43 protein-coding genes (1 of these 43 running past the window's edge) are annotated in these 57,671 nt (G+C 47.7%); 8 read left to right on the top strand and 35 right to left on the bottom strand.

Annotated features, from left to right (window positions below):
• Window positions 1-2,177: the 3' portion of an excinuclease ABC subunit UvrA gene (gene uvrA, locus HMPREF0240_RS19065; RefSeq protein WP_009005055.1), read on the top strand. It extends 670 nt beyond the left edge of the window; 2,177 of the gene's 2,847 nt are visible here — the last part of the coding sequence; the start codon falls outside the window, past its left edge; the stop codon is at window positions 2,175-2,177.
• Between the two features lie 838 nt (window positions 2,178-3,015).
• Here uvrA and HMPREF0240_RS19060 read toward each other — a convergent pair.
• Window positions 3,016-3,342 carry a hypothetical protein gene (locus tag HMPREF0240_RS19060; protein WP_009005054.1) on the bottom strand — a complete coding sequence of 109 codons (327 nt, stop codon included), beginning with the start codon at window positions 3,340-3,342 and terminating at the stop codon, window positions 3,016-3,018.
• 200 nt (window positions 3,343-3,542) lie between these two features.
• On the opposite strand from HMPREF0240_RS19060, the gene HMPREF0240_RS19055 reads away from it, so the two are divergent.
• Window positions 3,543-4,901 carry an MATE family efflux transporter gene (locus HMPREF0240_RS19055; RefSeq protein WP_009005053.1) on the top strand — a complete coding sequence of 453 codons (1,359 nt, stop codon included), beginning with the start codon at window positions 3,543-3,545 and terminating at the stop codon, window positions 4,899-4,901.
• A gap of 303 nt (window positions 4,902-5,204) precedes the next feature.
• Here HMPREF0240_RS19055 and ytvI read toward each other — a convergent pair whose 3' ends face one another.
• From ytvI to HMPREF0240_RS19020, 7 genes are all read right to left on the bottom strand, one after another.
• Window positions 5,205-6,323, bottom strand: coding sequence for a sporulation integral membrane protein YtvI (ytvI, locus tag HMPREF0240_RS19050; RefSeq protein WP_009005052.1), 1,119 nt, complete (start codon window positions 6,321-6,323; stop codon window positions 5,205-5,207).
• A 2-nt stretch (window positions 6,324-6,325) separates the two neighbouring features.
• Window positions 6,326-6,928: a ribosome biogenesis GTP-binding protein YihA/YsxC gene (yihA, locus tag HMPREF0240_RS19045; RefSeq protein ID WP_009005051.1), complete on the bottom strand. Its 603-nt coding sequence runs from the start codon at window positions 6,926-6,928 to the stop codon at window positions 6,326-6,328.
• A gap of 1 nt (window position 6,929) precedes the next feature.
• Window positions 6,930-9,281 (bottom strand): endopeptidase La, encoded by a 2,352-nt coding sequence (lon, locus tag HMPREF0240_RS19040; RefSeq protein WP_009005050.1) that lies wholly within the window; start codon window positions 9,279-9,281, stop codon window positions 6,930-6,932.
• A gap of 69 nt (window positions 9,282-9,350) precedes the next feature.
• Window positions 9,351-10,622: an ATP-dependent Clp protease ATP-binding subunit ClpX gene (gene clpX / locus HMPREF0240_RS19035; RefSeq protein ID WP_009005049.1), complete on the bottom strand. Its 1,272-nt coding sequence runs from the start codon at window positions 10,620-10,622 to the stop codon at window positions 9,351-9,353.
• Between the two features lie 24 nt (window positions 10,623-10,646).
• Window positions 10,647-11,228, bottom strand: coding sequence for an ATP-dependent Clp endopeptidase proteolytic subunit ClpP (gene clpP / locus HMPREF0240_RS19030; RefSeq protein ID WP_009005048.1), 582 nt, complete (start codon window positions 11,226-11,228; stop codon window positions 10,647-10,649).
• Between the two features lie 92 nt (window positions 11,229-11,320).
• The gene (tig, locus tag HMPREF0240_RS19025; protein WP_009005047.1) at window positions 11,321-12,607 is read right to left on the bottom strand and encodes a trigger factor; all 1,287 of its coding nucleotides are present in this window, start codon (window positions 12,605-12,607) and stop codon (window positions 11,321-11,323) included.
• A gap of 184 nt (window positions 12,608-12,791) precedes the next feature.
• Window positions 12,792-13,340 carry a DJ-1 family glyoxalase III gene (locus HMPREF0240_RS19020; RefSeq protein WP_148486382.1) on the bottom strand — a complete coding sequence of 183 codons (549 nt, stop codon included), beginning with the start codon at window positions 13,338-13,340 and terminating at the stop codon, window positions 12,792-12,794.
• A gap of 139 nt (window positions 13,341-13,479) precedes the next feature.
• Between HMPREF0240_RS19020 and HMPREF0240_RS19015 the strand changes: the two genes are divergently transcribed.
• Window positions 13,480-13,926, top strand: a complete 447-nt coding sequence (locus HMPREF0240_RS19015) for a CYTH domain-containing protein (protein ID WP_009005045.1) — start codon at window positions 13,480-13,482, stop codon at window positions 13,924-13,926.
• Window positions 13,927-14,047: 121 nt separating this feature from the next.
• On the top strand, window positions 14,048-14,440 hold the full coding sequence (locus tag HMPREF0240_RS19010) for a helix-turn-helix transcriptional regulator (protein ID WP_009005044.1): 393 nt from the start codon (window positions 14,048-14,050) through the stop codon (window positions 14,438-14,440).
• A 972-nt stretch (window positions 14,441-15,412) separates the two neighbouring features.
• On the opposite strand, the gene HMPREF0240_RS19000 is transcribed toward HMPREF0240_RS19010, so the two are convergent.
• The 23 genes from HMPREF0240_RS19000 to HMPREF0240_RS18890 all read right to left on the bottom strand — a co-directional run bounded on the left by HMPREF0240_RS19000 (window position 15,413) and on the right by HMPREF0240_RS18890 (window position 44,545).
• Window positions 15,413-16,621, bottom strand: a complete 1,209-nt coding sequence (locus tag HMPREF0240_RS19000) for an aspartate kinase (RefSeq protein ID WP_009005041.1) — start codon at window positions 16,619-16,621, stop codon at window positions 15,413-15,415.
• Between the two features lie 31 nt (window positions 16,622-16,652).
• Window positions 16,653-17,858, bottom strand: a complete 1,206-nt coding sequence (locus tag HMPREF0240_RS18995) for a cofactor-independent phosphoglycerate mutase (protein ID WP_009005040.1) — start codon at window positions 17,856-17,858, stop codon at window positions 16,653-16,655.
• Window positions 17,859-17,891: 33 nt separating this feature from the next.
• Window positions 17,892-19,109: a homoserine dehydrogenase gene (locus tag HMPREF0240_RS18990; RefSeq protein WP_009005039.1), complete on the bottom strand. Its 1,218-nt coding sequence runs from the start codon at window positions 19,107-19,109 to the stop codon at window positions 17,892-17,894.
• A gap of 50 nt (window positions 19,110-19,159) precedes the next feature.
• A protein-coding gene (prfB, locus tag HMPREF0240_RS18985) for a peptide chain release factor 2 (RefSeq protein WP_148486387.1) occupies window positions 19,160-20,261 on the bottom strand; the annotation gives its coding sequence in 2 pieces (ribosomal slippage) (window positions 19,160-20,185 and window positions 20,187-20,261; 1,101 coding nt in all).
• A gap of 143 nt (window positions 20,262-20,404) precedes the next feature.
• Window positions 20,405-22,975 carry a preprotein translocase subunit SecA gene (gene secA / locus HMPREF0240_RS18980; protein WP_009005036.1) on the bottom strand — a complete coding sequence of 857 codons (2,571 nt, stop codon included), beginning with the start codon at window positions 22,973-22,975 and terminating at the stop codon, window positions 20,405-20,407.
• 97 nt (window positions 22,976-23,072) lie between these two features.
• Window positions 23,073-23,840, bottom strand: coding sequence for a phosphoribosylformimino-5-aminoimidazole carboxamide ribotide isomerase (gene hisA, locus HMPREF0240_RS18975; protein ID WP_009005035.1), 768 nt, complete (start codon window positions 23,838-23,840; stop codon window positions 23,073-23,075).
• Window positions 23,841-23,925: 85 nt separating this feature from the next.
• A complete protein-coding gene (locus HMPREF0240_RS18970) occupies window positions 23,926-25,158 on the bottom strand; it encodes a phenylacetate--CoA ligase (protein WP_009005034.1) in 1,233 nt (410 codons plus the stop codon).
• A 13-nt stretch (window positions 25,159-25,171) separates the two neighbouring features.
• Window positions 25,172-25,762 (bottom strand): indolepyruvate oxidoreductase subunit beta, encoded by a 591-nt coding sequence (locus HMPREF0240_RS18965; protein ID WP_009005033.1) that lies wholly within the window; start codon window positions 25,760-25,762, stop codon window positions 25,172-25,174.
• Window positions 25,755-27,563, bottom strand: a complete 1,809-nt coding sequence (gene iorA, locus HMPREF0240_RS18960) for an indolepyruvate ferredoxin oxidoreductase subunit alpha (RefSeq protein WP_009005032.1) — start codon at window positions 27,561-27,563, stop codon at window positions 25,755-25,757. Before iorA ends, HMPREF0240_RS18965 begins: the two co-directional genes overlap by 8 nt.
• Window positions 27,564-27,758: 195 nt before the next feature.
• Complete coding sequence (locus HMPREF0240_RS18955) at window positions 27,759-29,558, bottom strand: extracellular solute-binding protein (RefSeq protein WP_009005031.1); 1,800 nt, start codon at window positions 29,556-29,558, stop codon at window positions 27,759-27,761.
• Window positions 29,555-30,754 (bottom strand): response regulator, encoded by a 1,200-nt coding sequence (locus HMPREF0240_RS18950; protein WP_009005030.1) that lies wholly within the window; start codon window positions 30,752-30,754, stop codon window positions 29,555-29,557. The genes HMPREF0240_RS18955 and HMPREF0240_RS18950 overlap by 4 nt, the downstream gene beginning before the upstream one ends.
• A complete protein-coding gene (locus HMPREF0240_RS18945) occupies window positions 30,732-32,546 on the bottom strand; it encodes a histidine kinase (RefSeq protein WP_009005029.1) in 1,815 nt (604 codons plus the stop codon). The genes HMPREF0240_RS18950 and HMPREF0240_RS18945 overlap by 23 nt, the downstream gene beginning before the upstream one ends.
• Before the next feature lie 100 nt (window positions 32,547-32,646).
• Entirely contained in the window at window positions 32,647-33,510 is an 864-nt protein-coding gene (locus tag HMPREF0240_RS18940) for a sugar ABC transporter substrate-binding protein (protein ID WP_009005028.1), read from the bottom strand.
• Between the two features lie 2 nt (window positions 33,511-33,512).
• Window positions 33,513-34,757 carry a uroporphyrinogen decarboxylase family protein gene (locus HMPREF0240_RS18935; RefSeq protein ID WP_009005027.1) on the bottom strand — a complete coding sequence of 415 codons (1,245 nt, stop codon included), beginning with the start codon at window positions 34,755-34,757 and terminating at the stop codon, window positions 33,513-33,515.
• Between the two features lie 16 nt (window positions 34,758-34,773).
• Entirely contained in the window at window positions 34,774-35,763 is a 990-nt protein-coding gene (locus HMPREF0240_RS18930) for an ABC transporter permease (protein ID WP_050794576.1), read from the bottom strand.
• On the bottom strand, window positions 35,764-37,257 hold the full coding sequence (locus tag HMPREF0240_RS18925) for a sugar ABC transporter ATP-binding protein (protein ID WP_035314191.1): 1,494 nt from the start codon (window positions 37,255-37,257) through the stop codon (window positions 35,764-35,766).
• Window positions 37,258-37,267: 10 nt separating this feature from the next.
• Complete coding sequence (locus tag HMPREF0240_RS18920; protein ID WP_083806379.1) at window positions 37,268-38,356, bottom strand: sugar ABC transporter substrate-binding protein; 1,089 nt, start codon at window positions 38,354-38,356, stop codon at window positions 37,268-37,270.
• Window positions 38,357-38,581: 225 nt separating this feature from the next.
• On the bottom strand, window positions 38,582-38,917 hold the full coding sequence (locus HMPREF0240_RS18915; RefSeq protein ID WP_009005025.1) for a hypothetical protein: 336 nt from the start codon (window positions 38,915-38,917) through the stop codon (window positions 38,582-38,584).
• Window positions 38,918-39,044: 127 nt separating this feature from the next.
• Window positions 39,045-39,923 carry a sigma-70 family RNA polymerase sigma factor gene (locus tag HMPREF0240_RS18910; RefSeq protein ID WP_009005024.1) on the bottom strand — a complete coding sequence of 293 codons (879 nt, stop codon included), beginning with the start codon at window positions 39,921-39,923 and terminating at the stop codon, window positions 39,045-39,047.
• A 93-nt stretch (window positions 39,924-40,016) separates the two neighbouring features.
• Window positions 40,017-41,969 (bottom strand): fructose-bisphosphatase class III, encoded by a 1,953-nt coding sequence (locus HMPREF0240_RS18905; RefSeq protein ID WP_009005023.1) that lies wholly within the window; start codon window positions 41,967-41,969, stop codon window positions 40,017-40,019.
• A gap of 26 nt (window positions 41,970-41,995) precedes the next feature.
• Window positions 41,996-42,754: a 4-hydroxy-tetrahydrodipicolinate reductase gene (dapB, locus tag HMPREF0240_RS18900; protein ID WP_009005022.1), complete on the bottom strand. Its 759-nt coding sequence runs from the start codon at window positions 42,752-42,754 to the stop codon at window positions 41,996-41,998.
• Window positions 42,755-42,906: 152 nt separating this feature from the next.
• Window positions 42,907-43,797, bottom strand: coding sequence for a 4-hydroxy-tetrahydrodipicolinate synthase (dapA, locus tag HMPREF0240_RS18895; RefSeq protein WP_035314188.1), 891 nt, complete (start codon window positions 43,795-43,797; stop codon window positions 42,907-42,909).
• A 118-nt stretch (window positions 43,798-43,915) separates the two neighbouring features.
• Entirely contained in the window at window positions 43,916-44,545 is a 630-nt protein-coding gene (locus tag HMPREF0240_RS18890; RefSeq protein ID WP_009005020.1) for a single-stranded DNA-binding protein, read from the bottom strand.
• Window positions 44,546-44,815: 270 nt separating this feature from the next.
• Here HMPREF0240_RS18890 and typA point away from each other — a divergent pair, with 270 nt between their 5' ends.
• From typA to raiA, 3 genes are all read left to right on the top strand, one after another.
• Window positions 44,816-46,642 carry a translational GTPase TypA gene (gene typA / locus HMPREF0240_RS18885; RefSeq protein WP_009005019.1) on the top strand — a complete coding sequence of 609 codons (1,827 nt, stop codon included), beginning with the start codon at window positions 44,816-44,818 and terminating at the stop codon, window positions 46,640-46,642.
• 171 nt (window positions 46,643-46,813) lie between these two features.
• Window positions 46,814-47,425 (top strand): hypothetical protein, encoded by a 612-nt coding sequence (locus HMPREF0240_RS18880; protein ID WP_009005018.1) that lies wholly within the window; start codon window positions 46,814-46,816, stop codon window positions 47,423-47,425.
• Between the two features lie 85 nt (window positions 47,426-47,510).
• Window positions 47,511-48,068, top strand: a complete 558-nt coding sequence (gene raiA, locus HMPREF0240_RS18875; RefSeq protein WP_009005017.1) for a ribosome-associated translation inhibitor RaiA — start codon at window positions 47,511-47,513, stop codon at window positions 48,066-48,068.
• Between the two features lie 832 nt (window positions 48,069-48,900).
• Here raiA and HMPREF0240_RS18865 read toward each other — a convergent pair.
• Window positions 48,901-49,548 carry a YigZ family protein gene (locus tag HMPREF0240_RS18865; RefSeq protein ID WP_035314231.1) on the bottom strand — a complete coding sequence of 216 codons (648 nt, stop codon included), beginning with the start codon at window positions 49,546-49,548 and terminating at the stop codon, window positions 48,901-48,903.
• Between the two features lie 169 nt (window positions 49,549-49,717).
• On the opposite strand from HMPREF0240_RS18865, the gene HMPREF0240_RS18860 reads away from it, so the two are divergent.
• A complete protein-coding gene (locus HMPREF0240_RS18860; protein ID WP_035314184.1) occupies window positions 49,718-52,297 on the top strand; it encodes a PBP1A family penicillin-binding protein in 2,580 nt (859 codons plus the stop codon).
• 210 nt (window positions 52,298-52,507) lie between these two features.
• On the opposite strand, the gene HMPREF0240_RS18855 is transcribed toward HMPREF0240_RS18860, so the two are convergent.
• The 3 genes from HMPREF0240_RS18855 to uvrC all read right to left on the bottom strand — a co-directional run bounded on the left by HMPREF0240_RS18855 (window position 52,508) and on the right by uvrC (window position 56,606).
• Window positions 52,508-53,446: an ROK family glucokinase gene (locus tag HMPREF0240_RS18855; protein ID WP_347462632.1), complete on the bottom strand. Its 939-nt coding sequence runs from the start codon at window positions 53,444-53,446 to the stop codon at window positions 52,508-52,510.
• 35 nt (window positions 53,447-53,481) lie between these two features.
• The gene (gene hprK, locus HMPREF0240_RS18850; protein ID WP_009005012.1) at window positions 53,482-54,411 is read right to left on the bottom strand and encodes an HPr(Ser) kinase/phosphatase; all 930 of its coding nucleotides are present in this window, start codon (window positions 54,409-54,411) and stop codon (window positions 53,482-53,484) included.
• A 317-nt stretch (window positions 54,412-54,728) separates the two neighbouring features.
• A complete protein-coding gene (gene uvrC / locus HMPREF0240_RS18840) occupies window positions 54,729-56,606 on the bottom strand; it encodes an excinuclease ABC subunit UvrC (RefSeq protein ID WP_009005011.1) in 1,878 nt (625 codons plus the stop codon).
• Window positions 56,607-57,671: the final 1,065 nt, after the last annotated feature.

Genomic DNA, 57,671 nt, shown 5'->3' with positions numbered 1-57,671 from the left:
TGACGGATTCCGTGGAAAGTGTACTGAGTCTTGCAGAGGGCCTGCTCACCGTGGATATCATCGGCGGTGAGGCCATGAATTTCAGTCAAAGCTTTGCCTGCCCCGACTGCGGGATCAGTATTGAAGAGATTGAGCCGAGAAGCTTTTCCTTCAACAACCCATTCGGTGCATGCCCTGTCTGCTTCGGCCTGGGATATAAGATGGAATTTGCAGAAGACCTGATCATACCCGATCCGTCACTCAGCATCAGTGAGGGCGCTATCACGGTTATCGGCTGGCAGTCCTGCACCGACAAGTCCAGTTTTACCAGAGCAATACTGGATGCCCTGTGCCAGGAATACAAGTTCGATCTGGATACACCATTTGAAAAGTATCCAAAGAAAATACATGATGTTATAATCCACGGTACAAACGGAAAGTCTATAAAGGTATATTATAAAGGGCAGCGCGGAGAAGGCGTCTATGATGTTACATTTGAAGGACTTCTCAAAAATGTAGAGCGCCGATACCGTGAGACAGGTTCCGAAACCATGAAGGCCGAATACGAGTCCTTTATGAATATCACGCCCTGCTCCGAATGTAAGGGACAGCGCTTGAAAAAAGGAGCCCTTGCCGTGACTGTAGGCGGACAGAATATCGCTGCCGTCACCGCTCTGTCCATCAATAAGCTGCAGAAGTTCCTGCAGGAGCTGCAGCTAACCGAGACGCAGATGCTGATCGGCGGGCAGATACTGAAGGAAATCAAAGCCCGCATTCAGTTCCTGATGGATGTCGGCCTGAATTATCTGACTCTTGCACGGGCAACCGCTTCTCTTTCCGGCGGGGAAGCCCAGAGAATCCGTCTGGCAACCCAGATCGGCTCCGGTCTGGTAGGCGTTGCTTATATTCTGGATGAACCCAGTATCGGCCTGCATCAGCGGGATAATGATAAGCTGCTCGGCACGTTGAAGCATCTCCGCGACCTGGGCAATACTCTGATCGTTGTAGAACACGATGAGGACACCATGCTGGCTGCAGACTGTATTGTAGACATCGGCCCCGGCGCAGGTGAGCACGGCGGAGAAGTAATCGCTGTCGGAACTGCGCAGGAAATCATGAAAAATAAGAACTCCATCACCGGGGCATATTTGAGCGGCAAGATTAAAATTCCGGTGCCCGAAAAAAGAGAAGAGCCAAACGGTTATCTCAAAATTATCGGTGCCCAGGAAAACAATCTGAAAAACATTGACGTGGATATCCCGCTTGGAATTATGACATGCGTGACAGGGGTTTCCGGATCCGGCAAAAGCTCCCTGGTAAACGAGATTCTCTATAAAAAACTGGCAAAAGAACTGAACCGAGCCAGAACAATTCCCGGAAAGCACAAGCGGATCGAAGGATTAGATCAGGTCGATAAAGTCATCGACATTGATCAGTCTCCGATCGGACGTACACCGCGTTCTAATCCGGCAACTTATACCGGAGTGTTCGATCTGATCAGGGACCTGTTTGCATCAACTCCCGATGCCAAAGCACGCGGCTATAAAAAGGGACGCTTCAGCTTCAACGTAAAGGGCGGCCGCTGCGAGGCCTGCAGCGGTGACGGTATCCTGAAGATAGAGATGCATTTCCTCCCGGACGTATACGTCCCCTGTGAAGTCTGCGGAGGCAAGCGCTACAACCGCGAGACACTGGAGGTAAAATACAAGGGAAAGACGATTTACGACGTCCTGAACATGACCGTAGAGGAAGCGCTGCACTTCTTCGAGCATGTTCCAAGCATCCGCAGAAAAATGGAGACACTCAACGATGTAGGCCTCTCCTACATCCGTCTGGGACAGCCATCCACGGAATTATCCGGAGGAGAAGCCCAGAGAATCAAGCTCGCTTCAGAACTGAGCAGACGCAGCACCGGAAAGACCGTCTACATCCTGGATGAACCGACAACAGGCCTTCATTTTGCCGATGTGCACAAACTGACCGAAATCCTCAGACGTCTCTCCGGCGACGGCAACACCGTCATCGTAATTGAGCACAATCTGGATGTTATCAAAACTGCCGATTATATCATCGATATCGGACCTGAAGGGGGCGATAAGGGAGGAACCATTGTCGCAACCGGAACACCGGAAGAAATCGCAAAGAACCCCAAATCCTATACAGGCAAATACGTTGATGCTGTGCTTAAGAGGGGATAATGGGGAAGCGGACGCCTGTCATAAATGTGGAGCGGGATGCCGTCTGGAGAAAAGAGGAAGGGGTCTGGAAGTAACCCGCTTACGGAGAAGTGCTAACGCAAAAGGAACTGTCCATGAGGGCACGTAACAACAATCGACTAGAAAGCCTGATGCTTTCTAGTCTAAGTTGTTACTGGGAAGTGATTTTGGAAAATCACTTCCCATCCCTCATGGACAGTTCCTTTTGCGTAAGCACTTCTAGACCGTGCGCTCTATACTTCCAGACCCCTTCCTCTTTTCTCCAGACGGCATCCCGCCCCACATTTATGACAGGCTGGGCGCATCAAGGCGGTTATAATTCCTCTTATAGGGGGACTGCTGACGGGAGAGGCGGATGGAGATGGATATGTAGTTTTGGTTATGCAGGGGAAGTGTTATATCGTATTTGGAGCTTGCGGAGGATTCCTGCTAATTTCTAAGGAGAGGCAATCATACCTGGCTGCCGGCTCACATCCGCTGCTCCCGTCTCGGAAGCCTCCCGAGGCAAGAGAGCTTTTCTTCCGACTGGATGCACGTAGCTGTCCGGAATCGCAGAAGTCCTCTTTGGGATGCGTCTTTGCGGTGTTACGGCCGCTACATCAAAATGAAAGCCAGCATATGGACTATTCGCAGGACTTCCAGTCCTGCGAATAAGCCGACTCAAGCGGGAATGCATCGGCATTCCCGTGTTTGTCGGCGGTGTCCATCATGCTGGCTTTCATTTTGATTTAGCGGCCGTTACACCGCGAAGCAGCATCCCAAAGAGGACTTCTGCGATTCCGGACAGCGGCCCCCATCCACTCACTCAAAACCTCGCGCCCTACTCTTCCTTTATGAAGGTGATTGAGGCATCTTTTGGGAGTGCCAGTTTGCATTCTACTTCGATACATTTTATAATTCCGGCAATGGCAGGGCAGGATGCATGCCCCGGCAGTTTTTCTGCTGCATACTCGTAAAGAGGACCGGTTCCTGGTTTGCCGAGACAGACATCGTAGGCATCCCATGTATCGCCTAATGCTTCCGTCATCTTATTGATGGGTTCACAGCCTGACGCTATCTTTACCTGTACCTCCATCCCGTCTTCTGAAATTGCTTCTACTTGTGTGTCAAGTCCGCATGGACCCGGCTGAATTAATACTTTTGTCATATCAACGCCTCCATTTTTCTTATATGTATTACAGCTATTATAGTCCTGCGGCGTCAGACAAGTCAATTCCTTTACTGCATAATAAAATGGAGCTATGTCCGGCTTTCCCCTGTTATATCATGGAATTCCATGGTATAATATTACGGCTGTTTTAATATTACAGATATGAAAAAATCTGCTATATAAGAGGAATTGACATAATGAAAAAAGGAATTGATTTGTTAAACGGACCCATTGCGGGGTCTTTAGCCAGGCTGGCTCTGCCTATCATGGGAACTTCACTGATCCAGATGGCCTATAATCTGACCGATATGCTCTGGATTGGACGGATCAGCAGCAATGCTGTGGCCGCCGTAGGGGCTGCCGGCATGTATATCTGGCTTTCTGCCGGCTTTACCATGCTTGCAAGAATGGGAGGGCAGGTACTTACTGCCCAGTCACTGGGAGCAGGAAAAGAGAAAAAAGCGGTGGAGTATGCCACGGCTTCTCTTCAGATGGGTCTGTTATTTGGACTTCTCTATGGCGTGATATCCGTAATTTTTAATAATCCACTGATTGGCTTTTTCCGCCTCAACAGCCCGGAAGTTATTCTGGATGCCCGGTGGTATCTGGCGATCACCTGCGGCGGAATTGTATTTAACTTCATGAACCAGATACTTACCGGTCTTCTGACCGCAATGGGTAACAGTATTGTCACCTTCTGGTCTACAACCATCGGACTGGTCATCAATCTGGTTCTGGATCCGCTTCTGATATTCGGACCGGGACCACTGCCCCGCCACGGCGTAAAAGGTGCCGCAATCGCCACCGTATTTGCTCAGGTCATGGTTTTTGTAATCTATATACTGCGTATTCGGAAGGATACTCTTATATTTTCGAATATTCACATTTTGCAGCGGCCATCTATAGACCGCATGAAGGATATCCTTCTCGTAGGACTTCCCGCTGCCGTCCAGAATCTGTTTTTTACCGGAGTTTCCATGCTGATTGCAAGGCTGATTGCCGGCTGGGGAGATGCCGCAGTTGCGGTCCAGAAAGTAGGAAGCCAGATCGAATCCATATCCTGGATGACTGCCGAGGGATTTGGAAGTGCAGTGAATGCGTTTGTTGCCCAGAATTACGGTGCAGGTAAAAATGACCGTGTAAGAAAAGGCTACTTCACTGCACTCAAGATCATGTGCACCTGGGGCCTTTTTACTACTCTCGCCCTCCTCCTTTTTCCAGAAATCCTGTTTCGCATCTTCATCCCGGAGGCAGACATCCTCCCCATGGGCGTAGATTATCTGCGGATTCTGGCCCTCTCCCAGCTCTTTATGTGCACAGAAACCGCATCAGCCGGTGCATTTCAGGGACTGGGCAAAACACTGCCCCCTTCCCTCATCGGAATCGCCTTCAACGCACTTCGCATCCCCCTGGCAATCACCCTGTCCGCTACCGCCCTGAAACTGAATGGTATCTGGTGGAGCATCAGCATCTCAAGCGTCCTCAAAGGCATAATACTGCCCGCCTGGCTGCTGTTCTATATGTACACTATTGCACAGAAAAAATACTTAAAATAGCCATTTAACGCAGTAGCCAGATGGCAGACACCGTATAACCAATGAACCGGAATGCAAAGAATAAGCTAAGCGGATCTAAAGAGAAAACGGCCGGATTTTATGGATGATATTTGATTCACAAAATCAAATATCATTGAAGGCTGAGCTGTGCTGTCATCAGACAGCGCAGTGAATCCTTCATGTTCCATAAAATCCGGCCGTTTTCTCTTTAGATGCGCTTAGCGAGTGGAAAGCCCCGAAAACCAGCATGCACTTACATCCCCGCGTCTTATACCAAAACTGCCGTCAGGCGGACCTCCCCCTTCACTCCCGCAGCCCAAGTATTCCCTCTACGAGTATTTTTATATCATCAAGTATATAATCAAATGCCCCCGCCTGGCACATATTGATCAATACCATCCCGATCGGCACCGCCAGGATCAAACCGAGCACGCTGCTCACCTTGTATCCTATATAGAGCAGAAGCAGTGTCACCAGCGGATTCAACCCCATGCTGTCACCAACCAGTTTGGGCTGCAGAAGCTGCCGCACCAGCTGAGTGATTGCATAAATAACAAGCAGCGCTGCAGTCATCTTGTAATCCCCTGTGAGAAGCTTGTAAAGCGCCCAGGGTATCATGGCTGTCCCCGTCCCAAAGAAAGGCAGGAAGTCCAGAAAAGCAATTAAAAATGCAATCAGGATGGCATAATGGACGCCAAACATCGCCAGCCCGGCAAACAGGATAAGAAATACAATTCCCATGATCTTAAACTGTGCCTTGAAATAACCGCCTACCGCGTATTTCAGGTTGTCCATAACCAGACTCATCCTTTTTTCCACTGACGGCGGTGAAACCTTTTTCAGCCACTGGATCACTTCTTCTCTCTGAACGGTAAAAAAGTAGGCCGACATCATTGCCACTATAAAAGCAATCAGATAGGAGGGCAGACTCTTCGCAAAATTCCCTGCAGCGGTCACCGTTGGCTGGCTGAGCTTTGTTACCAGTTCACCCATGTACTGATCCAGATTCGCCACGACTGCATTCCAGCCATTCTGTATTCCCTCCGGCAGCTTCGAGAATACTCCGGACAGGGTGCTCCCGATCTCCCGCAGGCCCTCTTCCAGCTGGGCATACAGTTCCGGGAAATTTTTAACCAGATCACCGATCTCGGCAGACACTTTACTGATGGCAAAATACAGCAGCAGTACAATCAGCGCCAGCACCACAATAACGATCAGTGCAGATCCCAGTTTTTTAACAATCTTCAGCCTTTTCTCCAGCCAGTTCACCACAGGCGTGGCAATTGCCGATATAATCCATCCAATAACAAACGGCATAAAAAATCCGATTGACTTTATCCCGATAAATACAAAAGCTGCTGTCGCCGCAATACTGAAAATAAGGCTTACAGCCACCTGCCAGTATGGCCGTCTGTTTTCCATATTTATTCCACCTCTGCTCTGTCTAAATACTCGCTTTCTATGAGTTCCCATATCTCATCTCTGCCCTGCTTTGTAGCTGAGGAAAAGGGAATAATCTTCGTACCCGGAACCAGATCCAGCCCCTCTCTCACCATTTTCACATGCTTCTGAATCTGGCTTCTCTTTATTTTATCCATCTTGGTAGCGATAATAATGGGCTGAAATCCCTGCCCAACAATCCAGCTGTACATCATCTTATCATTTGCCGAAGGCTCGTGCCGGATATCGATCAGAAGAAAAATTGCTTTCAGCCGGGCAGAGCCGTTCAGATAACGTTCGATCAGCTTTCCCCACTGTACCTTTTCCTTCTCCGATACTTTTGCATATCCGTAACCCGGAAGATCCACCAGATACATTTCTTCGTTAATATTATAAAAATTAATCGTCTGTGTTTTCCCCGGGGTGGCGGATATTCTCGCATAAGATTTCCGGTTCATCAGCGCATTGATCAGGGAAGATTTTCCCACATTTGATTTTCCGGCAAATGCAATCTCCGGTTTATCATTGTCCGGAAGTACGCTCGTAATCCCGCAAACTGTCTCTAAGTTAATATTTTTGATTACCATACTATTCTCCTGTCTGTGGCTGATCCCCGCTTGTCTCACCGATCAGAGCTTTCTTCAGTACCTCATCCATGCTTTCAACGGGCAGGATTTCCAGACCTTTTGTGATCTCGGCGGAGAGCTCCTCCACGTCAATCTGGTTTTCTTTCGGCACAAGCACCATCTTGATCCCGGCATTCTTTGCTGCAAGCAGCTTTTCCTTCAGACCGCCGATTGGAAGAACCCGCCCCCGAAGTGTCACCTCACCGGTCATAGCCAGGTCTGCCCGCACCTTCTGGCCTGTGATAGCCGAAAGCATGGCCGTTGCCATGGTAATGCCCGCTGAAGGACCGTCTTTTGGCACCGCACCTTCCGGTATATGGACATGGATGTCATGCTTTTCAAAGAAATTCTCCGCAATCTGATACTGCCTGCTGACGGAACGGATATAACTGATCCCCGTTCTTGCAGACTCTTTCATCACATCGCCCAGCTGCCCTGTAAGCATAATTTCTCCATTTCCCGGCATTACATTCACTTCAATCTGAAGGGTGTCGCCGCCCACGCTTGTCCACGCCAGACCGCGTACGATCCCCACCTCATCAGAAGCATTGACCATCTGATACGTATATTTTTCTTTTCCAAGATATTTATGGATATTCTTCTCAGATATCGTAATCTTATCCTTTTTTGTCGTCAGTATTTCCTTTGCAGCCTTTCTGCAGATATTTCCAATCTTCCTCTCCAGCTGCCGGACACCCGCTTCCTTCGTGTAGTTGCGCGCCATCTTCCAGATCGCGTGCTTGCTAAAAACCAGCTGTTCTTCTTTCAAACCATGTTTCTCCAGCTGTTTTGGAATCAAATGTTCTATGGCAATGTGGAGTTTCTCATTCTCCGTATAGCTGCTCACTTCGATTACTTCCATGCGGTCCAGAAGCGGCCTTGGTATAGTCTGCAGCGTATTTGCCGTCGTAATAAACAGTACCTCCGACAGATCCAGCGGCACCTCCAGATAATGATCCCGGAATTTGCTGTTCTGTTCGCTGTCCAATACTTCCAGAAGGGCAGAAAAAGTATCCCCCTTGTAATCTGTACTCACCTTGTCTATCTCATCAAGAAGCATCACCGGGTTTCTTGCGCCTGCAGTTTTCATCGCGTTTGCTATTCTGCCCGGCATGGCGCCCACATATGTCTTTCTGTGTCCCCTGATCTCTGCCTCATCTCTCACACCGCCCAGCGATATTCTTACATAAGGCTTCTTCAATGCCCTTGCCAGAGATTTGGCAATAGACGTCTTGCCGGTTCCCGGCGGTCCCACAAGACACAGAATCGGACTTTCGCCCTTTTTGGTCAGAGAACGCACAGCGAGAAATTCCAGCACTCTTTCCTTCACCTGTTCCAGCCCATAATGATCCTCGTCCAGCACTTTCCGGGCAAATTCGATGTCGTTGCTGTCCTTTACAGCCTTATTCCACGGCATTTCCAGCAGCGTCTCGATATAAGTCCGAATCACACCGCTCTCCGCCGGACTATTCAGGGAGCTTTTAAAACGGTTGATTTCCTTCTCCAGTTTCTCTTTTATTTCTTTGGGGGCCTTCAACGCTTTTGCGGCCTTTTCGAACTCTTCCGCATCTGTAAGAGTTGTATCATCTCCCAGTTCCTCACGGATTAGTTTTAACTGCTCACGGAGAATATATTCTCTCTGGTGTTTATCCACCCTCTCCTTCACTTTCAGCTGGATTTCTTCTTTGAGGTTCATGATCTGTATTTCATTCACCAGTTTAAAGGCCAGTGCCTCATATCGCTTCCAAAAATCCGTTTCATTAAGGATTTCCTGCAGGTCTGTATAAAACAGCGGAGTATTTGCCGCAATCTCGTCCACCAGCTTTTTCAGTCCCTTTATTTCCAGAACCTGGGCCACTGATTCTTTAGACATCTTCCCGCTCTTTGCCGCAAAGTCCACAAACATGTCTTTGAGACCGCGTTCCATTGCCTGTTCGTTTAGATCATTCCGGATAAGCACATCGGACTCATCCATAACCTCCACATCCGCGCGCAGATAGGGATCCTCGTATTCTATCTTCTGAAGCACGCCCCTTGTTTCCCCGGAAACCAGTACCCGCAGAATATGCTTTGGCAGCTTGATAATCTGCTTGATTATCCCTACAGTTCCTACTTCATACAGATCCTCCTGCTTTGGATTCTCTGTCTCCAGATCTTTTTGTGTTATCATGAAAATCTTCTGGTCTTCTACCATTGCCTCCTGGATAGCCGCTATAGAGCGCTGGCGGCTGACATCAAAATGTACCACCATCTCCGGCATGATTGTCATGCCGCGCAGCGCGACCATAGGAAGGCTCTGCTTTTCACTTTTCATATTCTCTCCTCCACCACAATGCCAAGAAAAGGCGGATACATGGTATTCCACTGCACCCGCCCGTTTTTCTTATGCACTCTCTGATGCCAGGAACGATCTGCGTTCTTCACCATCGCATTCATACAATGGGATTCCCGTTCCTTTCACCGCTTCTTTCGTGATACGACATGCTTTAATCGTATCATCAGACGGCACCTTAAACATGGTGTCCATCATAATATCTTCCATGATTGCCCTCAGGCCTCTGGCTCCTGTCTTCCTTGCCAGAGATGTCTCTGCTATCGCATAAAGAGCTTCCTTATCAAATTCCAGCCTCACTCCATCTAACTCCAGCAGCTTCTGATACTGCTTAACAATAGCGCTCTTAGGCTCCGTCAATATTCTGATCAAAGCTTCTTTATCCAGCATATCCAGTGAAACTGTAACCGGCAGACGCCCTACAAGCTCCGGAATAAGACCGTACTTTACCAGATCCTGCGGCAGTACCTGATGCAGCAGCACATCGACATTCTCTTCATGCTTGGATGCTATCTCTGCATTGAAACCGATGGATTTCTTGTCAAGACGAGTCTCAATCATCTTGTCGATTCCCTCAAAAGCTCCGCCGCAGATAAACAGAATGTTCGTCGTATCGATCTGAATCAGTTCCTGATGAGGATGCTTTCTGCCTCCCTGAGGAGGAACAGATGCAACTGTTCCCTCGATAATCTTCAAAAGCGCCTGCTGCACTCCCTCACCGGATACATCACGGGTAATAGACGGGTTCTCTGATTTTCTTGTAATCTTATCTATCTCGTCAATATAGATGATACCGTGCTCTGCGCGCTCAATGTCTCCATCCGCAGCCTGAATCACCTTCAGAAGGATATTCTCAACATCCTCACCTACATAACCTGCCTCTGTCAATGCTGTCGCATCTGCAATAGCAAAAGGTACATTCAATATCCTCGCCAGCGTCTGAGCAAGCAGCGTTTTACCGCATCCGGTTGGTCCCAGCATCAATATATTACTCTTTTGCAGTTCAACCCCTAAGTCCTGCTCTGCCATAATCCGCTTGTAATGATTATATACAGCTACTGAAAGAACCTTCTTTGCTTCATCCTGTCCGATTACATATTCATCCAGAAAAGCCTTTATCTCCTCCGGTGTCAGCAGATTGATGTCCTCAAACACTCTTCTTTCGTCATATTCAAATTCTTCCTCAATGATCTCCGCACACACATCGATACACTCATCACAGATATAGGCCCCGTTCGGGCCTGCAATCAGCTTGCGTACCTGTGCCTGAGTCTTATTGCAGAAAGAACATCTCACTGTATCATCGCTTACTTTTCCTGCCATAATGCTCTTCACCTCATATTGCCATTAGTGACTGGCAATTACTTCATCTATTAATCCATATTCCTTTGCTTCCAGGGCAGACATATAGTTATCTCTCTCTGTATCAACCTTGATAACGTCCAGACTCTGTCCAGTGTTCTCTGCCAGGATCTGGTTCAATTTATGACGTATCTTCAGGATATGTTCTGCTACAATATGAATCTCTGTCGCCTGTCCCTGTGCCCCGCCTGAAGGCTGATGAATCATAATCTCGGCATTGGGAAGCGCGAAACGCTTGCCTTTCTTGCCGCCGGAAAGCAGGAATGCTCCCATACTTGCCGCCATTCCGATACATACGGTTGACACATCACATTTGATGTACTGCATGGTATCATAGATTGCCAGTCCTGATGTCACGGAACCGCCCGGGCTGTTAATATACAGCTGGATGTCCTTATCAGGATCGTCTGCTTCCAGAAAGAGAAGCTGTGCAACAATTACACTTGCCGACACATCATTTACTTCTTCTCCAAGGAAAATGATTCTTTCTTTTAATAATCTTGAATAAATGTCGTAGGAGCGTTCTCCACGGCTCGTCTGCTCAATGACGTAAGGTACTAAACTCATTGATTTCCCTCCTATAATTCTGAATACAAACTGCCCGGGAAGTACCGGGCAAACCACCGGGTTATCTCCCCTCAGCTTTAAACCCTCTCAAATTACTCCTCGACAGCCGAATCTACCAGCAGTTTGATTGCTTCCTGAACTGCAAGGCCTTCTTCCATCTGCTTCTTTTCATTCTCTCCCATGAAACCTCTCAGCTTATCAATCTCCATCTCATATGCCTCTGCCATCTTCTGCAGTTCTTCTGTCAGACGCTCTTCCGTTGTCTCGATATTCTCAGCCTTCACGATCTCTTCCAGAACCAGTTTTGTTCTGATGCGCTTCTCTGCCTGCGGTCTTAACTCTTCAAGCATCTTCTCTTCCGTCATTCCTGTAAACTGGAAGTACTGCTCAATCGTCAGACCCTGCTGCTGGATACGCTGCTCCAGTTCCCCTGCCATCTCTCTGATCTTCATCTTGATCATAGCTTCCGGAATATCTATCTCGGCATTCTCTGCAGCCAGATCTATCACCTGATTCTCTTTCTTCTCTTTGCCTTCACGCTCTTTGCGCTCTTTGATGTTCTTCTTTACTTCTGCCTTATAGTCTTCCAGTGTCTCACACTCAGATACCTCAGAAGCAAACTCATCATCCAGTTCAGGAAGTTCTTTTGCTTTAATAGAATGTACAGTACATTTAAATACTGCATCTTTTCCGGCAAGTTCTTCTGACTGGTATTCTTCAGGGAAGGTCACATTGACTTCCATCTCTTTTCCAATCTCTGCGCCGACCAGCTGCTCTTCGAATCCTGGAATGAAAGATCCAGAACCGATTACCAGCGGGTAATCTGAGCCCTTACCGCCTGCAAATGCAACTCCGTCCACAAATCCCTCGAAGTCCAGTACGATCTGATCGTTGTCTTCAACTGCACGGTCTGTTACATCAATTGTTCTCGCATTGCGCTCACGCTCTTTGTCGATCTCTTCGTCAACCTCTTTTGCGGTAACTCTTGTAGATATTTTATCTACCTTTAATCCTTTATATTCACCAAGTTTAACTTCCGGTCTTACTGCAACTTCTGCTGTAAAGATAAACGGCTTGCCCTTTTCCAGCTGTACAACATCAATCTCCGGCGGTGAAACAAGCTCCAGTTCACACTCATCAAATGCCTTGCCATATGCCTCCGGAACCATCTTGTTTGCTGCATCATCATAGAACACTTCCGGTCCGTACATCTTTTCAATCATCTGTCTCGGCACTTTCCCTTTACGGAAACCAGGCATATTGATCTGCTTGCGCTGTTTTAAGTATGCTGCCTGGAGAGCCTTCTCCACTTCCTCTGCCGGAACTTCGATTGTAAGTTTCGCCATATTATGTTCTAAATTTTCTACCTGTAAACTCATTTTTTTATCTTCCTCCTTGATTCGTACCATTCGTCATGCAGTTTTGTATCAGTCAGGCGGTTCTGCACCCGATAATATACATTCACAGTCATTAAAGGAGTATAGCACATTCATCAGAAAAATTCCAGTACTTTTTACTCGTTATTCCTTATTTTCCGGGTGTTTTAAGCCTTTTGGACCATTTTTATTCAAATATAATTGACTCTCTGACTGCATCCGACTTTTCCGCACCGCACAGAATGGAAATCAATTCCAGCGAAAATGGAATTGCCGTACCCATTCCCCGGCTTGTTATGATGTTTCCGTCCACTGCCACAGGAGTCCGCACTACTTCCGCACCGGTCAGTTCATTTTCTTTAGAGGGATAGGAACATGCCCTGCGCCCCTTCAGAAAGCCAAGCCCACCCAGGATACTCGGTGCGGCACAGATTGCCGCAATATATTTTTCTCTGCTGTAAAAGTCTTCCAGCAGCTCTTTTAATCCCTGATGTTCCTGCAGATGCACTGTTCCCGGCATTCCCCCCGGAAGTACCAGCATATCCGCCTCATCGTAGTCTGCCTCTTCAAACAGAACATCCGCCTCCACTCTGATACCGTGTGAGCCGCTGATACCAAGCCTCCCGGTTACAGATACCATATCTACGCCGACTCCCGCCCTTCTGAGCAGATCTACAGCCGTAAGCCCTTCAATTTCTTCAAAACCATCCGCAAGAAATACTTTCACATGCTTCACTACTGATTCCTCCTTTAAATTGCACTTTACTGTCCGCATTTATGCATAAGATCAGTTTAACAAATGAAGTCTGGAAATGCAACGGTTTACAATTTTTACACGCAGTATTATGATAATAAAAAAGGAAAAAGGAGCTTTTATGGAAATAGAACGCAAATATCTGATCGATAAAAACAACATCCCCTGCCGCCTGGAAGATTATCCAAGCCGGCAGATTGAACAGGGCTATCTCTGTACGGAACCTGTGGTGCGTATCCGCAGGGACAATGAAGAATATGTACTCACATATAAATCAAAAGGACTTATGGTACGCGAGGAATACAACCTCCCACTGACGGCAGAATCCTACACCCACCTGAAATCCAAAATCGACGGGCGGCTGATTACCAAAACACGCTACATGCTGCCGCTGGACAGCGGGCTTACGATCGAACTGGATCTCTTTCACAGCGATCTGGCCCCTCTGATTCTGGCTGAAGTGGAATTTCCTGATGAAGATACCGCTTCCGCCTTCCAGCCCCCTTCCTGGTTCGGCGAAGACGTCACCTTCTCCTCCCGGTACCACAACAGTACACTGAGCAAATAAAACAGGCAACTTTTTGTTGCTTTTTTGTCATAATATACGTTTTGTGGCAATGATATCTATTTACAGGGAAAATTGTTATAATTTATGAAGATTTTATTACCCTGTGAATGGAGGTGCCGCATTGGCCAATATACAACTGGTTGCAAACTTAGCTCGTTATAGAAAAGCCCGTCATATGACCCAGAAAGAGCTTGCAAAAATGCTGAACATCTCACGCCAGGCATATTCAAACTATGAAACCGGCAAAAGAACGCCTGACATAGATCTGCTCCTGAAAATTTCACAGATTTATAACATAACACTGGATCAGCTCATCAACCAGCCATTCAGTCCGGACGGTACAATTCGTGAACAAAAAGGACCATACCAGTCCGGAGTAGAACTCCTGAGCGCAGACACAATATACCTGACAGCAGAAGAAGTAAGCATACTAAAAGGTTATCGAACAGCAAAAGACGAAGTTCGAATCGTTATAAATAAACTACTCATCCCCCAATCCCCAGAAGAAGAGTGAAATGGGGAGGGGGGTATAGCGGGTATGCGGACGCCGGAGGAGATGGGAATATGGCCTGGCTGTGGGCGGCCGGCGGCGGTAAGCGCCCCTAAATCAAAAAGAGCATTGAAATATTGGACACCGCTGACATTCGCGTGAATGCCGATGCATTCACACTAAGATCAGCTCGCCGTCAGGGCCTGAAGCCCTGCCGGCGGTCCATATTTCAATGCTCTTTTTGATGAAGGGGCGCTAACCGCCGCCTAAATGCCCACTGCCAGGCCATATTCCCATCTCCTCCGGCTGGGTTCGACAAATCGGTATACAGCAATTCCCAGGAGGGATTTCTGACGGGAGCAGCGGATGGTATGCGGCTGCGCGTACCGGATGCCTACGGTAACTGTATACATAAGTAAGTGTATAACCAACAAAATCTGCCGCTTTAAAGCATCCATACTTGCCTTCATATTAGATTTGAATTCCAAGCCATTTAAATCCCGCCCCTCTTGTTATAGACTACTTATCACTGATATCCTCCCCAGCCATCTCAGTCCCACAATTTCACTCCCGTCCTGTTCCCCCAGTTGGCGCCCCCAGAACACCATCCGCAGCTCCCCTCTGATGCACCCAGCTTTCCTGTCCTGGAAGAAGTCCGGCCCGTGTGTGTGTACAGCGGGAGGATGGATGAGGACGGAGGGCGTGTCTGCCGTTTTTACAGGCATAGAGTGCGCCTACCAGCAGTTAGAAGAAAAGCAGAGAATTGCAGGGATGAAAATTGGCTTACCGGCCAATTTTCAAATAGACCTGAGCCGCCTAAGCATCAGGCTTAGGCGGTGAATGTCTATGATTCCCTGCAATTCTCTGCTTTTCTTCTTACTGCTGGTAAGAAAGTCGGTAAAAACGGCAGACACGCCCTCCGTCCTCATCCGTCCTCCCGCTGTACACACACACGGGCCGGACTTCTTCCAGGACAGGAAAGCGTCCCCTCAGACTTTAATCCGCCAGTCCGAATCTGTCGTGTACTGCTATCATGGCTCTTTCTACGTCGTTTTCTTCGATCAGCACCGTGATCCGCACTTCCGATGTGGAGATCATGTGGATATTCACACCCGCATTGAACAGCGCCTCGAACATTTTTGCCGCCACACCCGGATTGCTCATCATGCCTGCCCCGACGATGGAGATTTTGGCCACGTTGTCTTTGTGGTCGATTTCCTGGATCGTCAGTTCCTCTTTATTGTCGCTCAGAATCTTGAGTGCCTCATCCAGATCGTCCTGGGCAACGGTGAAAGAGATGTCTTTTGTGCCGGCGCGCCCTACGGACTGCAGGATGATATCCACATTGATCCCTTTCTTTGCCAGCGTATTGAATATTTTAAATGCCACGCCGGGCTTGTCGTCTACTCCAATCACTGAAACTCTGGATGTATTTTTATCGGAAGCAACTCCGCTGATTAACATTTTTTCCATTTTCACGACCTCCTTGACTACCGTTCCTTCTTTTCTGTTCAGACTGGAACGAACAACCAGCTGTACTCCGTATTTTTTAGCCATCTCCACTGAACGGTTGTGGAGCACTCTCGCACCCAGTGATGCAAGCTCCAGCATTTCGTCATAACTGATGGCATCCAGCTTCCTTGCATTCGGCACAATCCGGGGATCGGCCGTGTATACGCCGTCCACATCCGTATAGATCTCGCAGGCATCCGCGTGAAGGGCAGCGGCTATAGCTACAGCCGTGGTATCCGAACCGCCTCTTCCAAGTGTCGCATAATCCTCGTATTTGTTAATGCCCTGAAAACCTGTGACAACTACGATTTTTCTGGAGTCCAGCTCGTGGCGTATGCGCTCGGATTCTACCCTCTTAAATCTGGCATTGCCATACGTGGATGTACAGTGCATTCTCACCTGAAATGCGTTCAGAGAAACCGCCGGCACTCCCAGTGAATTGACGGCCATGGCCAGAAGAGAGGCCGAGACCTGTTCTCCTGTGGTCAGCAGCATATCCATCTCTCTTTTGGACGGCTCCGCAGTGATTAACTTCGCCTTTTCTATCAGTTCATCCGTTGTGTCGCCCATTGCAGACAATACAACTATGACGTCATTTCCTTTTCTGTATTCTTCGATACAGCGCTCAGCCACGCGGAAAATGCACTCCCTGTCCGCTACTGAACTTCCCCCAAATTTCTTAACTATCAGCATGTTGTCCTCCTGGTTTCTGACCGGCTGTGCGTTATTTCTGCTCAAAAAGATGGGAGATCAATGTGTGTCCCACTTCCTCTGTTATTCCGCTGGCGCGTGCGCTATCCTCGTCATAGGAGGGCATGCCCTGCACTGCGCTTCTGCTGTCATAGAGCAGGTACGGCACAGGATTCCCTGTATGTGTGCGCACTCTGACCGGGGTCGGATGATCCGGAAGGATCAGCATACGGAAATCTTCCCCGGCTTCCTCCAACATCTCTGCCACCGGCCCGATGATATGAGCATCGATTCTTTCAATGGCCGTGATTTTATTTTCAAAACTGCCCTGATGCCCCATCTCATCCGGAGCCTCCACATGAATGTAAGCAAAATCATACCCTTCCTGTGTCAGAGCTTCCACAGCTGCCTTCGCTTTTCCGGCATAATTGGTATGTAATCCGCCGTTGGCACCTTCCACCGTGATATTGTGCATCCCGGCTCCTACCGCAATGCCCTTCAGCAGATCCACAGCAGAGATCATGGCGCCTTTCTTCCCAAATTTCTCTTCAAAGGAAGTCAGAGCAGGTCTGGTGCCTGCGCCCCAGAACCAGGCGGAATTAGCCGGGTTCTTACCCTGACTCTTTCTCTCCAGGTTCAGCGGATGGACAGACAGAATGTCATAGCTCTTTTCCATCATTTCCCGCAGCACAGGATCTGCCGGCAGGTACTCCCCGATTCTCCTTGTCAGGATATCATGGGGGGCTGTCAGATCCACGACTCTGCCCTCTTTCTGTATCAGAAGGTGTCTGTAGCTGGTTCCCACATAGAACTCATATCCTTCCCGCTCCAGCCCTTCCTTCAGCGCTTTTATAAGAACCGCAGCATCCTCCGTGCTGATTTCATCGGAACTGTGATCCACAATGACTCTGTCTTCATAGTTTTCCTGTTCTTCCGTCAATGTTACAATATTGCAGCGGAAAGCAACGTCCGCCGGTTCCATATCTACGCCAATGCTAAGGGCCTCCAGCGGAGACCTCCCGGTATAGTATTCCCTTGGGTCATATCCAATCACGGACAGATTCGCCGTATCGCTCCCGGGTGCCATTCCCAGCGGCACGGTACGGACCATGCCGATCTCTGATATAGGTGCCAGTTTATCTGTGTTCGGAGTCTTCGCGGCCTGAAGCGGCGTTCTCCCGCCCAGCTCCTCCAGCGGTTCATCTGCCATTCCGTCACACAGTGCTATTATATATTTCATGTTATGCCTCCAGTCCATTTACAGGTCTTTCTCTCAGCCCTCTACACGTATCATATGCAGGATGCTCGGAAATTCTTTCGCATTTTCCTCATAAGCGCCTTCTGTCATCACGCCTGTGACAAAACCGAATTCATTTTCCAGGCCATCCGCCTTAACGATCTCAATTGGCCCGAACTTGCTCTCCAGATGTGCCTTCATTGCGTCGGCATCTCCCTGGATTCTCACGAAATATCTCTTGCTTGTTGCTGCAATCGGCTGCAGGTTTAACTTTTCACTGTTCCACATGGTCATGATATTTCTGTTCAGATGTTTCGCCTCATCCACTACATCGGAAACGACCGCGCTGGCGGTTGGCAGTTTTCCGGCCCCGCTTCCGTAGAACATGGCGTCACCGAGTACGTTGCCGTGGACGAAAATAGCATTGAATACGTCATTCACATTATAGAGAGGATGTTCCTTGTGCAGCATGTAAGGCGCAACGATAGCATGCAGGTTATCGCCGTCCCTTTTGCTGGAGGCAAGCAGCTTGATTGTCATGCCAAGTGCCTTGGCATACATCATATCCTCTTTTGTAATATTTGTAATTCCTTCGGTATATATGTCTTCAAAATCTACCTGCTGCCCTGAAATCAGGGAGGACAGGATTGCAATTTTCCTGCAGGCATCGTAGCCTTCCACATCAGCCTCCGGGTTGCGCTCGGCATACCCTTTTGCCTGGGCTTCTTTCAGGACCTCATCATAGTCGGCCCCTTCATAGAACATTTTACTCATCATGTAGTTCGTTGTTCCGTTAAGAATACCAGTAATCTCTTCTATCTCATCTGCTGTCATGGATGAATTCAAAGGACGTATAATCGGGATACCGCCTCCAACACTCGCTTCAAACAGGAAGTTGATATTGTTGTCCCTTGCAATGGACAACAGCTCTGCACCATGTTTTGCAACCAGAGCCTTGTTTGAAGTAGCTACGCTTTTTCCAGCCTGCAGGCAGCGCTTGACAAAAGTATATGCGGGTTCGATCCCACCCATTACTTCTACTACGATCTGCACGTCAGGATCATTTACAATCACGTCAAAGTCATGTACCAGTATTTCCTGAATCGGGTCGCCGGGAAATTCCCTGAGGTCGAGAACATATTTTATGTTGATCTCATCTCCGACCCTTTGATTGATCCGCTTACCGTTCGTACGAATGACCTCTACGACTCCTGAACCTACTGTACCGTATCCCATTACCGCTATATTTACCATTTTATCCTTCCTTTTTCCTTTTCCTTCCCTTTTCCTTTTTTCTCCTATCTCTATGGCTTCATGCTCAGATATGCGTTGATAAACGGATCCAGATTCCCATCCATGACTCCGTTCACATTACTGATCTCCATATTTGTACGATGGTCTTTCACCAGTGTGTAAGGCTGCATGACATAAGACCTGATCTGGCTGCCAAATCCGATCTCTTTCACCTCACCCCGGATACCCGACACTTTATCTGCCTGTTCCTGCTGCTTCAGCAGATACAGCTTTGCCTTGAGCATCTGCATTGCCTTATCTTTGTTCATATGCTGTGAACGCTCGTTCTGGCACTGAACTACAATCCCGGTCGGCAAATGTGTAATACGCACCGCGGAGGAAGTCTTGTTGACATGCTGTCCCCCTGCGCCGCCGGAACGGTACGTGTCAATACGCAGTTCTTCTTCATTGATCTCGATATCAATATTATCTTCAATGTCCGGAATGACATCGCAGGATGCGAATGATGTCTGGCGTTTTCCGGCAGCATTAAACGGAGAGATTCTGACCAGACGGTGCACGCCCTTCTCGGAACGCAGATATCCGTATGCATTCTCTCCCTCTACTTCAAAGGTCACACCCTTTATCCCGGCCACATCACCGTCCAGATAATCCAGCACTTCCAGTGAAAATCCCTTTTTCTCTGCCCAGCGGCTGTACATCCGGTACAGCATATTTGCCCAGTCACAGGACTCTGTCCCGCCGGCTCCGGCGTGCAGTGTAACGATTGCACTGCTGCTGTCGTATTCACCTGTCAGAAGTGTCTGGATCCTCAGCTCTTCAAATTCTTCTTCAAACCGGTCCAGTTCTTCCTCGATTCCGCCTATGGTCTCATCATCCGGTTCCTCCTCACTCATTTCAATGAGAAGCCCGATGTCTTCATGGTCTGCGTACAGCTGTTCAATCTGCTTGACAGACTCCTGAAGCGCCTTCAGATGCTGCATTGTATGCCTGGATTTTTCCGGCTCATCCCAGAAACCTGGTTCTTCTATCTTTCTTTCTAACTCTTCAATCCGCTCTTTCTTTGACGCTAAGTCAAAGTGAATCCCTCAGATCTTTCAGCGGTTCTTCGTATGCAATCAGTCTTGTTTTTAATTCGTCTAACAAAACCACCTTATTCACCTCTTTCTCATTTAAATGAGAATCTGCCATGACAGATTCTCATATGCCGTACAGTGGTTATTCTGTACTTTTTGTTTGATTGTTATTATTTTGTAATAGTGCAGATATGTCTGAACTGTCACATTATTTTCTTTCTATTTTCTTCCGCAGCACTGTTTATATTTCTTGCCGCTTCCGCACGGGCATGGATCATTTGGATAGATCTTCTTTTCTTCCCGTTTCTTAGGTGCGCGTGCTGCGCTCTCATCCTTGTTGGTGCTGGTTACTTTTGCAACCTGCTCTCTCTCCACTTTCTGCTCTATGCGGATGTGGAAAAGAGTGCGGATGGTTGTCTCGGCGATGGCGTTAGTCATCTCTCCGAACATGTCATATCCCATCATCTTATACTCAACAAGCGGATCTCTCTGTCCGTATGCCTGAAGTCCGATTCCCTGGCGGAGCTGGTCCATATCATCAATATGATCCATCCACCGACCGTCAATAACCTTCAGCATAACGACACGCTCTACTTCACGCAGATGCTCTGCTTCCGGGAATTCTGCCTCTTTTGCCTCGTAGGCTTTTACAGCGCGCTCTTTCAGAAGGTGCTTCAGTTCTTTCTGCTGCATCTCCTGTGCTTCTTTAACCGGAGGTAACGAAAGCTGCGGAATCACTGCATGCAGTGTCACATCCAGTCCCGTAAGGTCCCATTCCTCTGCCTCTACTTCCGGGGACACGAAACGGTCCACCGTATTCTCCACGTATTCTGTGATCATGCTGTAAATGGTATCCCGCATGCTTTCCCCGTCCAGTACGCGGCGTCTTTCGGTGTAAATAATCTCTCTCTGCTCGTTCATAACCTGGTCGTATTCCAGCAGATTCTTACGAATACCAAAGTTGTTGCTCTCGATCTTCTTCTGCGCCTTCTCAATTGCACTTGAAAGCATCTTGTGCTCGATCTGTTCTCCGTCTTCTACTCCAAGGGTGCTGAAAACGCTCATCAGCTTTTCGGAACCGAACAGACGCATCAGGTCGTCTTCCAGAGAAATATAGAAGCGGGATTCACCCGGGTCTCCCTGACGTCCGGAACGTCCGCGCAGCTGATTGTCGATTCGCCTGGACTCATGACGCTCTGTACCGATGATCTTCAGTCCTCCCGCTGCTTTCGATTCATCATCCAGCTTAATATCCGTACCACGGCCGGCCATGTTCGTAGCGATCGTTACCGCTCCGTGTACACCCGCGTCTGCTACGATCTCAGCCTCCAGTTCATGATATTTTGCATTCAGGACTTTATGCGGGATGCCTTCCTTTTTCAGCATCTTGCTTAAAAGTTCGGAAATCTCAATGGTAATGGTACCAACCAGTACCGGCTGACCGGTTGCGTGAGCCTTCTTCACTTCTTCCACAACCGCTTTGAACTTCTCTTTTTCAGTCTTATATACTGCGTCTTCCAGATCCACTCTCTGTACCGGCTCATTGGTCGGAATCTCAATAACGTCCATACCGTAAATGTCACGGAACTCTTTTTCCTCGGTGAGTGCAGTACCTGTCATACCGCTCTTTTTCTCATACTTGTTGAACAGGTTCTGGAATGTGATGGTTGCAAGTGTCTTGCTCTCACGCCTTACCTTTACATGCTCTTTTGCTTCAATTGCCTGATGCAGACCGTCTGAGTAACGGCGTCCCGGCATGATACGTCCTGTGAACTCATCGACGATCATAACCTCGCCCTCTCCGGTCACTACATAATCCTGGTCGCGGAACATCAGGTTATGCGCGCGCAGCGCCAGAATGATATTATGCTGGATCTCCAGGTTATCGGCATCTGCCAGGTTCTCGATGTGGAAGAACTTCTCTACTTTCTTCACACCGTCTTCGGTCAGATTGACCGCTTTTTCCTTTTCATTGACAATGAAGTCGCCTGTCTCCTCGATATCTTCCCCCATAATGGCGTTCATCTTGGAGAACTCACCGCTGGCTTCGCCCCGTTCCAGCTGACGCGCAAGAATGTCACAGGCCTCGTACAGCTTCGTGGACTTATCGCTCTGACCGGAAATAATCAGAGGCGTTCTGGCCTCATCAATCAAAACGGAGTCGACCTCATCGATGATGGCGTAGTTCAGCCCTCTCTGTACCAGCTGTTCCTTATAAATGACCATATTATCCCTCAGATAATCAAAGCCAAGCTCGTTGTTGGTGACATATGTGATATCACAGTTGTATGCAGCACGGCGTTCGTCATTATCCATGGAATTCAGGACTACACCTACTGTCAGTCCAAGAAACTCATGAACCTTTCCCATCCATTCGGCATCACGCTTTGCAAGATAGTCATTGACTGTTACGATCTGCACGCCTTTTCCTTCCAGCGCGTTCAGATATGCAGGAAGTGTAGAAACCAGGGTCTTACCTTCACCGGTCTTCATCTCCGAGATACGTCCCTGATGGAGGATAATTCCGCCGATGAGCTGGACGCGGTAATGACGCATGCCAAGGCTTCTCTTTGCAGCTTCTCTGACAGTTGCATAAGCCTCCGGAAGGATGTCATCCAGGGTTTCGCCATCCGCCAGGCGTCTTTTAAACTCTCTTGTCTTGTCTTTTAACTCTGCATCGGAGAGTGCCTGAAACTCTGGTTCCAACGCATCTATCCGGTCCACAATTGGGTAAATACGTTTTAATTCATTTTCGCTGTGTGATCCGAAAATCTTCTCTATAAAACCCATAATCTGTAGTTTACTCCTTGTCTAATTTTACTCTACGCTCCATTCTAACACTATCTTCCAGCGAATTCAACAAGTTCATTACTTGTTAATAATTCCTTTACAGCTTTGCAATAATCTCATAAGGAATATTTCCGCCGAACAAATCCAGAGCACTGCCGATCGTGAAGTCCAGTTTCTTTTTGCTCACGGCTGCAAAGCTCTCCAGATCCTCCATACTGCCGATCCCGCCTGCATAAGTAACGGGGATTTTATTCCATCCTCCGAGCATGCGGACAAGCTCCGTCTCCACGCCGGAAGATCTGCCTTCCACATCTACGCCGTGCACAAGAATTTCATCACAGTATGCAGACAGTTCATCCAGAACCTTCGGTGTAAGGCACACATCCGTAAAAGTCTGCCAGCGGTTTGTCACAATATAATAAGCCCCGTCTTTTTTTCTGCAGCTCAGATCCAGTACGATATGTTCCTTTCCGACAGCGGACAACAGACGTTTGAGATTCTCCAGATGGAACACGCCGTCCTGAAAGACATAGGACGTTACAATCACATGGCTGGCCCCCGCTTCCAGGTATTCTGCAGCATTTTCCGCATGAATCCCTCCGCCGATCTGCATCCCTTGGGGATACGCAGCAAGGGCGCGCAGCGCCTGTTTTTTTGTTGCTTCATAATATTCCGAAGCTGCAGGATTCAGGAGGATGATATGACCGCCCTTCAGGCTGTCCCGCTTATAGAGCTGTGCATACCATGCGGCGTCCAGCTCCGAAGAAAAATTGGTAACCGCCTGGTCCCCCTGATCCCTCAGGCTTCCACCTACAATCTGTTTTACCTTTCCGTTATGGATGTCAATACATGGTCTGAATTTCATCTTATTCCTTTCGTTTCTGGTTCAAGGGGGTCAGACCCCTCTGCAGAGGGGTCTGACCCCCTTGAACCAGATTGTCAAATTATTATCAATACCGGTTATCGAATATGCGTGTTGATTTCTTCTCGCTTCTCGGCAAATCTCCGATTGAAACCGGCATGACATTGACGGTTATTCCTATTTTTGTCTTGAATGCCTTCTTCACTGCTTCTTCTGCCTGCTTCTTGTCAACATTTTTATTGACTTCTACGAACAGGGTGCAGACATCTTTTCCGTTCATATGGTCCAGCATAAACTGGTATTCACTGGATGCCTCCGGCACGCTGCTTAGCATTTCTTCGATCTGGCTCGGGAAGATATTCACGCCCTTTACCTTTACCATATCATCGGTTCTCCCAATCAGGGTGTCGATCCTCGGGAACTTTGAACCACATTTACATTCACCCGGAATGAAGCGTGTCAGATCATGGGTGCGGTAACGGACAAGAGGTGCACCCTGTTTCCGGAGCGTTGTGATCGCCAGTTCTCCGATCTCACCGTCCGGAACATTTTCCCCGGTCTTCGGATCCACGATTTCAAAATACAGATAGTCATCCCAGTAATGCATTCCGCATTCATAATCACAGCTCATGGCAATTCCCGGTCCGTACACTTCTGTCAGCCCGTAGATATCATAAAGCTGGACACCCAGTTCTGCGGCGATTCGTTTCCTCATCTTCTCACCCCACCGCTCGGAGCCGATGACACCTTTTTTCAAATGTATCTGATCTGAAATTCCTCTTTTTGCTATCTCTTCCGCCAGAAGCAGCGCGTAAGAAGATGTTGCGCACAGAACGGTTGCGTTCATATCTTTCATCATGCGGAGCTGTTTATCCGTATTACCTGGTCCCATCGGTATGGTCATTGCGCCCAGATACTCGGCACCTGCCTGAAAGCCGATTCCAGCGGTCCACAGACCGTATCCGGGGGTAATCTGAATTCTGTCCAGCGCCGTGATACCGGCCATCTCGTAGCAGCGGGCAAACATTTTCGCCCAGTCCTCCACATCCTTTTTGGTGTAAGGGATGATCACGGGAGTTCCCGTTGTTCCTGAAGAAGAATGGATTCTCACCACCTCTTCATCCGGCACGGCCTGAAGCCCCAGAGGGTATGCCTCACGCAGATCCCCCTTCCATGTAAAAGGCAGCTTCTCAAAATCTTCCTGGCTCTGAATTTTGGAAATATCGATATCCTGAAACTTCTCTTTATAAAAACAATCCTTGGCTGTCAGCTGTTTCAGATTTTCTTTAATCAATTCCAACTGTAATTCTGTCATTTTCATATCTGCTTCTCCTCTACGCCCGCTCAAATGCCGTTTTTCCAAGTTCTAATGCCTTCCTGTTCATGACCAGGAATTTTTCCTTCACGTTGCCGGCCATAGCCTTTTCCATCTCTTCCACGGAAATGTCCAGCACACCGCTGGCCGCTGCCGCACCGAGAAGTGCCACATTCAGGACTTTGGCGGAACCGGCCTGGCTGCAGATCTCTTCCCCATCCAATATGGCAAGTTTCTCCACATTCTTTTTCAGGTACTCCAGCATCTCGGTCCCTTCGTATGTACTTCCGCTCAGCGTAGCCGTTACCGGTTTTACGGCCTTGCTGCTGACAATCACGGTACCGCCTTCTTTCAAATATGGCAGACAGCGCACTGCCTCTGCAGGTTCGAATGCAAGCAGCATATCCGCACTCTTCACCGGAATCAGCGGAGAATGTACTTCCGTTCCCATCCGTACATGGCTTACTACAGAGCCTCCGCGCTGCGCCATCCCGATCGTCTCCGTCGTACGCACAAATTTTCCCTGCTCCATAGCCGCATAGGCAATCAGTTTGGAGGCAAGCACAACGCCCTGACCTCCAACTCCACATAACAGACAACTTTTATTCATCGCTTTCCACCTCCCCAATTGCACCTGACGGACAGACCTGGCTGCACAGGCCGCATCCATAACACAGAGAAGGTTCCACCACAACTGCACCGTCATTTACTGCAATTGCAGGACATCCCAGCTGGCTGATGCAGACTTTGCACTTTGTACAGGAATCCTGTTTTACTTTGTATAATTTCCCTGGTTTGGCCACGGCAATACACGGGGATCTGAAGATCACAGCACGCACGCCTTTTTCTCCGGCCGCCCTCTTCACGGTGTTCACTGCAAGCTCCAGATTCAGCGGGTCGACGGTCTCAATCCATGTAAGCCCGATTCCCCGTAAAATATTCTCAATGCTGATTTTGGCGGCGACATCTCCCATCATTGTCACACCTGTTCCGGGATGCGGCTGGTGGCCGGTCATCGCCGTTGTGGAATTGTCCAGCACAATCAGCACAATATCCGTCTGATTGTAAACCGCATTTACAACCCCGGTGATACCGGAAGCGAAAAATGTGGAATCTCCGATAAATGCAAAATTCACAGTGTCTCTCTCTATAATATGTAAGCCCTGGGCGATCGTAACGTCTGCACCCATGCAGAGGCAGGTGTCCACCATATCCAGCGGCTTTGCATTTCCAAGAGTATAACAGCCGATATCCCCGCTGAATACAGCCTTTTTCCCGCGCATTGCCTTTTTTACTGCATAGAAGGATGCCCTGTGGGGACATCCGGCGCACAGAACAGGAGGCCTCACCGGAAGCTGTGGTATTTCATCCTGAAGACTGCCCGGATCTTTTGTACCAGCTTCTTCGAACCCGAAGAATTGCGCCAGATCCCCGCGGATACTTTCCACGCTGTTTTCCCCCGCATTCTTCGTATCATGCGTAAGTTTTCCACATATGTTAACATTCAGATGGTATTTTCCCGCAATCTGAAGCAGTTCTTTTTCAATCACCGGATCCAGTTCTTCCAATACAAGCACTTCATCCAGGTTCTCCAGAAACTCCTTCGCCAGCCGCTCCGGGAAGGGGTGCGGGGTGCTGATTTTCAAGAACGGCACATCCCCCGGAATCACTTCGCTTGTATAGGCAAAGCTCACACCTCCTGAAACAACACCTTTCCTTCCGCTTCCTTTTCTCAGCAGGTTTTTATCATAGGAAGAGAATACTTCCGACAATTCCACATTTCTTGCTTCTATCTTGATATGATTCTGATAAGAAAGCCTGGGGAAAATAACCCAGCGCATTGTATCCTTGATAAAGCCTTCCGGTTCAGGCACATCCAGTTTCGGAAGCAGATCAATGCTCACACAGGCATGGCAGACCCTGGTCGTTGGGCGAAAGAGAACCGGTGTCTGGTATTTTTCCGAATACTCAAAGGCATCCGCAATCATCAGGTATGCCTCGTCTGGTGAAGAGGGATCGAATACAGGAAGCTTTGAAAATTGTGCAAAGTGCCTTGTATCCTGTTCCGTCTGAGAGGATATCGGTCCCGGATCGTCAGCCGACACAATCACCATACCGCCTTTCACCCCAACATAAGCAAGGCTCATCAGCGGGTCGGAAGCCACATTCAGCCCCACCTGCTTCATCGTAACCAGCGTCCTGGCCCCTGCATAAGCGGCTCCGGCACCGACCTCCATGGCAGCCTTCTCATTGGTAGACCACTCTACGTGGATACTACCATCGTTATGCTTTGCAACTGTCTCCAGAATCTCTGTGGACGGGGTTCCCGGATAGCCGGCCACCATTCTGACGCCGGCACGGACAGCGCCCAGGGCAATTGCCTCATTGCCCATCACAAGCTTTCTTTCCATACTCATATTATGTACTCCTTTACTTTATTGTTTCTTCTTTTGATATATCTTCCTGTTAATTATACATAAGAACTCATTGTGGTATTTTACCACACTAAAGTTGAAAAATAAAGGGGTCTGACCCCTATGAGTCCTATTTTCTTAATTGTTTCAAACAATTAAGAATTCGAGGCTCATAGGGGTCAGACCCCTTTACTAATATACCGCGATAGCACGTTCAAGCAGCGGGGTGACTTCCTGGTTTAGTTCTTCCAAACGTTTCTGGTACCAGGCTGCTATGTCTTTTGTGCCGAGAGCTTCTGCTGCTTGGATTGCCTGTACCTTTTTACTTTGGAAGTCTGTGTCATTTTGTGCGTATATACAGTCGAGTACTGCCTGATTCATGCAGCTGTCTATGGCATCGGTCTTTTTTTGTATTTCTTCGGGTTTACTGCCTGTTAGTTTCATATAGGAATGCCATTCTATGGTTTCAGGCTTACCTTCTTGAAAGCCTTCTGTCGGGACAGTAGATTCCAGGTATCCGGTGATGTTTTCTTTTTTATAGTAGGCGGCGGCGTCTTTTTCTACGGCTGTCCCGGACCGAAGTTTCGGGGACTGCTCTGGCTGGATGTAGTCTCCTTTTGAATCCCTGCACAGAGGCAGAAAACCGCTCAGGGCTTCGTATTTCTCTTTTCCGTATTTTTCTGCCAGGTCTGTGATTCCCAAAGTGGCGTCTTTTTTATACTCCTCTGTCAGGGAATAGTTTCCGTCACGCTCCTCCCAGGCCAGCGACTTTGTTCCCTGGGACAAGATTCTGGCCCCTTCTTCCGTGAAGCACCACCCCAGAAATTCCATGGCACGCTCGGGGTATTTGCAGGATTTGGTCACGGTCAGCTCCCGGTCTCCAAGTACGTCTTCCCTGCGCAAAAATACGGTGCGTACATCATCCAGGGGCTTTAACGGCATATAGCCCGCATCTTTCAGCCCTTTTCCTGCCAGGATCTGTTCTTTTCCTTTTACCTGAGTTCCATCCAGAGATGCAAGATATAATCCCTTGTTTATCTTTTTTTCATACTCAGTAAAATCCATGGACGAAGATTCGGGATCCAGAATTCCCATCTGATTTGCCTGATAGTAAAACTCTGCCCCTTTCCAGAAAATGCTGTCCGGGTCTGTCAGCAATGCCTCCGTGGTCTGATCCGCATGGTTAAAATAGACTGCACAACTGCCGTCAAAAGCCTCATATCCCTTGCTCATCATGTAATCACGTAAAACTGTCCCGGTTTCTGCATCCTGCTTATCCGGCAGACCAAGAGCATATGTTTTTTCCCCGCCGGATATCTCCGGATTCGCGCACTGCATCATCTTCAGCATATCCAGCAGTTCTTTGTCATTTGATACCTCCGGATACCCCATTTCAGAATACAGATCCCAGCGGATCCAGACCGCAGCATCAGGCAGTGTGAAATCTTCAATACCGCCCTGGCTTCCCAGACTGTACAGCCGTCCGTCTTCATAAACTGCATCTCTGCGGTAGTCATTTCTAACGGATATCCGCCCATCCTCGTTCAACCCCGGCGCACTGCTGCCGATCAGCTGGTCCAGTGGCTGCAGCAGCCCGCCTTTTGCCGACTTCTGCAGCATTTCAAGCAGCTCTGCATCAGTCAATGCGGGGCCAAAATCCATAATGTCATCCAGGTCATTGCTTTCCAGCTTCGTCCTCAGCAGTTCTTTGTAAGCCTCCGCACCTTTCGGAGAATTTTCCAGTGCGGCATCCGTTGTCAGCTTAATCCGAATGCCAAAACGCTCCTCAATATACTGAGCTACAGCATCCTCCTGAAGCCCGGTGTACCTCGACTTGTTCTCCACAAACATCGTCAGCCACACGGTTTCTTTTTCCTTCGTCTCTTCCCTCTCCCGGGACTTCCCGCCGGCGCTGCAGCCTGCTGTTGTACACGCAAGCAGCGCCATGCCCGCAAGCAGGGGAAGAATCCTAAATATTCGGCCCTTCATCATTTCAGAAATTCCTTTCGATACTCGGCAGGGGAAAGCCCTGTCTCCTTTTTAAACGTTGCGGAAAAGTAGGTGTCGTTCTGGAACCCTACCTTCAGGCTGATCTCCTTTGCCGTATAGTCCTTGTCTACCAGAAGTTCTTTCGCCTTCTTTATGCGTATTTCCTTCAGATAATCAGAAAATGCCTTTCCTGTATCCTTTTTAAAGCTCTGCCCCATGTATGCCGCATTTCCTTTAAAATGAGCGGCAAGCGTCTTTAATGACAATTCCTCTTGATAGTGCTCCAGGGCATACTGAGCCATACGCACAGTGAAAGGCGACAGGTCCTGGTCTCCTCCCGTCAGATCCGGCGCCTCTCTGATTTCCTCGCGGAACACACCGTTTTTTACCGCATCACGGAAGTGGCCGGCCACCTTCCAGTAATCCTCCGTCCGGTCTCCGATCAAGGCATACAGCCTTACATTCAGCCTTTCCTGTACGGCACGGATACAGGACCCGATCGCATCCGCGATATCATTCGGCGAGGTCCAGACTGCAATCGTCTCCCCACTGTGGTTCTGGCAGTAATAGCATCCATACTCTTCACTCAGCACAGAGGAACAGACCTCATAAATCCTGTTTTTCAGCTCACTGTCCTGATCAATCTCATCTCCCAGTCCTTTCAGCAGAAATGGCTGATAGCTGTCTGCCCGCAGACTTAATCCCAGAAACTCCGCCCTTTCCTGCAGTTCTTTGTCTCCAATGGCCCCATACATCCACCGGTTAATCACATTTTCCCGGATCAGGTCATAATCCCGCTGTGCCCGCTGCTTCCGTTCTCTTTCGCCCAGCATCTTATGGACAATGTTTCTGACATTCAGATTGATTTCCTCCTCATTTACAGGCTTAAGCAGGTAATTTTCAATCCCCTCCACGGCCATCGTCCGTACATATTCAAAGTCGTCATATCCGCTCAGCACCAGAATATGCGTTTCCAGCCCTCTTTCCCGCACGGCCTTCACAAGCTGGATCCCATCCATCCTGGGCATCCTTATGTCCGTGACCATCAGCTGCGGGGGATTCTTTTCAATGAGAGCCAGCGCCTCCTCCCCGTTATGCGCAATGTCTATCTCGGTGAATCCGCATGCCTTCCAGTCTACCATCATCTCAAGTCCCTTACAGATAATCAGTTCATCATCAACAATTAAGACCCTGTACATATTCTTCCAGCTCCTTCTTCATCATCGCTTTTATACGGATTGTTACCATCGTACCTTCTCCTGCCTGACTTTCAATCTGCATCTGATAATCTCTTCCGTATACAATCTTTAACCGGTTATTTACATTGTAGATTCCCACGGATTCCCGGAACATATCATCCTCAGATAACCGCTTCTGTATCTCCTGCAATGCATCACTTTGAATCCCTATCCCATCATCGTAGACTACGAGCAGGATATCCTCTTGTTCTCTCAGGCCCCAGATTGTCACGGTTGCAGGCCGTTCACTGGTCGCCTTATCCGAAATTCCGTGAATCAGGGCATTTTCAATTACCGGCTGCAGGATATGCTTTATAGTCGCATAACGGTAAATTTCATCCTCAACACGGATCTCATAGTGCATCCGGTCCCCAAAGCGGAACTGGTAGAGTTCCAGATAGGACTGCACATAGCCAAATTCATCCCTCAAAGTGACGACAGCATCCTTCTTCATAATATTCCGGAACATTTCAGAGAGAATATAAACCATTCTGCTCTCCTCTTTTTCTCCTTTCACATACAGATTCATACGGATAGACTCCAGTGTATTATACAGAAAATGAGGGTTAATCTGCGCCTGAAGCGCATACAGTTCCATTTCCTTCTGATGAAGCTGATAAACATACTCTTTCTCAATATGGTTCTCCAGCACTTTACACATCTCAATCAGCTCATGATAAATATACCCAACCTCATCATTTACCAGTTTTTCTTTTTTAAAACCGCTCAGCTTTCCGCCTTTCACCTGATCAATCGTTGCGTTGATTATACCAAGCCTTCTTGAAAAATATCTGGTTCCAAAAAAGGTAAGAAGCATCGCTGCAAAAAGCACAGCTGCCATAACACCGAGAATATTGATGCACAGAACTTTTACCTCTTTATTAATCTCCGCAGAAGGAATCAGATTGACCAGGTAATAATCCTGATGTTCATTATATACAGTATTGTAAATGTAATTTCCTTTTGTCAGCTTACCGCTTTTCCCTCTGATTTCTTCGAACGGAATACTTTCTTCCACATACTGGGCGTTTGAGTCATAGATAATCTCTCCCTTATTGTTCAGGACATAGATCTGTCCCTTGAGATAGGAGTCAAACTTCTGATAAGACTGCCGGATATTTCTCGCATGGAAACAGATGCCCAGAACTCCAATATCCTCTGTAAAATCATCCGGTGCATGGATCGTATCCAGTAAAAATATAGAAAACATATTGCTCAGGCGCCTTCCTCTGCTGGTAACAAGGCTGCTGCCTGTATCCTTCTGCCCCATCATCTGCCCGGCCAGTGTTTCAAAATAATAAAAGTCACCCGAATCCATTTCATTTCCAAGTGAAACGGCCCTCTCCTTTGAAAATCCAAAAGCATACAGTCCGGTAAACTGTCTGTCCACCGCATATGCCGTCTGTGAAAAACTGTTCCTCACCTCTTCCTGCCATGGCGGCGGCGAATCTTCCTGAAGAGTCCCAACTACGGTCTCCCACTTATCCGGCATTTGCAGAAAGCTCTGGTAAATTGATTTTTCCGCCTCGAATTTATTTTCCAGAAAACTGTCCATGGAGGTCAGGATCTGATTACTCATATCCATTGTCTGCTCATACTTGATTGTCTTTAGATTGTGGGACAGAAGAAACATAAGCGATACCCCCGCGGCCAGGGTAATAAAAAGGTACACAAAAAAAACTTTGTTTACAAAACTATAAGCAAAGTACTTCTTTAACCACCTTTTTATTTTTCCCTTCCTGCTTTTCCTCATTTGCATTCCTTCTTCACTTTTTTATTATTATAACATGCAGCAACAGAACAGGCACCTGTATTTTCACAGGTACACTGTTCTGCTTTTCTTTTCCTGATATTTACCGCACGCCCTGTGAGGCTGCTGCCATAACTAAATCTATATTTGTGCTGTCTATCACCGCATTCCCTGCATCAATGTCTGAGGGCATGATTCCGAAAGAAGCATTCTGCCATAATAACAGCAGTGGATAAAATCCCTGTACATAAGGCTGCTGGTCAATGGTAAAGTCTATCACTTCTTCTTTTACCATCTGGAGAATCTCACTGCATACATCAAAACCGGCCGTATAAAAACTTCCCTTCAGCTCTTTTGCCGCAAGACCTGCCCCATGGGTATCTGACTGTCCTGTTCCGATCACAGCACAGATGGATTCGTCTTTTGAAAGCTCTTCCATAATTGTGCTGCAGGCAAGCTCCGGGGTGTTGCCGGATACGATCACTTTATACTCCGGCTGTACCCCTGATTCGGCCATACCGCTCAGGATTCCCTCCAGGCGCTGGCGGAGTACCTCTACGTCGTCATGAAGCGTGAACAAGACTTTACCTTCGCCGAATTTCCCGCAGATACGTCTTCCCACTACTTTTCCGGCCTTAAAAGCATCCTGGCATACGTTTGCAAGCACATTGGCTTTTCCCGTCCCGCCGATATTAAAGGAAACTACCGGTATTCCTTCCTGTACTGCTTTTTCCACGGACGGCGCCATCTTTTCTTCTTCTACAAGACTGACAGCAATCCCGTCGCAGCCATCCGCTGCAGACTGCTCAATCAGACGGCACAATTCCTGTACGTCGGCGTCTTTTGTACCGGTAAACTCTACCTCTGCCCCCAGCAATTCCGCTGCATCTGCGATTCCCTTTTTCACGACAGTGAAGAAGGCTTCCTCTGTAAACGGTGTTATGTAACGAATTTTCTTTTTCTCCATAATCAGTATCCCCCGAATTCGTCCACGGCTTCATACATGGCAATAATATTTTCTGCCTTATGATCCGGCATCAGATTGTGGATGGAGTTAAATACATATCCTCCGTCCTTCATAAAGATATCCAGCCTTCTCTTTACATCGTCCTTAACCTGCTGCGGCGTACCGTTATTCAGCAGGCTTACCACATCGGCGCCGCCGCCCCAGAATGTAATGTCTTTTCCGAACTCTCTCTTCAGACGTTCCGGTTCCATCTCAAAGCAGCTCGTCTGCACCGGATTAATGATGTCCAGCCCGGAATCAATCAGGTCCGGAATCATCCTGTATATGGAACCGCAGGAGTGAAGAAATGTCTTCATATTAGAATGTTCTTTTACATAGCGGAACATCTGCCTGTGCCCGTCTTTGAAAAACTTGCGGTAAAGTTCCGGGTTCATGAGCGGCCCTGTATTCATCCCAAGGTCGTCGCCGAAACGAACGATATCAACAACATCTCCCAGATATTCACACGCCTTCTTCACATTTTCCATGTGCATCTCGAGAAGGGCGCCCACAAGCTTCTCTACATTTTCTTCTTCCAGATAGAGGTCCATCATGAAATTATCAATACGGCGCAGGAAGGTTCCCCACTCAAACAGGTTGCATCCCAGAACCAGCATGATTGCACGGTCTGATGTCTCCCTGAGCTTCAATGCTTTTTCTCTCATCTGCTGCCAGAAGTCCGGTTCTGATGCATGATCCCACGGGCTGTGTGTAAATGCGCTCCACTGAATTCCTGCCATATCCTCTGCCAGATTGTCAAAATTATCCGGATATCCGTCAATGTACGGGAACAGAACCTGATCGAAGAAGGTTGCGCCGACCGGCATTCTTGCGGAAAGCCTGCCGTCTTTCAAGTATGCATAGTACTGCCCGTCGTCCTGTTTTACCGGATGGAACCATGCGGGATACTGTGCGGTACTGCCGTCACAGAGTGTGGTATCTCTCCAGTCCGAGTCTTCTGTATTGAATGCCCTTCCAAGATCAACCACGTCGATTTTGAAACGGTCCAGAATCTCATCCTCCGGGATAACAACCTGCTGGCACACATCGTATACTCTGGTATGTCCGCCCTCCATATGTAAAGCTTTTTTCAGATTATTATAGCCAATGGCAGAAATGTTCGAGCTTGGCGTAGATCCCAGATCTCTGGGTACCCTGTCGGCCTCCTTGTGATTAACCGCCATTAATATTCGTTCTCTTGGTGTCATTTTTCTTTCCTCCTGATTATTTCATTCTGTCTTTGAGTACCCGGTCAAGTACGACTGCCCCTACAAGTACCACTCCTTTAAATACGCTCTGCCAGAAGGACTGTACCCCGAGAAGGTTCAGGCCGTTTGACAGAAAGCCTACGATAAATGCACCGATCACCATACCGACAACGGATCCTTTTCCTCCGGCAAGGCTTGTGCCGCCCAGCACGACTGCAACGATAACGTCAAATTCAAATCCGCTTCCCGTATTAGGCTGTCCGACACCCAGTCTGGATGCCATAAGACATGCTGCCAGTCCGGTCAGCAGTCCTGACAGGATAAAGCAGATGATGGTATATCCTCCTACATTGATTCCCGACAGTTCCGCAGCGGTTTTATTTCCTCCGATGGCAACTGCATATTTTCCAAGTACGGTTTTCTTCTGAATAAATACAAAGATGATAACTGTTGCCGCACAGATCAGCAGGGGAATAGGGAATGGCCCCACATAACCTGTACCGATCGTATTAAACCCGGTTGGTATTCCCGAGGTAATCGCTACACCATCGCACATGATATACGCAAGACCGCTGGCCGCATACATCGTTCCGAGGGTTGCAATAACCGGAGTTATTTTCAGTTTTACTACGATCAGCCCATTGATAACACCGATCAGTGCTCCGAAAAGCATACCTGTCAGTATTGCCAGAGGCATCGGCAGTCCTGCGACCGCTGCTTTTGCACACATGACTCCGGAAAATGCGATGATACTCCCCACTGACAGGTCCATGCAGCCAGCGATCATAAGGATGGTTACTGCACTGCCGGCGATGACTACGGTTGCCACCTGTCTGGTTACATTCATAATATTTGTGTACGTCAGGAATTCTGACGACAACACAGAAAGTACCAGCATAATAATAATCAGGATAGCGAATATAATTACCCCCTGGCTCCCTGCGAATGACTTTGTTTTTCTTTGTTTCGGCTTACTAAGGCCTACAGCCCCTGCTCCACTGCTCATTTAGTTTTCTCCTCCTGTCACAACATGCATAATCTTTCTGGTATCCACATCGTCTCCATTTTTTAATTCTGCTGCCACGGCTCCTTCGTATAACAGTATTACCCGGTCACAGATTCCAAGAATCTCAGGCAGTTCCGATGACATGACCATAACGGATGCATCTTCATTTTTTATAATATTTTTTATCAGTGCATAGATTTCATCTTTTGCCCCTACATCTACGCCTCTTGTAGGCTCATCCAGGATCAGGACAGAACAGTCGGATGCAATACACTTGGCCAGTACGACCTTCTGCTGGTTACCACCCGACAGGTTCGAGACATTCTGGTCCTCCCCTGTCGCTGCAATGTGCATTTTCCCTATATAATCCTGAGCCAGTACTTTTTCTTTCTCTTTATGTACAATCCCTTTTCCCGAGACCTTGTTCATACTCATATAGGGGATGTTCTCTTTGATGGAGAGCTGGGTAAACAGGCCTTCTGTCCGCCGCTCCTCCGGCACCAGGGCAAGCCCCGCCTTTATCCTGCTGCTTACATTTTGTTTCTTCATTAAGGTATCGTTGATCCGAATCTCGCCCTGGCATTTATCCACACCGTAGACTGCTTTGCAGATCTCTGTCTTCCCGGAACCTACCAGTCCGTAAAATCCCAGTATCTCACCTTTATGCAGTTCGAAGCTTACATCTTTTAATTTCTGGTTTGTAAGATTTTTCGCTGAGAGCACCGTCCTGGTTTCATCCACATCATTCGGCACGTATTCCTGTGATACGACCTTTCCGATCATCATCTGGATCAACTCCTGCTGCCCGGAAAGATCCTTCACAGCTTTTGTGCCTATGACCTGTCCGTCTCTGAATACTGTCACGTTATCTCCGATTTCCATGATTTCCGCCAGTCTGTGGGAGATAAAGATAACAGTTACATTATGCTTTTTCAGGTTTCGGATCAGCTCCAGTAACCTCTCGGCTTCTTTTTCTGAAATCGCAGCCGTCGGCTCGTCCATGATAATCAGGTCTGTCTCAAGCGCAACCGCTTTTGCAATTTCAATGATCTGTTTTTTTCCTACGCTCAACTTTTCTACTTTGCTGTCCAGATCAATTTCGGGCGCAAACTGCTTCAGCACCTTAAATAGTTTTTCCGAGGTCGGTCCATATTTGAGCACGCCTCCGCGGGATTCTTCAATACCCAGTGTAAGATTTTCTTTCACGGTCAGATCATCCACCACATTCAATTCCTGGTACAGAACGCTCATTCCCGCTTTCATGGCATCTTTGATATTTTTAGGCTGATATTCTTTACCGTTGTACTGGATCTCTCCGCTGCTTTTCTGTATCGCACCCGTCATAATTTTAATAAAAGTAGATTTCCCGGCGCCGTTTTCTCCGACAATGCAGTGCACCGTGTTTTTGGTAATGTCAAAGCTCACGCCCTTCAGTGCCATTACGCCGGGATATTTTTTTGTAAGATCTCTTACTTCTATAATATGTTCACTCATATGTCATCCCCTAAAGTCCTAATTCTTTCTCAATATCGATCTTGGACTTGTACTGTTCATCCAGAAACTTCTGAAGGTCTTCTACTGATGTATTCCAGTAGTCAAACATTACATCGTACATGTTAATGTCCTGCGTCTGTTTGTAATCAATCTCACCGTTTACACACTGCAGCATAATATCCATGAGCTGTTCAGCAAAGTCCTTGGGTGGCAGTGCCATACAGAGTTTTAATGAAGATTCCGGATTTGCCAGTTTTACCATCTCCTGCTCTGAACCATCCACGCTTGCGAAGATCTCTGTCTGTGGTACGCCATCGACTGCCTTTCCTCTTCCCGCCGCTTCAAATGCTGCAAGGCCGCCGAGTGCTGCGTCTCCATTGACGCCTAATACTACGTTTACTTCCGGATGTGCCTGCAGCAGGTCTTCTGCAGCTGATACAGCCTGATCTCTCACGCCTGCGGAATCCAGTCTTGCAACCACTTCGGCGTCTGCCGCCACTGATTTCACGCCTTCTACGAAAGCATCACATCTGTCCCTCTCCACAACCGGGGCAGCCGGGATTCCCAGGGTTGCAACTTTGACCGGCTCATCCGGGTGGAACTCCATCCAGCGCTTTGCCGTTGCAGCGCCAAGCTCATAGGAGACATCGTATTCTGCCAGGTAAGCGTTCGGTCCATCCACCTTTGATGCATTTACAAAAGTAAGTACCGGTATCCCCGCATCCTGCGCCTGCTGTACAAACGGGCTGATTGCTTCGCCGTCGTTTGCCTGTACAATAATTCCGTCCACCTTCTTTGCAATCAGGTCTTCCATTGAGCTTGCAATTGTTTCCGGGCTGGACTTTCCATCCAGTACAATCGTTCCCACTCCCTTTTCCTCACCATAAGCTTCGAATGCCGCTGCGTCTGCCTGCTGATATGGCATTGCCAGATCCAGCTCAATTCTTCCGATGGTCAGTTCTGTTTCTTTTTTCTCTCCATCAGCAGTACCTCCCGCTTTGTCCCCGCTCTGTCCCGATGAACATCCCCCTGCAATAGATGTTACCGTCATTGCCGCTGCTAATACGATCCCTGCCGCTTTCCAATTTTTCTTCATCATATCTCCTCCTGATATTTCATGTATTTGATAATTTTATGTTAAATCATCACGGATAATTGTGCAATTTCAATAATTTCAGATTCTTATAAAAATTATAGGGGGGATAACTTTAACGGCGTTGCAAAGGGGTCTGACCCCTATGAGCCCCGAATTCTTAATTGTTTGAAACAATTAAGAAAATGGGACTCATAGGGGTCAGACCCCTTTGCACCTTTTCACTACTTACTATCTGTTTTCAGTGTTGTTCTCAACATTATTGTCATTTACATTCTTATCGTTGGTATTTCTGTCATTCAGATTGTCCTTCTCAGGTCCATTGTTGTCTGTCAGATCATCTGTAGCTTTGTCGATTGTATCTGTTGCATCATCCACTGCGTTGTCTATTACGCCATCGCCTTTATTATCCTTTGTGTCTTTGCCGTTCGTAGCATCATTCATATTCTTATCATCTGTTGTATTTGTTGTTCCATCGTTTGTGTTCTTATCTGTACCACATGCTGTTACTCCGCAAAGTACTCCTACACACATCATTAATAATAATAATTTTTTAAATCTTTTCATTTTAGTTCTCCCTTTCCATTCATAATCTTGTGTTAGTAATATTTGCAATTTTCGATGGTTTATGTGTGGGAAAAATTTCAAGTTTTAAAAAATCAGGCTTCCAGGCCAGTATTGACCGTCCTCCAAGCTATTCTTTTCCTGCAGCTTGGCGGAGTTTTTTCATGGCATGCTCTTCAATCTGGGAGATCCGCTCCCTGGATACATTCAGCTCCTGTCCGACTTCTTCCAGCGTGTGCACTCTGCCGTCTTCCAGCCCAAACCGTTTACTGATGACCTGACGCTCTTTCTCACTCAGGCTCTCCAGGAGATGAAGCACTTCTTCTTTTTGAATCAGAGAATTCACTGCATCCTCCGGTGTCTTTTCTTCTCTGTCCGCTATGGTATCCTCCAGGTTCTCATCGTCTCCGTCTTCCACCGGGGCATCAAGTGAAACCGGATTTTTAAGAAATGTCAGAATGCTTTCTATTTCCTCTTCCGACTTGTCCCCAAGTTTTCCCGCAATCTCGCCTGCTGTTGCCTCACGTCCGAGCTCCTGCTGCAGTTCATAGGCCGCTTTCTGTACTTTTTTCATATTCTCTGCCACATATGCTGGCACCCTGATTTCCCTGGACTGTTCATCAACCGCATGTTTTATAGCATCCTCAATCCACCGGCGTGCATAACCGGAAAATCCGCCGTCTTTTGTATAATCGTACTTCTCAGCAGCCTGCATCAGACCGATGTTGCCTTCCTGAATCAGATCCATAAACAGCAGGCCCCGCCCGCTGTACTGTCCGGCAATGGACACAACAAGGCAAAGAGCTGACTCTTCCAGCTTCAGCTTTGCTCCCTCATCTCCCTCTGCAATCTTTTTGCCCAGTTCAAGCTCCTCTCCTGAACTGAGCGGGGAAATCTGCCCGATCTCCTTCAAATAAATCTTCAGGGGTTCTGTTAACTCTACATTATCCGGAATCTGGATCTCATGTCCTTTATACTCTTTCATATCATACCCAAGCCTTTCTGTCATAATCTGTATCTGTTCAGAACTCTGAACAGCTGCCTTAATCTTTTTATAAGCGCAGACTGTCCGGAATGTTACTTCCGGACAGCCGCACTTTTCTTAAATTTTCTCGATAATCTCACCGCTGCGGTACGCCGCCAGCAGCCTTTCCAGATCAGCCACCTGCTCTTTCAGCTCTTTCCCGATATCCGTATCTCCAACCAGACGCCGCTCCATCACCCGTTTTACAACCATATAATCCGAATGAATATCGCTCTCCTTCTCAATTGCCGCCTCCGTTGATTCAAAAGGCTCATGGGCAACCAGCAGCAGCCCGTAAGAATTATAAATCAACGTATAACCTGCAATCCCCGTCTCCTGTTGGTAAGCCTTCGAAAATCCGCCGTCAATGACAAGCACCTTGCCATTGCACTTTATAGGGCTTTCTCCATTCTTGCGCTTCACGGGGACATGGCCGTTGACAACATGTGCTCCATCCGGGCAGAGGCCAAACTCTTCCATAATATTATCGATCACTTCTTCCTTCTCCAGCAGATAATAATATGGGTTCTTTTCTTCCATATGCGTTTCCTTCTCTGCAAGGAAGTATCTCTCAAATGTTGCCATTTTATTCTTGCCAAACAGCGGAGAATTTGGATTCAGCCAGATATACCACATGATATCCTTGCCGTCCTCCCGCTCCTTCTCATTCAGGGCAAAAAAGCCTTTTCTCAAATACCGGTCCAGTGCATCATACAGTGACTTTCCTTTAAATCGTTTGCCGAACAGAGACACTTCCTTCAGGCTTCCGTCAGGATTCAGCGGTACACAGCCGTGATAGAGCAGGTTATTATTATAAACCTTGTACAAACTGCCCTTTGCAAGCAGAAAACGCATATGTTCCTGCAGCTTTTCACATCCAAGAAAAGCGCGCTCAAGACGTTCCATTACTTCTTCCTCTTCGTCCGACAGTTTATATGGATCTTTCGGGTCCACCGTTGGGAAATTCGTATCCAGAAGCTGATATTCTTCTCCATCCAGAGTGATCGTGCCCTTCTCATAATCAATCCTGTGCATGAGCGCCCGGTCGTTCAGGCCAAAGTCCTTATGGCGCTGTATAATCTGCCCCTCCACCTTAAACTGAATAACAGAAATCGCCTTGTGCATCCTCAGGTCCATCTCCATCTCTGCCTTATTCGCTTTTTCCGGCCCTTTCAGTGCAAAACAGGTACACGGATCATTGCCGTAAGTTCGAAGAGAAAATGTTGCCAGTGGAAGCAGATTGATCCCATAGCCGTCCTCCAGAATATCCAGATTCCCATATCTGGCGCAGATACGCACCACATTTGCCATGCACCCTCTCTGTCCCGCTGCCGCGCCCATCCAGAGAACATCATGATTGCCCCACTGAATATCCAGAGAGTGATAGGTCATCAGCTTATCCATAATGATATGAGGTCCCGGACCTCTGTCATAAATATCTCCCACAATATGTAAATGATCCACTACAAGACGCTGAATCAGTTCCGAAATCGCCGCGATAAACTCTTCTGCCCGTCCAATCCTGATAATCGTCAGGATAATTTGATTATAGTAAGATTCCTTGTCGTTGATTTCCGCCCTTTCCGTAATCAGTTCCTCTATCACATATGCGAAATCCTTGGGAAGTGCCTTTCGTACCTTTGACCTGGTATACTTGCTCACTGTCCGCTTGCTCACTTCAATCAGACGGTACAGGTTGATCTTGTACCAGTCCTCCATGTTGCTCTCTACCTTCTTCACCTGGGCCATCTTATCCTTGGGATAATAAATCAGTGTGGCCAGAGACTGCTTGTCCCTGGAACTCAAGGTATTCCCGAAAACATCGTCAATCTTCCGTCTCACAGAGCCTGAACCATTCTTCAGTACATGTGCGAAGGCCTCATACTCTCCGTGAATGTCCGTGAGAAAATGTTCTGTCCCTTTCGGCAGGTTCAGAATCGCCTGCAGATTAATAATCTCTGTGGATGCTGCGGCAATCGTCGGATATAAATCAGAAAGCCGCTCCAGATACCTTGTTTTCAGATCTTTCATAGATACTTCCTCCCCATACTCTGTGACTAAAACTGAATCACATCACTCATATCATACATGCCGGCCTCTTTTCCTGCCAGGAACTTGGCAGCCTCCACAGCACCCTTTCCAAAAACACTCCTGGAATATGCCGTATGCCTGAATTCTATCACCTCATCCGGTCCTGCAAATATCACCTCATGCTCACCGACAATCGTACCGCCCCGAACCGCTGAGATGCCTATCTCCTTCTGTTCTCTTTTTTTGCGCACCTGGCTTCTGTCATATATATAAGTATATTCATGATCCAGAGCCTCATTCATAGAATCTGCCAGCGCAAGAGCCGTACCGCTCGGTGAGTCCACCTTCTGGTTGTGGTGTCTCTCAACCAGCTCAATGTCGTATCCGGCCGGAGCCAGCACTTTCGCGGCATCCTTCAGCATCTTCAGAAGAAGATTAATTCCCATAGACATATTCGCAGACTTCAGTACTGCGACCTTTCCGGACACTTCCCTGACTCTCTTTAACTGCTCCTCGGACAAACCTGTAGTACAGAGCACGACCGGCACCTGCTTTTCCACACAGAAGTCCAGAAGCCTGTCCGCTGCCCCGGCATTTGAAAAATCAATGGCCACATCCACGTCCACATCGCAGGCCTCAATATTCTCAAAAACAGGATAATCATTGGGCAGCCCTGTATATGCGTCCACTCCGGCAGCAATCTCCACCTGTTCATCATCCCGGATAAGTCCTGTAATCATCTGCCCCATTTTTCCATTACATCCATGCATCAATACTTTTATCATCTCTGTTCCTCCCAAGTCTCTTCGTATATTGTATGCGGAATCCATGCCCAAAGGACATACGTAACGGGATTCCCTTTATATAAAAAAGGATACCACATTTGAGTCAGTTACTCAACGTATGATATCCCTTTCACAATCATATATTTCCAGCTTTAAGCAAGCTTAATTCCGAAATCAACCATTGCTTTTGCCAGGTTTGCCGCATGTGCTTCTGTCATCTCTGTAAGAGGCATTCTCAGCCCGCCGACTTCCATGCCCATGAGGTTTGCAGCCTTCTTGACCGGTATTGGGTTCACCTCGCAGAATAGCTGCTCAATAAGCGGCAGTGCCCTAAACTGCAGTGCGCGGCTGCCTTCCAGGTCTCCTTTAAAAAACTTCTCACAAATATCATGTGTCTCTCTCGGAGCAATATTGGATAAGACAGAGATAACGCCCTTCCCGCCCAGAGACATCAGCGGTATAATCTGGTCATCATTGCCGGAATAGAGATCAATCTTTCCGTCTGTCAGCTGCATAATCTTTGCAATCTGGGAAATGTCCCCGGATGCTTCCTTGACAGCTACGATGTTCTCCACTTCGTCAGCCAGCTGTGCCACTGTAGCCGGTTCAATATTCGTACCGGTTCTGCTCTTCACACTGTACAATATAATCGGAGCCTTCGCTTCCTGCGCAATTGTCTTATAATGCGCAACCAACCCTGCCTGGGTAGCCTTATTATAGTAAGGAGTCACGACAAGCAGACCGTCAGCCCCTGCCTCTGCAGCTTCCTTTGACATATCCACTGCGGTGCGGGTGCAGTTGGAACCAGTCCCGGCAATCACCGGAATCCGCTTCTTAGTGCGCTCTATCGTAAACTTAATACAATCCATATGTTCTTCTTCTGTTAATGTAGAAGATTCGCCTGTCGTGCCACAAATTATAATACTGTCTGTGCCATTCTCGCAGTGATAGTTAATCAGCTCATCGAGCTTATCATAGTTCACACTTCCATCTGCACTGAATGGGGTAATCAAAGCCACTCCGGCTCCTTCAAAAATTGACATATACATCCTCCTAATCTAAATCGCTCATCTCTTCCAAAGTTTAACATTAAATATGTCCAATGTCAACGCAAAGAAAGAGCGTCATTTCCCCAAATGACACTCCCCCATTTTTCTATCATTAATCTTCCATACATTCCAGTTTACTTACAGATACCTCGTACGCTATGCGTGTCTCCGTATCTGTCTCAGATAATTTTTTTACATACTCCCTGCTCTGGATTCTGCCCAGTATCTGTACATGCTCTCCCACCTCGAAACCGGATGCATATCTGGCATTTCTGCCCCAGCAGATACATGGTATATAATCTGATTTTCCATAAGGCCTGTTCACGGCCAGCAGCAGGTCAGCAATCTCACGCCCAAGCGGCGTTTTACGGTACACGGGCTTTTTGCAAATATATCCCTCCAGCAGAATATGGTTTGTCTTCGCCCCGTCCAGCTCTTCCTCAATAAATTCAACTTCCCGCACAAAAACAGATAACACCAGTCTGTTCTTCTGCTCTTCATGTCTGTTGTAAGAGCGGAACTGTCCGGAAGCCATGATGAATTCCCCCGTATAGTCCTGGGTCACATCAATGAGTCTTTCTGAAATCATGAGCGGAATCCGGTCATCGGAGTTGCTGAGTCTTTTTACCAGCACATCCACCATATAAAAACCTTCTCCGAAAACCTCGTGGCTGTATGTAAATTTAGATGCCACCTCGCCCATGATTGTTACCTGATTGTTTTCAATAATCTTATCTGACATAATTTGTAGTTCTCCCTTCCTCTGAGTGGTATTTTTGAGTCAATACTAAGTCTATGAATCTGGCATATGCTTTAGAACGAAAAACAGGTTCGAATCGTTCGACAAAGTTTTGAGACACGGGCGAAATTTGTCCGAATACCAGGAAGATTATCGCAAAATAAGATTTACGCCGCCCTCCTTCCAATAAAAGTGCCTTCCCTTCTGTAATATTTTGTGATAGAATAAAAAAGTTGTAACCACATAACATAAGTAGAAAGAGTGTTGAATAATATGAAAACAAAACGTGAAGATATTAGAAATATCGCGATTATCGCCCATGTTGACCACGGCAAAACCACGCTGGTCGATGAACTTTTAAAGCAGAGCGGCGTATTCCGCGAAAACCAGGCAGTAGCCGAACGCGTCATGGACTCCAATGATATTGAGAGGGAAAGAGGAATTACAATCCTCTCCAAAAATACCGCTGTCTTTTATAAAGGAACCAAAATAAATATCATCGATACACCTGGGCATGCCGATTTTGGCGGTGAGGTAGAACGTGTCCTTAAGATGGTTAACGGTGTTGTCCTTGTTGTGGATGCTTTCGAGGGTGCAATGCCTCAGACGAAATTCGTGCTCCGCAAAGCGCTGGAGCTGGAACTGCCCGTAATCGTCTGTATCAACAAGATTGACCGGCCGGAGGCAAGACCTGACGAAGTCATCGATGAGGTGCTGGAGCTGTTCATGGACCTGGATGCTTCCGATGAGCAGCTGGACTGCCCATTCATCTATGCCTCTGCAAAAGCAGGTATTGCCGTGCTGGATCTGACCGACGATGAAAAAGACATGCAGCCATTATTCGAAACAATCCTGGACTATATCCCGGCACCGGAAGGCGACCCGGAAGCGCCTACACAGGTGCTGATCAGCACCATCGACTACAACGAGTACGTAGGGCGTATCGGAGTCGGAAAAGTAGACAACGGAACCATTTCCGTCAATCAGGATATGTTGCTCGTCAACCACCACGATCCGGACAAACAGGAAAAAGTTAAAATCAGCAAGCTGTATGAATTCGACGGCCTGAACAAAGTGGAAGTCAAAGAAGCGAGTATTGGCTCTATCGTAGCCATTTCCGGTATATCCAGTATTTCTATCGGAGACACCCTCTGCTCTACGGACTGCCCGGAGGCAATTCCTTTCCAGAAGATTTCAGAACCTACTATATCTATGCAGTTTATTGTCAATGACAGTCCATTTGCCGGAAAAGAGGGAAAATATGTAACATCCCGCCATATCCGCGACCGCCTGTTCCGCGAGCTGAACACGGATGTCAGCCTGCGTGTGGAAGAAACAGAAAACGCAGACAGCTTCAAAGTGTCAGGGCGCGGGGAGCTTCACCTTTCTGTTCTGATTGAAAATATGAGACGTGAGGGATATGAATTTGCCGTAAGCAAGGCAGAAGTCCTGTATCGAACGGATGAAAACGGCAAAAAGCTGGAGCCTATGGAAGTTGCCTATGTGGATGTTCCGGACGAATTCACCGGTACCGTCATCGACAAGCTGAGCCAGCGAAAGGGTGAACTCCAGAATATGGGAACCTCCAACGGCGGCTATACACGTTTGGAATTCTCCATCCCGTCCAGAGGACTGATTGGTTACAGAGGAGAATTTCTGACCGATACAAAGGGAAATGGTATCCTGAACACCAGTTTCGACGGCTATGCTCCTTATAAAGGAGACATCCAGTACCGTAAACAGGGTTCCCTCATCGCTTTTGAGAACGGTGAGTCCGTTACCTACGGATTATTCGGCGCCCAGGAACGAGGCACCTTATTTATCGGACCTGGTGAAAAAGTTTATGCAGGTATGGTAATCGGCCAGAACGGGAAAGCTGAAGATATCGAACTGAATGTCTGCAAGACAAAGCATCTGACCAACACCCGTTCCTCCAGCGCGGATGAAGCATTGAGGCTCACTACGCCGCGTGTATTAAGCCTGGAAGAGGCTCTGGATTTCATCGATACCGATGAACTGCTGGAAGTAACGCCCCAGTCCCTGCGTATCCGCAAAAAAATCCTGGATGCCAGGATGCGTAAAAGAAGTAATTTAAAATAGAGCTTCGCTTGGGAAACTCTCGCCTGCGGCGGTCGCATCGCACCACCTGCCTCTTACGCCGCAGTGTGCATCCCGCCGGAAGGGCTTTTTTATCTTATAGGCGAACTTTCCCATAAGATAAAAGAACAGACCCGGTTCTGAATAAAAGACAGTCAAATAAGGAGAGAACACATGACTAAATATGCCAATGCGTTTTTAAAAAATCTGACAACTGCCTTGGAATTCGTAATTGCCGCTTTGCTGGCCGCAGGAATCATCATTATGACGTTTCAGCTGCTGCTGTCGTTCGGCAGTCTCACAGATCTAAATAAATATCCCAACTATGACGATCTTCTGACCGTCTGCTTCAACCTCATCATAGGCGTCGAAATGATACGAATGCTGTATCTTCATACGCCAATGACGGTGTTTGAAGTTCTTCTGTTTGCAATTGCACGACAGATTATCATTGATCACTCTTCTTCTTTCAACAGCCTGCTCGGTGTAATCGCCATTGCCATCCTGTTTGCCGTCAGAAAATTTCTGTTCGTGGCTTTTGATGAAACCGAACGCGTCACTTTCCGGTCGGATCAGAAAGTACGGCATGTAAACCGGCTGATTCATGCAAATATCCCATATGAGGATGATGAGACTCTGCTGGACGTTCTGATGAAGCAGATGAATAACGAGGAGATCGAAATCGGCGTCGGTGCATGTACATATTTCCATAAATTCGGGCTCCGCGTTGCTAAGATTACAGATGGAAAAATTACGAGAATTGAAGTGATTCGTTCTATACAATAAAGTTTTTCCATGCTATAATATCTACATAATACAAGCAGTAATTACACTACTGTCTGTATAATATGAACAAAAGGAGTTGAGCATCATGAAATTTATTATTAGTGGAAAGAACATCGATGTAACACCAGGCCTAAAGGACACTATTGAACACAAGTTGGGAAAACTCGAAAGGTATTTTACTCCTGAAACAGAAATTATCGTAACTCTCAGCGTTGAGAAAGAAAGACAAAAGATTGAGGTAACAATCCCGGTTAAGGGAAATATTATCCGCTCAGAGCAGACAAGCAATGATATGTATGTATCCATTGACCTCGTTGAAGAAGTCATCGAGCGTCAGCTTCGCAAGTATAAAAACAAACTGGTTGCTAAGAGCCAGGGACACCCGACATCATCTGCCGGCGGAAGCAACTTTAAAAAGGAATTCTTCGAATCAGAAGACAGCACACCGACAGACGATGAGATCCGTATCGTAAGAACAAAGCGTTTCGGAATCAAACCAATGTACCCGGAGGATGCCTGCATCCAGATGGATCTGGTAGGCCATTCCTTCTTCGTATTCTGTAATGCAGAGACCGACGAAGTAAACGTAGTATATAAAAGAAAAGACGGATCATTCGGACTAATAGAACCTGAATTTGATTAGATTTTTGGAAGCGGGGGTTTTTGTGGCTGAGGGTCGCCTGACCGGAAGGGGAAGAGGAACCGGGGGACAGGAGGATGGAAGCTGGAAGTAACCCGCTTACGGAGAAGTACTAACACAAAATGAGCTGCCCACGAGGGCACGGACAACATCCGAGGAGAAAGCCTGATGCTTTCTCCTCTTAGATTGTCCTGGAAAGTGATTTTGGAAAATCACTTTCCATCCCTCGTGGGCAGCTCATTTTGTGTAAGTACTTCTAGACCGTGTGCTCTATACTTCCAGCTTCCATCCTCCTGTCCCCCGGTTCCTCTTCCCCTTCCGGTCAGGCTGGGCTTCATCCGGGCAGAAAGCCTCCGCTTGAGGGCATCTGACGGGTGCGGCGGATTGGGCTGGGGATGCGTCAGCATGCGTCTCTGGTAGTTATCACAAAAAGGAAAAACAGAGTTTCAATAAACTCCCGCGCTCCATGCCTCCAAATTTCCCCTCCCACCACGCAGCACCCAAGAAGCTCCATCCGCCTTCCCCCGCCGGTTTCCCTCCCGCGCAGCAGAGGAGACGTTCCGCCTTGATGCACCCAGCCGCCGGAACCGTACATAGGGCTGCGGGGAAGCGTAGTTATGGCTGTTAGCTGGAGTTACGTAAAAAAGAAGGTCAGCCGGGGTGAGAACTGTGATTCCGAATCACAGTTCTCCCTGGACCCAGCGCGCGAAGCCATCAGGGCTTCGGGTGATGTGTCCAGGTTGCCCCGGCTGACCTTCTTTTTTACGTTACTCCAGCTTGCAGCCATAACCCCGCTTCCCCGCAGCCCTATGTACGGTTCCGGCGGCGGCCCCCTTCAATCGAAAACAACAACCTCCCCCTCTACTGCCGCAAACCAGCACTCTTTTTGTTTTTGGATCTGGCTTTTCCCATTAGTCCCTTCGATGATCTCTGCTGTAATCTGCTTCTCTTCTTCCTGTGATACGAGCGCTGTTATTTCCACGGACTCTGTATAATCGGTTCCAAGCACCGGGATGTCTTTTTGTGCCAGCAGATACTGGATTTTTCCAAGTCCGGTATAATCTGTGCTTATTTTCAGTTTAAAACCGTAAATCCTGGTTATAATCATACTGTGAGACAGGCCTTCTTTTGATGCTGCTGTGTACGCCCTCACCAGGCCCCCTGTTCCAAGCAGTGTGCCTCCAAAATACCTGGTGACAACGATCAGCACATTATGCAGGCCCTGTCCCCTAATGACCTCGAGAATTGGCTTACCTGCTGTTCCGCTTGGTTCTCCGTCATCGCTGCAGCGCTCCTGGACATTTTCGACTCCGGTTACATAGGCCCAGCAATGATGCCTGGCATCCCAGTACTGTTTCTTTATTTTTTCCAGGCATTCCATTGCCTCCTCACTGGTGGAGACGGGAAATACATCTGCAATGAAACGCGACTTTTTTTCGACAACTTCTGCAGTGGCTCCCTGATATACTGTTTTATAATTCATCGGCTTTACCTCGATTTCTTTGTAATCATTAATAGAATATAACAGAACTGTAGAAAACCACAAGAATTTATTAAGATTTTTTTAGAAATATGAAGTTTTCCTATTTTTTCTTTATTTAACCAGGTAAATTTGATATAATGAGTGGAATGATTAAAGGAGGATATGATTCATGAATTACGGAAAAGAAAATCTCGATAAGAGAAAGAAGAATATCTCTTCAAAAAAGAATATGAAAAAGAAGCGGGTTGGCGTCCGTTTTTTCAAAGCTCTTGTGATCTGCGTTCTATTGATTGCAGTAATCGGGGCCGCAGGAGTCGGTCTGTTTGTCAAAAAAATTATAGATAACACCCCAAAAGTGACTCCTAACGATGTCAAACCCTCCGGAGCCACTTCCTTTGTTTACACTGAAGATGGACAGTTTTTGGACAAGTTCCGCCAGAAGGGATCCAATCGTATTTATAAGACATACGATGAGATTCCGATCAATCTGACACATGCTTTTGTAGCAATTGAGGATGAACGATTCTACAAGCACAACGGAATCGACCTGCAGGGTATTATGAGAGCCGGGGTAGTCGGCCTGACCTCCGGCAACTTCTCCGAGGGTGCAAGTACACTGACGCAGCAGCTGATCAAGAACAACGTATTCCCGAATTTTACCGAAGAGAAAACATTTTATGACAGGCTGGAGAGAAAGCTCCAGGAGCAGTATCTGGCTGTTGAGATTGAAAAGCAGATGAGCAAGGAAGAGATCGTAGAAGCCTATATGAACACCATCAATCTGGGCCAGAACTGTCTCGGAGTACAGACTGCGGCAAAGCGCTATTTCAATAAGGATGTATCTGAACTAAATCTCTCTGAATGTGCCGTGCTGGCGGGTATCACACAGAATCCTACCGATTACGACCCGGTAAACTTTCCGGAAGCAAACGCAGAGAGACGGGACAAGGTACTGAAAAACATGCTGGATCAGGGCTATATCAGCCAGGAAGAATATGACGAGGCAAAAGCCGACCCTGTATACGACAGGATTCAGGCAACCTCCCAGGATGCTTCGGATGATACTCCCTTCTCCTATTTTATTGACGAGCTGACACAGCAGATCATCCACGATCTCCGGGAGCGCAAGGGCTATACCGAGACGCAGGCGTACAACGCACTTTACAGCGGCGGCCTGACGATCACAGCGACCCAGGATCTTTCCATCCAGAATATCTGTGATGAAGAAGTTGCCAATCCGAACAATTATCCGTACACAGTGGAATATGGTCTTGAATATGCACTAACGGTTACACATCCCGATGGAACTTCTGAAAACTACAGTAAAGAAATGCTGGGAGAATATATCCGTAATGCATGGGGCCTGGAATTCCCACTGGTATTCTCCTCCCCTGAACAGGCTGATCAGGCAATTGAGGAGTACAAGGGCACCTTGGGCATTGCCGAGGGCGATACCGTGATTGAGAATAAAGACATCACCCCGCAGCCTCAGACTTCTGTTGTAGTTATGGATCAGTATACAGGCAAGGTAAAGGCAATCGTAGGCGGCCGGGGAGAAAAGACAACCAGTCTCTCCCTGAACCGTGCAACCGATTCTGCCAGACAGCCCGGTTCCTGTTTTAAAATCTTATCAACTTATGCACCGGCGATGGATTCTGCAGGATACACACTGGCTACTACCATTAAGGATGAACCGTACAGCTATTCAAACGGAAAGTCGGTCAACAACTGGGACCACCAGTATATCGGCAACACACGCGTGCGCTATGCAATCGAACATTCCATGAATGTATGCGCAGTTAAAACACTGACCGCCATCGGTCCTCAGACAGGATATGACTATCTGCTGAACTTTGGATTTACCAGTCTGGTAAATTACGATGATGACAACTATCCGGGATTCACTGATGTGGCGCAGGCCACAGCACTCGGCGGTATCACACGCGGTGTCTACAATCTGGAAATGACTGCTGCATATGCGGCAATTGCAAATAACGGCACCTACACAGAGCCTATCCTCTACACAAAGGTATTAGACAAAGACGGCAATGTGCTGCTTGACAACACAAAACCTGCTACTCACCAGGTTATTAAAGATTCTACTGCTGCACTTCTTACAAGTGCAATGCAAGATGTTATTACCCGCGGTACAGGTACTGCCGCAAGACTGTACAATATGCCTGCAGCAGGAAAAACCGGTACAACAGAGAACAGTACTGACCTCTGGCTTTCTGCATATACACCATATTACACATGCTCCGTTTGGGGCGGCTACGATTCCAACAAGCCGATGAGCAATATGGATCAGGCGTGGCATGAAGTCATGTGGAAGAACATCATGGATCGTGTCCATGAAGGCCTGGAGTATAAAGAATTCTCAATGCCGACTTCTGTTGAACAGAAGACAATCTGTACACAGACAGGATTACTGGCAACCTCATCCTGTCCGCCTCTGACCGAATATTTTGCAAAAGGAACCGCTCCATCACAGAGCTGTCCTGGACATGTCGTGCAAAAGGAAGAAAAAGAGGAAGACGACAAAGATAAGAAGAAAGATGAGGATAAGAAAACTGAAGATCCCGAAAAACCGAGCGAAGGCGATGGTGAAGGCGGCGGAACCGTCACACCACCAGAAGGCGGCGGTAATGAGGGCGGCGGCAATGAAGGCGGCGGTAACCAAGGCGGCGGTGAAGGCGGGGGAGGAAGCGAAATCCCGGACCAGGGCGGCGGTGAAACTCCTCCAGCCTGAAATCCTTTGAGATGTATCAAATGATTTATTATAGGACACTGTCCCGAAAATGGGAGGGGATACCATCATAACAAAGGTATCCCCTCCCCATCTATTTTAACCGCATAGCCCATCACCATTCGCTGCCCCGCCTTGTATCCCCAACCGGGGATACAGCTTTTCTCTGCCACGATTCCATACAGCGTCCGTCTCTGTCGCCCCTCACAAGGCCTAGTCCCCTAATACCAGCTTAGCTGCACCGCAGATTCCCGCATCGTTGCCCAGTGTAGCGAGTGCAAATTTTACATCTTTATCCGCGAAAAATGCACGTTCAAGGTAAGGTTTCTGAATATATGGAATCAGAACCTCCCCTGCCTTCGATACGCCGCCTCCGATTACGAAGACTGCCGGATCTGCTACAGCGGCGAGATTTGCAAGGCCATGCCCCAGATAACGGCCAAATACCTCAGCAATCTCTATTGCGACCTCATCTCCTGCCTTTACGGCATCAAATACATCCTTTGCAGAGACACTTTCTATGTTGAGCATAGTATTTCTAGTCTCATTTTCCAATTTCTTCTTAGCCAGACGTACGATCCCTGTTGCTGAAGTATACTGCTCCAGGCAGCCGTGATTTCCACATCCGCATGAGTCTGTCTCCTCGTAGTTCACACAGATATGGCCGATTTCACCGCCGGCACCGTGAGCTCCGGTCAATACCCGGCCTCCTATGATGATTCCTCCTCCCACTCCGGTTCCGAGCGTAACCATCACCATATTCTTCTGGCCTGCACCGCCGCCTTTCCACATCTCGCCAAGCGCGGCAACGTTGGCATCATTTCCAATCTCTGCATGCATTCCTGTTAGCTCTTCCAGTTCTTTCCTGACATTTTTATAATTCCATCCCAGGTTGGCACTGCCATCTACAATTCCTTCTTCTGTTACAGGTGCCGGTACACCGACTCCAATTCCGGCTATATCGTCTTTATTCAGCTTCTTTTCCTTAATTTTCTCAAGAATTGATGCGGAAATATCCGGAAGGATAGCTTTTCCTTCCTCTTCTGTGTGTGTTACAATCTCCCATTTGTCGAGGATCGTTCCATTCTCCTCAAACAGCCCCATCTTTACGGTTGTCCCCCCGACATCTACTCCAAAACAATACTTCATGATAAATCTCCTGTCTGATTTTGTATTCTCTCTGCTGCCTATCTGTTCTTTGCCAGATTTTCCTGGACACGTTTGTATAATTCCTGTGCCGCATTGTATCCCATCTGTTTCTGTCTGTGGTTGACCGCAGCGGATTCCACGATGATAGCCAGATTACGGCCCGGACGGATCGGAATGCTGTGGCAGACCACACGGTTTCCGAGAAATTCTGTATAATTCTCTTCCAGCCCCAGTCTGTCATATTCTTTATCCCGGTTCCAATCTTCCAGAGTAATAACCAGATCTATATTCTGTGTCTCCCTGACGCTCTGTACACCGAACATGGACTTCACATCCACAATACCGATACCGCGAAGCTCTATAAAATGTCTTGTAATATCAGGAGCCGCTCCTACGAGTGTCTCGTCACTGACCTTTCGGATCTCTACCACATCATCTGTTACCAGACGGTGCCCACGCTTAATCAGCTCCAGGGCAGCCTCACTCTTGCCGATTCCGCTCTCGCCCATAATCAGCACGCCTACGCCATAAACGTCCACAAGCACCCCATGAATCGAAATACAGGGAGCAAGTCTTACGTTCATCCATCTGATGATCTCGCCCATAAAAGAGGATGTTGACTTTGATGTTACAAAGATAGGAACATCCTGGGCCACAGCCTTTTTAAGCAGCACATCCTCCGGTTCCATATCTCTGCTGAATATGATGCATGGCACCTTATGGCTCAAAAGTTCATCATATATCTCAAATTTTCTTTTCTCCTCCAGCGTCTGCAGATATGCATACTCAACATATCCAATGATCTGCACCCTGTCACAATCAAAATGATCAAAAAATCCTGTAAGCTGAAGCGCCGGCCGGTTGATATCCGGTACGTTCACCTCGCGCCCAATAAGCTCTACCTCAGGGGTCAGATTCTTCAGATTCATTTTTTCCACAATGTCTTGCAACTTTACACCCTGTCCCATATCTATCTCCTTTTCTCTATACCTTATTCTGCAGCTATGCTGCAGCCCCGCCCGCAGGGCATGTGTTACGGGGTGCCCTTTGGGTATACCTTATTCTGCAGCTATGCTGCAGACCCGCCCGCAGGGCATGTGTTACGGGATGCCCTTGGGTATACTTATTGCATATCCGGCCAGCTTTGTATGAATATTTTCCATCCTGCTGTCCTGCTGCAAAGCAGCTTATATTCATTTATTATACCATAAACTCCGGGTTGGTGAAAGGCTTATCCAAATGCTTTCGTCCATGCCATTGTCCCCGGTATTTGTTATTCATCACTTTACTCCTCAATACTCTGCCCCCCTGCATGATGAAAAAAGACATACACTGCCTGTGCGGATTTTTCGTTCATAGAAGGGACTTTGGCAAGTTCCTCCACAGAAGCCGCCTTGATCGCGTCCAGACTCATATAATGGCGCATCAGGGCCTTTCTTCTGGCCGGTCCTATCCCTTCGATGTCATCCAAAATAGAATGTACCTGGCCTTTTCCCCGCAGCTGTCTGTGGTATTCAATTGCAAAACGATGGGCCTCATCCTGAATCCGGGTTACCAGCCGGAAAGCCTCCGATGATTTATCAATTGGGATCTCCTCGTTATGATAATATAACCCCCTCGTTCTGTGATAATCATCCTTCACCATCCCACATACCGGAATGTTCAAATGCAGATCGTCCAGCACCTGGAGAGCCACATTTACCTGGCCCTTACCGCCGTCCATGAGTATCAGGTCCGGAAAGGCCGTAAAACCGCCCAAATCCCTGCTCTCCTCGCGCTCACGCAGCCCATGCGTAAACCGCCTGGTCAGCACCTCTCTCATGCTGCCATAGTCATCGGCTCCCTGTATCCCCTTAATTTTAAACTTGCGGTAATCATTTCTTTTTGGTCTCCCACGCTCGTATACGACCATGGATCCCACTGACTCAAATCCATTTGTATTGGAAATATCAAAGGCTTCCATCCGGTTAATATCTTCCAGCTCCAGAAGCGATGCAATCTCTTTGACCGCACCGATTGTTCTGCCCTCTTCTCTTTTCAGCCGCTCCTTATCCTTGCTCAAAACGAGGCTTGCATTATTCGCCGCCAGTTCTACCAGTTTTTCTTTCGTCCCCTTTTTAGGCACTTTGATCGTCACTTTTCCTCCGCGCTTCGTGCTCAGCCATTCCTCCAGCAGATGCATGTCCTCCAGTTCGGCAGGAAGCATCAGCTCCCCCGGAATAAACGGAGTTCCCGCATAATACTGCTTGATAAAACTGTCCAGTATCTCACTGTCCTCTTCGTTTTTTGTTATACGGAGATAAAAATGATCCCTGCCGATCAGCCGTCCGCCGCGGATAAAGAACACCTGCACAACCGCATCCTCTTCCTCAGTGGCTACGGCCAGAATATCTCTGTCCTCACCGCTGCTGTCGGTAATTTTCTGCTTCTGGGACACCTTTTTCACACTGTTCAGAAGTTCCCGGTACTCTATCGCCTTTTCAAATTCCAGCGCCTCTGAAGCCGCATTCATCTTTTCTTCCAGATCGTTTAATATTCCATCAAAATGCCCATTCAGAAAGCGTATGATCTCCTGTATTGATTTTCCGTACTCCTCCTGGGAAATATATCCCTGGCAGGGTGCCTCACACTGCTTGATATGGTAATTCAGGCAGGGCCGTTCTTTTCCAATGTCCTTAGGCAGATTCCTGTTGCAGCTTCTCACGTGATAAAGTTTGTGGATCAGGTCTATCGTGTCACGGACCGCCAGACCGCTTGTATAGGGTCCGAAATACTTTGCTTTATCCTTCAGCATTTTCCTCGCCAGCATCACTCTGGGAAACGGCTCATTGGTGGTTACTTTGATAAAAGGATATGTCTTATCATCCATCAGCATGGTATTATACTTGGGCCGGTGTTCCTTAATCAGGTTACATTCCAGAACGAGCGCTTCCAGCTCTGAATCCGTCACGATATACTCAAACCGCCGGATGTGAGTGACCATCTGCTCAATCTTGACCCCCTTATTCCTGCTGCTCTGAAAATACTGGCGCACCCTGTTCTTCAGGCTGATCGCCTTACCCACGTATATGATATTATCCTTCTCATCGTGCATAATATAAACGCCCGGGCTGGCCGGGAGCTTTTTAAGTTCTTCCTGTATGTCAAAATTATAATTATCCATGTCACTTATTATAAGGCCTTCCAAAGAATTTGTGAAGAGGAAAAACAAGCTTTAATCTTGTGAAGGGCGGAGACGCGAAATGAAGGTACCGCCGCAAGCCTCCCAAGTGCACACATGCCGTTTTGATGTGCGGACACGAACCTAAGAAATTCCAGGAAGCCGACAGCCTGCAAAGTGGGGCACAGCTGACACATCACTAGAAATCAGATGATTTCTAGCTCTGGGTCAGCAGATTTTGTGATTTGGTGATCACAAAATCTCCCCACTTTGCAGGCTGTCGGCTTCCAGGAATTTCTAAGGTTCGCTTTAGCACTTCAAAACGGCATGTGTGCACTTGGGAGGCTTGCGGCGATTCCTTCATTTCGCTTGGTGTATCTAAACGGTAGGTGACGAGCTTGCTGGGAAGGCTCCGGACCGTGGCAGTGTATGAATTCGCCTGGGGGTAGGATATAGCCTCAGTACATAGAAAGGATAAGAAGTTTTAATGCTCTTGGAATGACTTAGAGTATATGAGATAACCTTACAGCAATAAGCATATTCTTTTTATATTCGCAGGAACTAGCTGTTATACTATCCGTCAATTACTTACTGGGACTTTTACGTTTCACCAGGCGAATTCATACGCTGCCACGGTCCGGAGCCCTCAACAGCAGCTGGATTTTTCCTACCGACAGGGTGCACCCAGCTAAAAAACCGGGAATCCAGCCCCCTGCCGTGAGCATATATGCTATTTTAAAAGTCCTAGAGTTTACGTTAGAGGCCCTTAAGGAAGAAACATAGAAAATGGTGGGCAGAATTTGTCGTCTCACGGCAAATTCTGAAGCGGCCTAAGACCCGAAATTATCAAATTTCGGGTTGCATGCCGCTGGACCGCCATTTTCTATGTTTCTTCCTTTAGGGCCTCTTACGTAAACGGAGCGGATTTTTAAAATAGCATATATGCTCACGGCAGGGGGCTGGATTCCCGGTTTTTTAGCGCCCCCATCCGTTCGCGAGTCTAAAGCTCGCTCCTAAGCTCCTATATAAAAAAAGCTATCCCCTTGGCAGAGAGGATAGCTTATATAA

It is taken from the genome of Clostridium sp. D5 (assembly GCF_000190355.1).
GTDB lineage: Bacteria > Bacillota > Clostridia > Lachnospirales > Lachnospiraceae > Faecalicatena > Faecalicatena fissicatena_A.
This window is presented reverse-complemented; position numbering and strand designations above follow the sequence as displayed.

Coding starts and splice junctions, on each gene's coding strand:
- HMPREF0240_RS19060 (WP_009005054.1), bottom strand. CDS start 3,342: ATGACAAAAGTATTAATTCAGCCGGGTCCATGCGGACTTGACACACAA.
- HMPREF0240_RS19055 (WP_009005053.1), top strand. CDS start 3,543: ATGAAAAAAGGAATTGATTTGTTAAACGGACCCATTGCGGGGTCTTTA.
- ytvI (WP_009005052.1), bottom strand. CDS start 6,323: ATGGAAAACAGACGGCCATACTGGCAGGTGGCTGTAAGCCTTATTTTC.
- yihA (WP_009005051.1), bottom strand. CDS start 6,928: ATGGTAATCAAAAATATTAACTTAGAGACAGTTTGCGGGATTACGAGC.
- lon (WP_009005050.1), bottom strand. CDS start 9,281: ATGAAAAGTGAAAAGCAGAGCCTTCCTATGGTCGCGCTGCGCGGCATG.
- clpX (WP_009005049.1), bottom strand. CDS start 10,622: ATGGCAGGAAAAGTAAGCGATGATACAGTGAGATGTTCTTTCTGCAAT.
- clpP (WP_009005048.1), bottom strand. CDS start 11,228: ATGAGTTTAGTACCTTACGTCATTGAGCAGACGAGCCGTGGAGAACGC.
- tig (WP_009005047.1), bottom strand. CDS start 12,607: ATGAGTTTACAGGTAGAAAATTTAGAACATAATATGGCGAAACTTACA.
- HMPREF0240_RS19015 (WP_009005045.1), top strand. CDS start 13,480: ATGGAAATAGAACGCAAATATCTGATCGATAAAAACAACATCCCCTGC.
- HMPREF0240_RS19000 (WP_009005041.1), bottom strand. CDS start 16,621: ATGCTGATAGTTAAGAAATTTGGGGGAAGTTCAGTAGCGGACAGGGAG.
- HMPREF0240_RS18995 (WP_009005040.1), bottom strand. CDS start 17,858: ATGAAATATATAATAGCACTGTGTGACGGAATGGCAGATGAACCGCTG.
- HMPREF0240_RS18990 (WP_009005039.1), bottom strand. CDS start 19,109: ATGGTAAATATAGCGGTAATGGGATACGGTACAGTAGGTTCAGGAGTC.
- secA (WP_009005036.1), bottom strand. CDS start 22,975: ATGGGTTTTATAGAGAAGATTTTCGGATCACACAGCGAAAATGAATTA.
- hisA (WP_009005035.1), bottom strand. CDS start 23,840: ATGAAATTCAGACCATGTATTGACATCCATAACGGAAAGGTAAAACAG.
- HMPREF0240_RS18970 (WP_009005034.1), bottom strand. CDS start 25,158: ATGAAAATGACAGAATTACAGTTGGAATTGATTAAAGAAAATCTGAAA.
- HMPREF0240_RS18965 (WP_009005033.1), bottom strand. CDS start 25,762: ATGAATAAAAGTTGTCTGTTATGTGGAGTTGGAGGTCAGGGCGTTGTG.
- iorA (WP_009005032.1), bottom strand. CDS start 27,563: ATGGAAAGAAAGCTTGTGATGGGCAATGAGGCAATTGCCCTGGGCGCT.
- HMPREF0240_RS18955 (WP_009005031.1), bottom strand. CDS start 29,558: ATGATGAAGGGCCGAATATTTAGGATTCTTCCCCTGCTTGCGGGCATG.
- HMPREF0240_RS18950 (WP_009005030.1), bottom strand. CDS start 30,754: ATGTACAGGGTCTTAATTGTTGATGATGAACTGATTATCTGTAAGGGA.
- HMPREF0240_RS18945 (WP_009005029.1), bottom strand. CDS start 32,546: ATGAGGAAAAGCAGGAAGGGAAAAATAAAAAGGTGGTTAAAGAAGTAC.
- HMPREF0240_RS18940 (WP_009005028.1), bottom strand. CDS start 33,510: ATGGAGAAAAAGAAAATTCGTTACATAACACCGTTTACAGAGGAAGCC.
- HMPREF0240_RS18935 (WP_009005027.1), bottom strand. CDS start 34,757: ATGACACCAAGAGAACGAATATTAATGGCGGTTAATCACAAGGAGGCC.
- HMPREF0240_RS18930 (WP_050794576.1), bottom strand. CDS start 35,763: ATGAGCAGTGGAGCAGGGGCTGTAGGCCTTAGTAAGCCGAAACAAAGA.
- HMPREF0240_RS18925 (WP_035314191.1), bottom strand. CDS start 37,257: ATGAGTGAACATATTATAGAAGTAAGAGATCTTACAAAAAAATATCCC.
- HMPREF0240_RS18920 (WP_083806379.1), bottom strand. CDS start 38,356: ATGATGAAGAAAAATTGGAAAGCGGCAGGGATCGTATTAGCAGCGGCA.
- HMPREF0240_RS18915 (WP_009005025.1), bottom strand. CDS start 38,917: ATGAAAAGATTTAAAAAATTATTATTATTAATGATGTGTGTAGGAGTA.
- HMPREF0240_RS18910 (WP_009005024.1), bottom strand. CDS start 39,923: ATGACAGAAAGGCTTGGGTATGATATGAAAGAGTATAAAGGACATGAG.
- HMPREF0240_RS18905 (WP_009005023.1), bottom strand. CDS start 41,969: ATGAAAGATCTGAAAACAAGGTATCTGGAGCGGCTTTCTGATTTATAT.
- dapB (WP_009005022.1), bottom strand. CDS start 42,754: ATGATAAAAGTATTGATGCATGGATGTAATGGAAAAATGGGGCAGATG.
- dapA (WP_035314188.1), bottom strand. CDS start 43,797: ATGTCAATTTTTGAAGGAGCCGGAGTGGCTTTGATTACCCCATTCAGT.
- HMPREF0240_RS18890 (WP_009005020.1), bottom strand. CDS start 44,545: ATGTCAGATAAGATTATTGAAAACAATCAGGTAACAATCATGGGCGAG.
- typA (WP_009005019.1), top strand. CDS start 44,816: ATGAAAACAAAACGTGAAGATATTAGAAATATCGCGATTATCGCCCAT.
- HMPREF0240_RS18880 (WP_009005018.1), top strand. CDS start 46,814: ATGACTAAATATGCCAATGCGTTTTTAAAAAATCTGACAACTGCCTTG.
- raiA (WP_009005017.1), top strand. CDS start 47,511: ATGAAATTTATTATTAGTGGAAAGAACATCGATGTAACACCAGGCCTA.
- HMPREF0240_RS18865 (WP_035314231.1), bottom strand. CDS start 49,548: ATGAATTATAAAACAGTATATCAGGGAGCCACTGCAGAAGTTGTCGAA.
- HMPREF0240_RS18860 (WP_035314184.1), top strand. CDS start 49,718: ATGAATTACGGAAAAGAAAATCTCGATAAGAGAAAGAAGAATATCTCT.
- hprK (WP_009005012.1), bottom strand. CDS start 54,411: ATGGGACAGGGTGTAAAGTTGCAAGACATTGTGGAAAAAATGAATCTG.
- uvrC (WP_009005011.1), bottom strand. CDS start 56,606: ATGGATAATTATAATTTTGACATACAGGAAGAACTTAAAAAGCTCCCG.